We start from the raw sequence: 47,263 nt of genomic DNA on the forward strand, positions 1-47,263 counted from the left end.
CCTTCCCTTCTAAAGCGAAACGAAAAGGAGGTCTAGTATGCGTAAGGAACGTGGGCGACGACCGAAAAAGAAAGTGTGTGCTTTTTGTGTCGACAAGATAGAACGTGTCGATTATAAAGAGGCGACTCGGTTGCGCCGCTATATTACTGAACGCGGGAAAATTCTTCCGCGCCGGATATCGGGCAACTGTGCCAAGCATCAACGCCAGTTGACGTTAGCTATTAAACGGTCTCGAGTCATGGCGCTCTTGCCTTTTACGATTGAATAGCTGGTAAAAGAGCACGCCGCCGAGGCGTGCTCTTTTCATTATCAGGCTCTTTTGGAGGTGAGTCATGGGAGCGGATACAGGTTCCACCCGTAAACTTGTGGCCATTGAGCTTTTAAAGGCATCTCTCTTGAGTGAAGAAGCTGACCTCTTTCGGGCCATGGTTAGTGGCCCCGAGGACCAGATCGTTGATGCGCTTGCAGGACTCATCATCACCACCTATACGCTTTCCTTGCGCTTGGGTGTCAATGCGCCGCGACTTGAAGAGAGGGCGATTCAGCGTATTGAGCATGCGTTAAAGACCGAGGGCGACGCGAAAGACTGGCATCGCGATCTGGAGCATTTGCGACACTATCTGGTAGTGCGGGACAGTGTGCCATGGCATAAGGAGTGACCAGGGAGAACCCCAAAGGACAGCCACCACCTCAAAATTGATGGAGGGATTACAATGCGTGTCATATTTCAGGCGGATGTCAAAGGCGTTGCCAAGGCCGGAGATCTTAAAGAGGTCAAGGACGGCTATGCTCGAAATTTTCTTATACCCAAAGGATTGGCGATGGAAGCCACAGTCGGTAGAGAAAAGGAATACAATGACAAAAAACTTCGCGAGAAAAAGCGGGAACAACGCGAAAGACAGGACATGGAAGAATTAGCGCGCCGACTACAGGGGCAGGTAGTCATCGTCAAAGCGAACGTTGGCGAGGGGAATCGACTGTTTGGTGCGGTGACGAACGGGGACGTCGCACAAGCTCTCTCGAACCTTGGACATACGGTTGATCGTAAGAAGATAGCCATGGATGCGATAAAGCACGTCGGCACCTTCAAGGCCATTGTGCATCTTTACGCAGGTATATCTTCGGAAATTGAGGTTCGGGTCGAAGCAGATTCCTAGAACGGGGGCACACATCATGTCAGAAGAAGCACAGACCACTCCATCGTCATCGAAGCGCGGTACGCCGGCTCTTCAGCGCCGCATTGATGCGCTGGAACAAGTACTCATTCAAATCTATGGTCCGGAACGTCTGGTACTGCGAGCGGGTAAGCTCCAAGCGTTGAAGCAACTTCGCTCTGACGATTTAGGGCTCAAAGTGGTCGCGATGGAAAAATTGATTCTCGATGATCCGGGCATCAGTCACGTTCCAACCAAGAGAGAAATTCCTAAGATTCTTAGCATGCTGGAAGATGAACTCGCTGACATGATTGCTCGCCGCACGCTAGAGGACGAATTAGAAAAAAAAATTGCAGAACGCATGCAAGAACGGCATGAAGATTATGTGCGGGACATTCGCACTCAAATCCTTAAAGAGGATGCGGGGCCAGAAACCCCAGAGACCCTTAAAAAGCTTGCCAGGCTCAAGCAATTGGATGAATGGGGACTTAAAGGTTCAGCGCTTGACGTGGTACGCCCTCAAACCCTTGATGAAGTGGTAGGCCAAGATGCGGCCATCCAGAGCCTTTTAGCCAAATTGGCCTCGCCATACCCGCAGCACGTGCTTCTCTATGGGGCTCCAGGGGTGGGAAAGACCACAGTGGCTCGCTTAGCCCTAGAATCTGCCAAAGCGTTTGCTCAGTCACCGTTTGGAGAGGCGGCCTCTTTTGTGGAGGCCGACGGCACCACGTTGCGCTGGGATCCGCGTGAGGTTACCAATCCCCTTTTGGGCTCAGTGCATGATCCCATCTACCAAGGGGCGCGTCGAGAACTGGCTGAGAGTGGCATACCCGAACCCAAGACCGGGCTCGTTACCGAGGCACACGGGGGTGTGCTCTTTATCGACGAAATTGGAGAGATGGACCCTGTTTTACAGAACAAATTGCTGAAGGTGTTGGAAGATAAACGTGTCAACTTTGACTCTCCATACTACGACCCCGAGGATGGCAACGTACCTCAATACGTACACAAGTTATTTCAAGAGGGGGCACCAGCCGAATTCGTGTTAATAGGTGCGACGACCCGCCAGCCCGAGGACATCGCTCCGGCATTGCGATCACGCTGTGCGGAGATTTTCTTTGCTCCGCTCACCCCGGACGACATTGAACGGATTGTCTCCGATGCCAGCGTGAAACTGGGATTAACCGTCGAGGATGAGGCTTGTAAAATGATTAGTCGGTATACCCTCGAAGGTCGTCGTGCGGTGACTCTGGTGGTCGACGCTTATTCAACCGCCTATCTGGATAGGGGAGAAAAGCCGACCACCTTGACCCAAGATATTGTCCAGCGGGTCATCAGCCGTTCGCGCCTGTCTCCAGTGAAACCCTCTCTTTCCCCAACCACAGAACCGGGACATGTGTTTGGTCTAGCCGTGGCTGGATACCACGGGCTGGTCTTGGAAATAGAAGCCGCAATTTTCCCGGCTCACGATAAAGGGCGTGGGCGCTGGCACTTTAACGACACCGCCGGTAGTATGGCGAAAGATTCGGTTTTCAATGCGGAAGCTTGTCTACGGCGGGTCACAGGAAGAGACTTGTCTCAATATGACATTCATGTCAATGTGATCGGGGGAGGGAATATCGATGGACCATCCGCCGGCGCTGCAATCTTTGTTGCGGTCTATAGCGCACTGACCAATACTCCGGTGCGGATGGATATGGCGATAACAGGAGAACTGTCCTTGTCTGGACGGATTAAGCCGGTAGGCGGGATTCCCGAGAAAATTTTTGGGGCAAGCCAGGCGGGACTGACTCGTGTATTGGTGCCTTTTGACAATGCGGAGGATATTCCTTCTTCGGCCTATGGGCCGACAGTCGGATTGATTCACACCGTGACGGATCTATTGAACGAGGTGCTTTTGTGAGCATTCCCTTTAACCGTATGCCGCCACAAAGCCCAGACGCTGAAATTTCGGTCGTCGGCGCAATTTTGATTCATGCTGATGCGCTGAGCCGAGCCGTGGAGATTTTATCGCCGGACGACTTCTATTCGGATGTTCACCGTGTGATTTTCGAGGCAGCGGTCAATCTGTTTAATCGTGCACAGCCGGTCGACGTGGTGACCGTGGGCGAAGAGCTTCGTCAACAGAATCTGCTTGAGCGGGTTGGTGGATTACCCTATCTGATGGAACTTGCAGGGTTAGTGCCCACGGCCGCCCATGTGGACCATTATGCCCATTTTGTTAAAGAGTCCGCCACGTTGCGCCGTCTGATTGACACGGCGACCCATTTAGTCACGGAAAGCTATAAAGGCGAGCAGACGCCGCGCGACTTGCTGGATTGGGCCCAGCAGGAATTGTTCGCGTTGACCCAACGGGGACAGCGCGACGTGGTGCGTTTACATGACGTATTAATTGACACCTTCAATCGTTTGGAAGAACTGTATGAGCACAAAGGTAAGTTAGTGGGAGTACCCACTGGGTTTCATGATTTAGATCGGTTAACCGCAGGATTACAGCGTTCAGACCTGGTGATTGTGGCGGCGCGGCCATCGATGGGTAAAACCATGCTGTGTTTGAATTTGGCTCGCCATGTCGCTCTGCATGAAAAGGTGCCGGTGGCTATTTTTAGCCTCGAAATGTCGCGAGAGCAATTAGCGATGCGATTACTCAGCGCGGAATCAGAACTACCCGCCCATCGTCTGCGGACCGGGGAACTTGATGGGGAAATGTGGGGACAGTTGAGTCGCGCTCTAGGCCACTTATCAGAGGCACCCATCTTTATCGATGATACCCCAGGGATATCGGCCCTTGAGCTCCGAGCGAAGGCCCGCCAGTTACGCATGCAACATCAGATCGGTCTGGTCATTATCGACTACATGCAGTTAATGCAGGGGCGCCGGTCGGAAAACCGGCAACAGGAAATCTCCGATATCTCCCGTTCTCTGAAAGCATTGGCTCGCGAATTGGACCTGCCGGTGGTCGCGTTGTCACAGCTATCCCGGGCCGTGGAAAGTCGCAACGACAAACGTCCGATGTTGTCCGATCTTCGTGAATCAGGAGCTATTGAACAGGATGCTGACATTGTGGCCTTTCTATACCGTGAAGATTACTATACCAAAGACGCCGAGAACCCAGACGTCACGGAACTCATTATTGCCAAACAGCGTAACGGGCCAACAGGCACAGTGAACTTGCTCTTTAAGAAGGATGTCGGTAAGTTCCTCAGCATTGCTCGCACTGATATGGCCTAAGGCCTGGCGAACAATGGCAGGAACTGCATGGGAATTGGCGGTTTTCTTTTGGACTCCGCTGTGCTATCATAATGGAGTGCGGAAATAGCTCAGTTGGTAGAGCGTCGGCTTCCCAAGCCGAAGGTCGCGGGTTCGAACCCCGTTTTCCGCTCCATTTTTTTATCTTTTTTGAGACGACGGGATGCCTAAGATGGCTTGTCGGTAGCGTACCAGGTGAGTGACTAACAAGGCTAATCCGGCATAAAAGAGTCCGTTAATTCCGATGAAAAGATACGGCCACCAGGTCGTGGTGAATTCAAGACGATAGAGCATGGACCCTAAACTCGCATAAGCGGCAAATGCGGTGGCAAGGTTGGCTTGACCAGGGATATGCAAGAGCAGTTCCCCCACGGCGCTGCCAATTACCCCCGACGCTCCCCCTAAAATGAATATCGATGGTCCGCGCTTCGATAAGCTGGATGCGAGGCTATAGAGCCTGGCTGTCAAAATCAGAGAGGATATGTGAATAACCAGCATGACCGCTGGACTGACGCCTGCCATCCACAACGCCATGGGACCCGCGATAATCATCGATGCAATAAAAAAGAACCAGACCATAGTTGCCCCCCCTGAGTCATCTCCTGTTGCCTGATGGTATGTCCGATGAGCGTGGTCTAGACCTCAAGAGCCTGTCATATGAGTGGGTAAAGAGTCAGGAGGCGATAGCAATGTGGCGACGTACGGTCATTTTGGGGTCGGCTGCCTTAATGGTGTTAGGTTTAGTCGTCCTTACCTGGGGATTTCGCGACCTACCCATTGACGAACGTCCCGAATGGATGGTAGTGCAAATGGTTATTTGGCCTGTAGCTGCCTTAGGAGTGATGGAGGCGATACGCCTGTGGCAATATGCCCAACGAGGTTACCACGTGCATATGAACCGTTTGAGACTCGGGGCGCACGGTCTTCCGGCTCTCCTCATTGTGGTGGTGCCGAGCGGAACCTTTACGACCTGGTTCGGCCCTGGATCGGTGCTCTCATTACTCGACTTTCCGACGGCTAAAGTGATGGCAGCATTTTGGTTGGCCGCCACCCTATGGGCAAGCTGGGAGGTCGCGTGACATGCGACGACTGATCTTCGCGCTCATGCTCGGCATTCTTTTGCTAGGCATGGTCGTTACGGGAATAACAAGTCTATGGCATACCTCCGTCGTGCGAGCTGCTACGGGTACCAAGATCGTGATTAGCATCCCCTTGCGGCGCCTCTATCTTTACCGCCACAACAAGCTTTTTCAAGTCTATCCCGTGGCTGTCGGAAAGCCGAATACTCCGAGTCCCCGCGGCGAGTTTTATATTACCCAAAAAGCGATTTGGGGCGATGGCTTTGGGACGCGATGGATGCGGATTTCTACTCCCTGGGGTATCTATGGCATTCACGGCACCAACAAGCCATGGTCGGTGGGCACGGTGGCCTCTCACGGCTGTTTTCGGATGTTGAACCGCGATGTGGAGCAATTATATGCGTTGGTGTCGGTTCACACCCCCGTGATCGTCGAAGGAATTACCCCATATACTCGGATCCAGCGTGCATTGGCCCTCAACAGCATCGGTGAAGACGTGGTCGAGTTACAGCGTGAGTTGCGAACGGCTAAGCTCTATTCCGGTCCGCTTTCGGGACTTTATACACCGGAGGTCAAGCAGAGCATTGAACAATTGCAGTCGCTCTTGGGATTACCCATCACTGGAGTGGCGACTCTTGCAACCGAGAACAAACTGTTGCGGTACATCCATGCGGAAAACGACAAGCCCGGATACCTTAACCGAGCCAACGCCGGTGCCTAAGCGATCAATCCGTGCAGGACAACGAAAAGATCACGGTACCGTATTATCCAGCAGCCCAAGACGATAGGCATGGACCACTAACTCAGTTCGATTACTGGTGCCCAGCTTGCTCATAATATGCGAGGTATGGTCGCGCACCGTGAGCGGACTCAAGTTCAAGCGCTGGGCGATACTCTTATTTTGCAGTCCCTGACCGATCAGGTGAAGAATATCCACCTCTCGTGGGGTTAAACCGACTGGACTTGGAGATGCCGTGTGAGGGGTCGCTTCCATATGCCGACGCAGCAGTCGCTCAAACCACCCCGCAACCACCTCTAACTGACGTAACTCGGCCGGAGAACATTGGAACGGGACCCCATTGCGGTCCATCAATAAGATGGCCTCGACATCATCGTTGGCATAGAGCGGTAGTACCAAAACATCTTTCAAGCGAAACTCGTCTACATAGTTTGCGGCAATCACTTCGGTGGCTGCAATGATGGAGGCACCCCGACGGCCTTCGGCTAATAGCTCCAAAAAGCGGGTCTTGCCTTCGATCACTCGTCTTACTGCGGCTTCATCGAGATGATACGCGTAAATACCCTTGAATGCTTGTAGAAGAGGAAGGTACAGAAATATGGCCGCCCGATTCAAGTGACAACTGGCGGGGAGGTATTGGACCATCGCCGACAATAGTTCATGGGCATTGCGAGCGTCCATGGCATGTTCCATGAGGGGCCGAATGGCGTCAAAGCCATCCCTCAACGCGTCCGCCGGGGCAGGGATGGTCTGGAACGCATGACTCAACACGTCATCGGCAAAGGCCTGGGACCTCTCTACGGGGCCGCGTACTCGCCGTAAAATCACTTCCTGAGAGCCTCGTATATGCGAGAACACGTTGGGTTCGTTGAGTAAACGTCCAATTTCCGCTGACGATTGTGCTTGTCGAGTTTCTCTCCAGCCATTGTGTTGCACATCATATTGCAGCAGGGTCACTTGGTAAACGGAACCTGTGGGCTCAAAAATCCGGATTTCTTCGCTCAGTCGTTCTGCTCGCATAAGATCTAACCACTCCGTAAGGCTGCCTTGGTCGAACAAGACCCAGGGCAGACTTAGTGAGAGCTCCGAGTGGATGTGACTAAAGATCTCGATGGACCACTCCATTACCCGCGTTTGACCATCACCAACGGGAAACAGTGAACAAAATGCCGCCAGATGATGTGTGCGTGTGACTCTCATCCTTTCCGCCAGTTGTATGGTATCCCGAGGCATCAGTGACAACGGGAAATGAAGTGCCAGTTCGTGTGCTGCTGTCTTGGCGTCCACTAAGTAACTGGGCAGGTTCTGGCGTAGGGAGTCTTGAATGGCGATCCAAAATTGTTGGTCGCTCACCGACGCCTCCTCATCCGTTGGATAAGAAAGGCCATTTAACATCGCTTGCATGGCGTGGCGTTCTGGTCGTGTAAACGGGAAGATGATCTGAGAGCTGTCTTTGGGCGACACGCGTTTCACCTCGAGTTATCCGACAAATGTCGGGGATCAAATACCGTGCAATTGCGGATGACTACCGCTCATTCCGTTTCTATAATCAATAATATACTGAGAATACAATCAACAGACAATTTTTCACTTCTATAGATTAAGAAGATGATCTAGTGGCTAGTCAAGGGTGGATAATTGCGTGTGATATTGGCACGTCAGCGGTGAAGACAGCGCTTTTTCAGTTTGTTGAGGATAGATTATTGCTGGATGCCTCTGCTACCGAGACCTATCCGACCTTTATGAATAAGGTTGGCGAGGCCGAGCAGTGCGTGGATGACTGGTGGCACGCCATAGGTCGAGGAATAAGGCAGTGTCTTTCGTCTCGTGACCTCGCTCCGACCTCTGTCGAAGCGCTAATCTTCACGGCCCAGATGCAAGCAATGGTTCCTTTGGGCGCGGATGGACACGCTTTGCGCAATGCTATGACTTACTTGGACGGGCGCGCAGTGGGAATGCGCCATCAGGGTCTCGAGGTAGGCTGGCCGCGCATTCAAACCATGAATGCTCGTCTGTTACTGCGAAGTTTACGCATTACAGGAGGAATTGCCGCTAGCGTGAAGGATCCGCTGTGGAAATATCTGTGGATGAAACAGTATGAGCCTGAACTGTTTGCACAGTTGGACAAATGGTTGGATGTCAAAGACTATTTAACCTTTCGTTGTACTCACCAGGCGGTCACGACATATGACTCAGCCCATTTAACGTGGCTTTACGATGTGCGATCTCATCGCGAGGGCTGGTCTCGGCCTTTGCTCAATGCCTATGGAGTGGATAGTCGTCACTTGCCTCAGGTGGTGCAAAGTGGCACGTTTGTTGGCCATCTAGAGCCCGATGCGGCAACTGACCTCGGCCTTGTTCCCGGTGTCGCCGTATACGCGGGTGCTGGCGATGTTACGACCGCCGCGATTGGGGCGGGTGCCACGGCCGAAGGAGCGGCGCATCTTTATATTGGCACTTCTGGATGGTTAGCGACCAGTGTGCGACGACCCATGGTGGATACTACCCATTTTGTTGCCGCCATTTTAGGTCACGAACCCCCTCATTTCTATTACGTGGCCGAACAGGAAACGGCAGGCGCCTGCCTCGAGTGGATTGCCCGTCAATTGCGACCAGAATTGCCGCACCAAGAGTTCTTTGAGTCTCTAGACCGTTCGCTCGAACGTCGTCCAGAAATACACGCACCGCTTTTTGCTCCATGGCTCCATGGGAACCGGGCTCCATTGTCTGATGCCGAAGCACGAGGGGTGTTTTTTAACCTCTCTATCACCACCACCGCGGACGATATGGCACGGTCGGTCGCAGAGGGACTCGCCTTGCATCAACGCTGGATGCTGGACGCCATAGAGCGGCGTGTACGAGTAACTGGCCCCATTCGCTTTGTTGGAGGCGGAGCGCAGTCTCACGCCATGGCGCAGTTGCTGGCTGATGTGATGGGGCGTCAAGTCGAGGTTCTCTCCGAACCGCAACACGTAGGGGCGATGGGGGCAGCGCGTCTGGCTGCACGGGGACTGGGGTGGATTGCGCGATTGGATGATTTCACACCCCAGCCTCTCTTGATCGTGCACCCTCGTGACGCCTATCGCACCATTTATGATCGTCGATATGCCGTATTTCAGCACTTGTATCGACAAAATCGCCGTCTTTTCCATGATATGCAGACAAGTTGACAGACTTAACCGAGGGCCCATTAATTTGTGAGGTGAAGAGGATGGATTACGAGGAAATTGAAGCACGATCGCGAAAAATTGTTGCAACTCCGGTGTGACCACTGGATGACCGCGTATTGGAAGAGGAGAAAGCCCGCTATTACGCGCAACATGAACAATCATTAAAAATGTACGAGCGAGCGAAGGCGGTTATCCCGGGGGGAGTGGAACACAACCTGAGTTTAGAGAAACCGTTCCCCTTAACGATGGACCGGGGTCTGGGGTACCAGTTGTGGGACATTGATCAGAACGTCTATGTCGACTATTTGATGGCGGGTGCGCCGATAATTTTAGGCCATCATTATGCCCCCCTTGATGACAAAATCATTCAACTCATTCAGGAAAAGGGTCCGGGCACCGGATGCACCTCGGAATATGAAGTGATGGCCGCCGAGGCCATAGTCCGCCACCTGCCAGGGGCCGAGATGGTGCGTTTTTTACAATCCGGTACTGAAGCGGTGATGGCGGCTCTGCGACTAGCTCGCGTCTACACGAACAAGAAAAAGGTGGTGAAAATTGGCGGCAGCTATCATGGATGGAGCGATCAAATGGTGTATTCGCTACATGTGCCGGGTACGGGTCCACTCGAGGCCCAGGGCATTCCGCAAGAAATATTTACCAACCTTATTGACGTGCCGCCCAATGATTTTTCTCGGTTAGAAGACGCCTTTACCGCGGCTGCGTCGCAAGGGGGAATTGCCGCGGTCATCGTCGAGCCAGTCGGGGGAGAATCGGGCGAGCATCCCGTGCACCCTGACTGGAATCAACGGATTCGCCAATTATGTAATCAGCATGGCGCGCTATTGATTTTTGATGAAGTGGTGACCGGATTTCGATTAGCCATGGGTGGGGCTCAGGAGTTTTACGATGTCACTCCCGACTTGACCGTGCTAGGTAAAATTGTAGCGCATGGCTATCCCTCAGCCGGCGCCGTCGCGGGGAAAAAAGATGTGATGGAAGGCGCCGCAGGAGCTGGGAGCATTGGCACCAAAGCATACTTAGGCGGTACTTTAGCAGCCAACCCGGTATCGACGGCAGCGGGATATTGGGCACTACACTTTATGGAGCAGGAGAAAGCGATTGAACGCGCCAGCGCTTTCGCGGTGAAGTTAACGGCGGAACTGAATACTCTTTTTGCGACCCGCCCCGATCTCCCGTTTTTCGCTTATAACTATGGATCGATTATCCACTACCAAACTACCGGGCTTCTCTCCGTGCGGCTGACCGACCCCGACCCCTTGCGGCAGGTGATGATCCGGCGCAAAGTGGCCCAGGATTATCAGATGGTGACGATTAATCGCGGGATATTCACACTGGCGGGAACACGGATGTATACCTCGATGCAACATGATCAGGAGGCGATCAATCGCACGCTCAGTGCTTGGGAGCAATTGTTAGACCTCATTCCCCAAGGCTAATCCACTCGTCAGGACGTTGGAAAGGAGATTGAAGATGGGACACTATGATCTTTATAAAGAGGAATTAATGCGCTATACCAAGCGCATGACGGAGCGGGGCTACCTCATTGCGACTAGTGGTAATGTCTCGATGGTGGTTCCCGATGAAGAGGTCTTCACCATTACACCTTCAGGGAAGGACTATCTGATGTTGGAACCTGACGATATGTGCGTGATAGATTATGCGATGGGACAGCGCGAGGGACCGCATAAGCCGTCTATCGAGACGGGATTACATTTAGCGGTGTATCAAACGCGCCCCGATGTCGGAGCGGTCATACATACCCACCAGGTCTGGGCGAGCATTTTTGCCCTAATTAACGAGCCGATTCCCGCTCTCTTTGATGAAACCGCGATGTATTTAGGCTGTCGGGTAGAGGTAATCCCTTATGCCATTTCGGGAAGCACCGATTTGGCCCAAAATGTCGCTCGAGCACTCGACAATCAATGTAACGCGTATATCATGCAAAACCATGGGGTCATTGTGTTAGGTAAAGATATTGAGGAGGCTTTTCGCAATGTCGAGGTGTTTGAACGGATGGCGCAGGCCTATTACTTCGCCCTAACCTCTGGAAGAGAAGTGAATGTCTTGCCGGCCCCTTTGGTCGGGATATTGCATCAAGCGCTCATGACGCGGCAGAAAGAGCAAGCCCAGGCCCGTCAAGAGCGCTTGCGGCATGAAGGAGAGTGACGTGTGAATTCTACGAGTCGTCATCCACTCGGATACGATTTGCTATTTACGTTCTATTGGTTCGCGAAAAATGCGGAGAATACCGCCTTAAATGTGGTATTGGTACCCAAGGTCATCTTGATGATTGTTGGCAGTGCATCGAGTGGCGGCTGGCTGTCGGCGGTCTCAGTGGGGTCATCAATCATTGGGGCGCTCGCGTTTCCTTTGATGGGATATCTCTCTGACCGCTCGCGGAATCGATTTGGACGTCGTCGCCCTTTTATGGTAGTTGGAATCCTGCTGTCGTTCATTTTTCTTCATGGCACGCTTTTTTCCCACGCCATCTTTTGGATGGGGCTTTCAGTGCTCATTTTGCAGGTGGTGCACGCGATGGCATCCATTCCCTATGAGGGCCTGGTGGCCGATCAATTGACCGAAAGCCGTCGCGGCTATGTCACGGGACTCATGGGCATGATGTCGCAGGTGGCTAACTTGGTGGGGGTAATCTTGGCCACCTTCTTAAGTTTAGAAGTGGTTTTTATTGCCTTGGTTTTCTTACAACTGTTGGGGCTATTGACCACGATCTTGGCGGTCCGGCACGAAGCGGTGCCAAGTCGGGAGTCTATGGCTCAGTCTAAAGGGTTTTGGGAGGGAATCTGGATTTCACCACGTCGCCATGGTCAGTGGTGGTGGGTATGGATATCGCGAGTGGCGGCGATGACCGGATTTGCGGTGGTCTACACCTATTTGTATTATTACTTGAAATTCGTCGAGCATCGGTCCGATCCCGGATTTGCCATTGATATTATGTTGATTGTGGTGACATTAGGGGCGGTCGGGGCCAATGTGATTGCGGGATCATGGTCAGATCGTCTCCGCAATCGCAAGTGGATTACCCTGCTCGGTAGCGTGGTGATGGCCGTTGCGGCGATGGGGTTTGCATTAACGGGTGGGATGGTCGCGGCCTATGCCGTGAGTTTCGTATTCGGTGTCGGTTACGGGATGTATCAAGGGACCGAACGGGCGCTTCTCATTGACGTGCAGCCTAATGCCACCCAGGCCTCGAAGAGCTTTGGGATGTGGCAGGTATCGTATAATCTGGGGGTACTGTTGGGATCTCTTATCGGCGGCATCTTGATTTCTACGCTCGCCCATCGCGTGCCTCTCGGACTCACGTATCGAGGACTTTACTTTAGCACGGTGATTTTCTTTGTTCTCGGAGCGCTCGCCCTCATCAAAGTGAAACCCCGCGTTGTGAATATAGGAAATCTGGCGGAGGGAGCTGCGAAATGAGGGGGGATTGGACACATCAGCCCTTTCTTTGGGGTACGGCTACCGCCAGTCACCAAGTCGAAGGGAATACCACGAATGACTGGACCCGGTGGGAAGATGAGGGCCATGTAGCCCACCAAGAACGATCGGGGGCAGCCGCCAACCATTGGGAACTCTATGAGGAGGATTTCAAACTACTCGCCTCGGGAGCGACCAACGCCTATCGGTTTTCGGTGGAGTGGAGTCGCATCGAGCCGCAACCCGGTCACTTTGATGAGGAGGCCATAGCGCGTTATCGCACCATGGTGTTGACGATGAGAAGATATGGGCTCGAACCGGTGATGACACTCTACCACTTTACCCTACCGCAGTGGTTTAGTGATGGCGGGGGGTGGCTACAGCCGGAGGCGATTCGTTTCTTTGAGCGATACGTCGCCTACGTGGTAGCCCAGATGGGGGATTTAGTAGATTGGTACGTCACCATCAATGAGCCGATGGTGTATGCGGTCAATAGCTATCTCTATGGCATCTGGCCGCCTGGTCGGAGGACCCTTAAGGACACGTTAACGATCGCCAGTGTGTTGGTTCAGGCACATATCAAAGCTTATCAGGTGATTCGAGAAATTAAGCCCGATGGTGCAATTGGCTTGGCACATCATCTCATGGTCTTTGATCCCTGGACACGGACCCCGTGGGATACCGGATTGGCCCGCATTTTGGCGTATGCGTTTAACTGGCGTTTCATCAAGCAAGTGAATCAATATCAGGATTTCTTAGGGGTGAACTACTATACGCGGTCATGGGCTTCGATAAGGAAGCCGCTGACGCCGATACCGTCGCGAGTCGGCGATACCGTGTCGAATTTGGGCTGGGAAGTATATCCTCACGGCCTCTACCGGCTTTTAATGGAGGCCTATCGCCGGTATGACCGTCCGTTACTCATCACCGAGAATGGGATTTCTACTGATATCGACGCGGAGCGGGAGGCATTTCTGCAGCAGCATCTCTATGAGGTCGATCACGCGAAAATCGATGGGGTCCCTGTGATCGGCTATTTTCATTGGTCCTTTATAGATAATTTTGAATGGGAATCAGGCTTTGCACCGCATTTTGGTTTAGTGGCGGTCGACTATGACAATTACCGTCGTACCCCACGAAGGAGTTTTTATACTTATCAACGGTTGATTCAGCAATACCAAGCAACAAATCGTAGAGGAGGCACCTTAGATGGCGCATGAAGCATTTTCTGCAGCATGGAATGAGGAGTTTCAAGAGCAAATTAATCGTAGCGATGCGTATAAGAGCGCGGCTCAGAGTTGGGATGCGCCCATGATCTTGCGACTTACGATGGATAGTGGGGAGACGACCGGCGTCTATCTGGATTTGTATCATGGGGAGTGTCGAGAAGCCCGTACGATAGAGAAGGGTGTGGATCCGTCAGCGACCTATGTGTTATCGGCCGATAGTGAAATTTGGCAGTCCATTTTACAAGGGGATATTGACGTCTTGTCGGCTCTCATGTCTGGGAAGATTGTACTGGAACGCGGGTCCGTGTCGGCGTTAGCCAGTTATGTGCTCGCAGCTCACGAACTGGTGGAGTGCGCTAAGCGCATTGAGACGGTATTTCCTGAGTAACGTCTTTTTCTAGCCACCACGGCTATAACGGGTGCATAGTGAGCAAATGGCTATGCACCCTTCTCCGTTAGCAATCATCCTCGGAATGCGACGGTCTGACCCCTATTTTTCCCACACGCGGCGACCGCGGCGCAGGTATCGAATCATCAGCGAAAGGAGACAGGCCACAAAGGCCACCATGCCTGCGACAATGGCGATGGAGCGTCCCGGATGATGCGCGAAATTGATCCAACGACTGAGGATCGGAATGGCCGGAATTAGGTAGAGCAGCAAACTGACCGGGAGAAATGTTAAGGTAATAAAGCCGAAGAGTTGCATATTACGGGAGTCGCGCCTTAGACTGCGATCGCGCAACTCGTTTTCCCGTTCGCGTTCCAAATCGGCAAGGTAGTTATCAATGTCATGCACTTCTTCTTTAAGCTCGTTGTACATCCGCACCACATGAAACTCCTGTTGCCATCGCTCATAAATGTGGTTTCGCTCTTCACTCATCGAGGCTTGGCTGAAATAGCAACGTGAGGTGAAGTCATAGATTTCCTCGCGCAGTTTGCGCAGTTCGGCGCCTCGCTCTGGCGATAGTCCCGCATCGGCCGCTGCCATCGCATACCGTAAGATACTGAGTCGTTGATGATAGGGGATGAGCATCATGTAAAAGTAACTGGTACGGAAGGACGCCATCGCTGGGGCATGGTCGCCTGAAAAGTGACGGAGACCATTATCGTAGGCCAGAATATACCCGCCATCCAGTGCTTGACTGTGAATTACATTGTGATAGGGCATCCAATGATGAGTAGAGTCTTCAAGGTGAATTTCTGAAAAGGTACTGATGTTATTGGGCGTAAAGGTTTTACGAAGAATGGTGAGATGATGCTGCGCGAATTCAAAAAATTGTTCGTCCAGCGTTTCAATCGAGGATTCTGTATGTGGTCTGAGCAACATGGCCCCATACACCGGTAAAAATCGGTCCACCATGGGAGTAATGGTGGTCTCTTTATCTTCGTAAAATGAATTCAGCAACGACGTAATCAGATCGCGAATGGTGAGCTGTTCTTGGGACTCGCACAGCGTCGAGATGCTAAAGACATCATCGCCTTCAGGTGTCAAATCCTGTGGGTTTGTAAGCGTGAACGGTGTGCCATGGATGAGTGAAGCTAACTGCGCATTACCCCATTCGACCTCTTCTACCGTGAGCGCATGGTCATTAATGCGCACCGGTTCCACTTCAATCGCTAAGCACGCGACACCATTAAAGAATACATGGAGGACAATGTCGCGAATGCGAAAGTCGAGACCCTCGACATGTTTTTCCGTGACAAAGGTAAATAGGGCCTCAGGATGAAGGCAACGGCCAGATAACTCAAATCGACGATGGTTGGTGGGAAGCTGTAAGTACTGCTTAACGTAAGGCAGCATATTTTCGAGTTCACGGGGATTAAACTCTTGCTCTACCCAGGTTCCACGATGGGCGCGGTCAGCGACTCGAAGTGCTGAGAAATCATCTTCGATGGTGGCGTGATTGGTGAAGAGAAAAGGATAGAGAAATTTAGTCCAGTTTTCTGCGATTTGCCATTCTTCTTGCCGCTGCGCACTCACTTCATAGGGGCCAATCATGGTAGTGGGGGTTTTTGTTTCTGCCATCGTCTCATCACCTCGTCGCCTGCAATTTTGGTCTTATACTAGCGACTTTGGGTCCAAATGCAAAGCGCAGCGCTTTTAAAAACCTTAATCGCTCCGTCAGTGGAAGTCATTGATACTTGAATGAAGGGCCAATCTCATAGTATAATGCATTTCGATTGCTGGCGTAGCTCAGTTGGTAGAGCAACGGTTTCGTAAACCGTAGGTCGTCGGTTCAAGTCCGACCGTCAGCTCCATAAAAATTTAAGCACCGCAGCCATTGCGGTTTTTTTTTTTTTTTTTTTTTCGTCCGCCGCGAGATGCTATCGGAACCGTTCCTCGAGACCATGATGACAGCGGTTCATACGCCAGTGCTGGAAGGGATGAGGATCCCTATCGATGACGCCTCCTAGGGTTCCCATGACGCTCACACTTAATGCCACGCAAATTCTTAGTGACAACATCGCAGCCTGTGTTCACGGTGGTGGGTGGGGCGGAGAGACGATGGATGGCGGGCAAGGAGAAATGGTTCGCGTACCATTGGCGGACGGGACTCTCGTTAAAATTCCTGAAGGGGAATATTCAGACGACATGCTGGCCTCGTTACTTACCTTGTCCGATGTTATGGGCACCGGGCACCATGCCGCAATGAGCGCATGAAAAGCCCGGTGATTCGGTGGCAGTGGTAGGCGACGGTGCGGTAGGATTGTGTGCCATTATTGCGGCGAAGCGTTTGGGAGCTAAGCGCATTATTGCACTCAGTCGCCACCCGGACCGCCAGACCGTGGCGAGCGAATTTGGTGCTACCGACATCGTGAGCGGGAGCGGAGAAGAGGCTGTAGACGCTGTTTTGAAGCTCACCGGAGGCGTTGGAGTGGATGCTGCGCTTGAATGTGTAGGCACCAATCAGGCCATGCGGACGGCAATTGGAATTGCGCGTCCTGGTTCCACAATAGGGAGTGTAGGTGTACCAACGGATGTGGAAATTCCTTTCCAAGAGATGTTTTTCAAGAATGTCGGTATTCAAGGCGGACCAGCCCCAGTAAGGACCTATATTCCGGAATTGCTACAGGACGTGTTGGCAGGAGCAATGAATCCCGGCCGCATCTTCGATCTTCGCACGGATTTAGATCACATCGTCGAGGCCTACCAGGCCATGGACCAGCGTCGCGCCATCAAATCATTGCTGCGTGTGAGCGATCGCTGATGAGGCCATGATGGATTACGGTGGGCGCGCTTAGAATGAGGTGGAGGGAGTGTATCCATGCCATGTAAACAGTGACTTTGAATAATGGGGTCGAGATACCGATTTTGGAATTCGGTGTATATCAAATGAGCGATGCGGAGGGTCACGAGGCTGTCCGAGAGGCATTAGCGACCGGATTTCGATTGGTGGAGGCTCCGGCGTCCTATCACAATGAAGCAGCCGTTGGTCGGGTCATTCAAGAAAGTGGCATAAGGCGAGAAGAGTTGTTTATTACCACTAAATTGTAGATTCAGGATGGGGGCTATGAGTTAACCAAACGAGCGTGTTTCCGATCGCTGGACGGCTTACGCCTCGACTATTTAGATTTGTATCTGATTCACCAGCCTGTATGGTGCGTGGCGGGCGATGGAGGATTTGTATCGGGAGGCAGAGTTCGATCTATCGGCGTGAGTAACTTTGAACCAGATCGGTTGGTGGACCTGATTCTCCATCATGACGTAGGTCCTGCAATCAATCAAATCGAGACGCATCCCTTTCACCAGCAAATCGACAGTGCCCACATCATGAGGGAGTACCACGTACAGATGGAATCGTGGGGGCCTTTCGCGTAAGGACGTCATCATATATTGGATAATGCCGTGTCGCTGAGCATAGTCGAAAACCATAACAAATCGGTGGCCCAAGTCATCTTGCGCCGGTTGGTGCAACACAAAATTATCGTGATACCCAAGACGGTGCACCAGGAAAGTATTCGGGAAAACTACCAGATTTTTGATTTCACTCTGGCCCTGAAGGAGCTGGCCGATATTGAGACACTCGGTACGCACCAAAGCGTATTTTTTTCGCATCGCGATCCGGCGATGGTTCGGTCTCTTAGTAGCCGGACTTAGACATCTAAAAAAGACCCCGGATAATGGCCGAGCGGCTGATATCAACACACCTGTAAATTGGGTTACGGGTGAGAAAGGCGACGTCTCCTGGCCCTTATGCCTAGGACAGGCGAATACTGATTTCTTTAAGGCATACAAGCAGACAGGAGGAGCGAAAGATGGAGTATACGAAGCTGGGCCGTTCGGGGCTTGAGGTATCCCGGCTCTGTTTAGGATGTATGGGTTTTGGGGTATCATCCGGACGTTGGGAACATCCGTGGGTGGTTGAAGAGGAGCCAAGTCGCCAAATTATCAAGAGGGCACTTGACCTAGGTATCAATTTTTTTGACACCGCCAATGTGTATTCAGACGGTACCAGCGAAGAGTTTTTGGGCCGCGCCCTGAAGGAGTACGCCCGGCGTGATGAGGTAGTGGTAGCTACTAAGGTCCATTTTCCTATGCATGATGGGCCAAATGGGGTGGGACTGTCCCGGAAAGCTATTCTGACGGAAATCGATCAGAGTCTACGGCGATTAGGGATGGACTACGTGGATTTGTACCAGATCCATCGATGGGACTACAAAACACCCATTGAAGAGACCATGGAGGCCCTGCATGATGTCGTAAAGGCGGGTAAAGTGCGATACATTGGGGCTTCCGCCATGTATGCCTGGCAATTTCTTAAGGCTCTCTATGTGGCGGACGCTCACGGATTGACGCGCTTTGTGTCTATGCAGAACCACTGGAATCTCCTTTACCGAGAAGAAGAGCGGGAAATGGTACCACTGTGTGAAGAAGAAGGTATCGGCATGATTCCCTATAGTCCCCTGGCCTCGGGACGCCTAACGCGGGGACGGGATCAAACGACCCATCGTTCCGAAACAGACCGCGTGCAAAGGCACAAATACGAGGCCATGGCTACTATGGACCAACCGATTGTGGATCGGGTTGCGCAGTTGGCTGATCAGCATGGGGTGTTGCGCTCGCAAATTGCCCTGGCGTGGCTATTGCAGCAGCGAACTGTGACAGCGCCCATTCTCGGAGCGACGAAGTTGTCGCATCTGGAGGATGCGGTTGGCGCTCTAACGCTAAAGTTGACACCGGACGAGTGTGCGTTCGTCGAGGAGCCTTATGTGCCGCATGCGGTCGTGGGAGCGTTATAGGCTGACTGCATCTCAATCGGACAGGACATGGAAAGGCCAGAGGGCCGTCTATGCCCTGTCACGGATGAGGGCCTAGTGCGGAGATCTAATGTTCGGAAGCGGGTCAAGTCAAGTGACGCACCCAGTCTTTCGGAAGAACCCACTAGCCATATGGTCGGGAGACTGCCGGACCGTGCAATTTTTTCACGACTAGCGCCCTCCGGGAATAACTAGGTTCCCCCACGCACATGCTGGCAATACCAAGTGTTGGCGCAAAAGGCGCACTCGATGGTAAAATTGTTCTTTTATTTGTTGCATATGATATTATTGTCGCTGTGATAATGATTAACTTAGTGTAGGTGAGGAAAAGTGGATTCAACAGAGGACCGCCCGTCGGAATCGGAAGTCAAGGCCCTCAAGGCAGTTGTCAATCTCATTCGAGTGTCTGAGCCATTGATTTTTGACCTGTGGCGCAGTCACGAGTTAACCATTGCTCAGGTTCAGTGTCTGCGGGTCCTGAGTCTTCAGGATGAGCAAGCGGGGGAATTGGCAAAAAAACTTTCCATGTCGTCGACCTCGTTGACGCGCATCTTGGAACGTCTCGAGTCGCGCGCTTTGGTTGAACGAACTACCGACTTACATGATCGGCGGCGTGTATGGGTGCGTCTGACAGAGACGGGGCGTACCAGGGTTAGTGAGTTGACAAGTTGGTATACCACCTCACTTTTTGTGGCCATTCAGCAGATGACGGCGCACGACAGAGAGGTGTTCACTTACGCGTTGAATTCTTTTACTAACGCCGTCCACGACATTGAGAATGGTGGTAATGAGACGATTGGATTGTCATCAGCGGATGATGCACAATAGGAGGGACACGAAAAAATGGCTAGCGGCGTATCGCATTCGGCCCCTTCGCATCGTGGGGTGGCATATAAATGGATTGCGTTAACTAATACCACCTTAGGAATTTTAATGGCGGCAATCAATGAAACCATTCTTATTATTTCTTTGCCAGCTATTTTTCGCGGGATTGACGTTAACCCTTTGGCAAAAGGCGAAACCAGCCTCTTGCTATGGATTTTGATGGGATTCAATGTGGCTACCACCATCCTCTTAGTCGCTTTCGGGCGCATTTCCGATTCCTACGGACGAGTGAAGTTATATAATCTTGGCTTTTTGATTTTTACCGCGGGATCGATTTTGCTATTTTTTACGCCAGGAAAAGGTCTCACGGGAGAGTGGGAGCTCATCATTTTCCGATTTGTTCAAGGCATTGGGGGCGCTTTTCTCTTTGCCAATAGCGCCGCGATTCTGACCGACGCCTTCCCCGCCAATGAACGGGGGTTCGCATTGGGGATTAACCAGATTGCGGGCATTGGGGGGGCGGTGATGGGATTGGTGGTCGGCGGGTTATTATCGGCCATCGACTGGCGAGCCATTTTTCTCGTGAACGTCCCGTTTGGGATTGCCGGCACCATTTGGGCCTACTTGGCCCTTAAAGAGACCGCCGCAAAGCGGGAAACCAAGCGCATTGACTGGTGGGGGAACCTTACGTTTGCGGCGGGCTTGCTCGGTGTCATGTTGGGATTGACTTACAGTATTAACCCCTATAGGAACCATGCCATGGGATGGTCCAGTCCCTTCGTGCGTATCAGTCTCTTTGGGGGAATCGCACTACTGATTGCCTTCGTGATCATTGAGAATTTTGTTGAAGATCCGATGTTTCACCTGCCACTTTTTAAGACCAAGGCTTTTGCCATCGGAAACTTTACCAGTCTTATGGGCGCTATTGCGCGCGGTGGCTTGTCGTTTATGCTGATTATCTGGCTACAGGGAATTTGGCTTCCCATGCATGGGGTGTCGTTTACGCATACCCCGCTTCAAGCGGGCATCGACACCATACCTCAGATGGCAGGGTTTTTTGTGTTTGGCCCGATCAGTGGAAAACTTTCTGATCGTTATGGTGCTCGGTGGTTCGCCACCATTGGCATGCTGGTGAGTGCTATGGGATTTTTCTTATTGCAGACGCTCCCGTCCGATTTTCACTATTGGACCTTCGCCTTTTATATTTTTGTCGTGGGAGCAGGGATGGGGCTCTTTGCATCACCCAATACGTCGGCCATCATGAGTTCCGTGCCGCCCCGCTTTCGCGGAGTGGCCTCCGGCATGCGAGCCACCTTCATGAATGCTGGGCAGATGTTATCCATGGGGATCTTCTTCTCTATGGTGATTACTTCGCTTGCGACCGGGTTACCTCACACGATTGTTCAAGGATTGAAGCGGTTTGCCTTACCCAGTGCCATGATTCACGGTATCGCGCACTTACCACCGATGTCGGTACTGTTCGCGGCTTTGTTGGGATACAATCCCTTGAAACTGTTGCTGGGAGAAACCGCTAGCGGTCGGGCGGTATTGGCTCACCTTCCGACGTCCCAGCGGGCTATGTTGGTCAGTCCCCATTTCTTTCCGACGCTCATTGCTCATCCCTTTATGGATGCTCTGCGTCTGGTATTCTGGTTTGCCGCGGCAATGACGTTTCTTTCGGCGTTGTTATCGGTATTTCGAGGGGACCGCTTCATCTATGAGGATGGGGATACCGCGAAGCCTGCAAGGGTTCACGGACCAGTTCGTCCCGGTTCCGACTCGCGAGCATCCCTTGTGGGGGCGCTTTCCGCCGTGTGGACAGCGAAAGACGGTGCGGATCTCGATGCGCCGCTCGAACGGGAGCAACAACTGCGTCGCGCATTAGCGCATTTATCGGTGTCGCTAGGGCAGCGCCAATCCTTCGATGGCGTCGCGAGTCCAGAAGAGTTACAACAGATGGCGGAAGTCCCGGACCGTCCCTTGGATACGGTAGAGAGTCGCCACTAGCGACGCGTCTTCAGGGCTGCGAACGAAAATATGTGATATGAGGTAGGAGGTTATGTGATGGTCACGAAATATGTATGGCCAATGGCCACGTCTGCGGTTGTGGTGGTCGCTGGGATGGCACTCTTAATCTGGCCCTTTGCGCTACACACCAATGTGGGCGGTTGGACCCATGCGACCATGAGCGACTTTTGGTCTGGCATTGGGTTGGTGGTGCTGGGCCTAATAAGCTTGATGGCCTGGTACGGTGGGCTGCGTAAGGAACTTGTTTCTCTTGGGGTGATGGAGGAAAAATCCAAAGCGGTGGACGCGTCGCGGCCCGAAGAATTTTCAGTACCTCGTGGTAACGATGACAATCTGGACCAGTTATTGCGCCCGCTGGCTGAAACCGTTTTGCGTGACTTAACCGAGCAATTAGCCGCCAAAGAGGGGCACCGCAGCGGAGGAGGGAATGCATCATGAAAATCGGTAGTTGGATGAGCCTCTTAGGGGTGTTGGCAGGAATGTGGGTGATGGCATCTCCCTATCTGATAGGGTATGCGCCAAAACATGGGAATCCATGGTCTGGCATTGTCCTAGGAACGGATATTCTCGGGGCGATAATCGTGGTGGTCTCCCTCTTAGGACTGGTAGCCTTTTGGGGATTACGGCTACGCGAAATTTCGCATCGTCACTCGACATTAGTCGAAGACTGAATCGGTTGATTACCAAGAGGGGCTGGCGAGGAATGGATCATCCTCTACCAGCCCAACCTGCCTTAGTTATCCCTAGAGCGTTTTTTCAAGGACCTCTTTGAGGTCCTCCGGCGTCACGCGGGGTTCGTAGCGGCCGACAAACTGTCCCGTGCGGTCGAATAAAAATTTGGTGAAGTTCCATTGGATCGGCCCTGCAGGCTCGAGACTGGTGAGGTAGTCGTATACGGGCGCGGCCGAGTCGCCATTCACTTCCACTTTGGCATAGACAGGAAATTCTACGCCATAGTTCACTTGGCAAAATTCCTGAATTTCGTCATCCGTACCAGGTTCCTGTTGGCCAAATTGGTTGCACGGAAATGCGATAATCGCGAGCCCTTGTTCATGATAGGTGCGATAAAGATCTTGAAGTCCTTGATATTGGGGGGTAAATCCGCACTGACTGGCAGTATTGACAATCAGGAGGGCTGAGCCTTCATAGGTCTTTAGGGGTTGTTCCTCGCCCCCCGCTGTTTTTACCACGTAATCATAGATACTCACTGATCCATCCACATCCTTCCTATGGCGCTATGCTCTTAGTGCTTCTCTCATTATACGGATAACCAGGGATAACGGCGTATTTTCTTGGCAGGCATTGCCGCGACCCGAACACCATCTTGACCTTTGACCACAGTCCCTGTGAGACCATGAGGGTCGTTCATCACGGGACCCCAATTGGGGCATCCTCAGGGGGACCAAGCGATGGCGAGAATTGGGGGAGTGACGGTTCCCTATTTTGGGGACCGTGGTGACGACTTCAGGCGGGGGGCTTCTGTTATAGTAGAAGAAGATCTGGCGGAGCGGACTCGGAATGCGATGGAGAGGGTCCTCTCCTCGATGTTCGACTACTACATACTGAGGGTTTGACGATGCGAATTTTGGTGGCCCCGGAACGATTTTATCCCACGATGAAGGCCCAGGCCGTGGCGCAATCTATAGCGCGAGGGTTAGCTCGTGTTGGGCCATCGGTCGAATGTCTTTTATATCCCATGGCCAGCGGGGGAATTGGGACAACCGATATCGCCGTACGGATTGCGGGTGGACGGGTAAAACATGAAACGATTGTCTTGGCGAATCGCCATAGCCGAGAGGTTAAATGGGCGCTCCTCCCGGACGGGACGGCCATTTTCGACGCCAAAGACGCACTCGGCAATCCAGACGGCCCGGCCGTCTTGAATAAAGCGTATACCGATAGCCGGCCGTTGGCACAAATGGTGATGCAGTTATCCGCGTATACGCCTCGTCAAATTGCCATTGCGCTCGGTGATGTCTTGGCTGCCGACGGCGGTCTGGGACTCCTACAGATCTTTGGAGTTCAAGCATATGATGATGAAAATCGTGAACTCATCACGGGCACGCGTCATTTATTGAAAGTTGAACGATTAGATTTTTCTGGTCTTCGTCCGCCAGCGGTTCCGATTGTGGCTCTGACGGATAGCGGGATGACCTGGAATATGCGAGTCCAGCAAGAGGACTTTCAACTCGATCTCATCCATGGCGGGCTTATGTTCGCTGCGGCACGCTTTGTGGCGGCGTTGGCCGAGCATATTGCATTGCCGTTAAGCGACATGCCCTGTACGGGAGTCGGAGGGGGGCTCGGGATGGCACTGGCCTTTCTTGGCTCGCAATTTCAGTCGGGGGCCGAATTTTTAGTGGAATTGGGGTCCATCCGACCGGTGATTGCCACGGTGGACTATATCATGACGGGCAGTGTCCGACTGACCCGCGATAGTCGGCGTCATGCCGTGGGCGTGATGGCGAATGCCGGCCAGATGATGAAGGTGCCGACGGTGAGTTTGGCCCTTGAGCTCCGAGACGGATACACGGACCTCTATCAGGAGGGGCTACGAGGGGTGTACCCCATATTAGACCGCCCCCGTAGTGTGCGTGAAGCCCATCGAACCATGGCATCCTTGATTGAAAAGGCGGCGTACGGGGCGGGCATGTGGTTGAGATAACGATGAATCGGGAGGGAAGAGCATGGCATACCAATGGCTAGAATGGAATTTAGAGGGCGCTGTCGCCACGGTGGCACTCAATCGCCCGGAAACGCTCAATGCTTTGACGGATGGACTTTTGATGGAGTTAACGCAAGCGATCAAGGAAGTCGAAAAGAGTCCATCGGTCCGTGTTTTAGTGTTGACGGGTCGGGGCCGGGGATTTTGCTCTGGACAAGATTTGAAGTCCTTTGGAGATGGCAGCGAGAAGCGCGACATTGGAGCGCACCTCGATCACTATTATCACCCACTCATTCGTAAGCTCTCTGGTCTCGAGAAACCGACAATTGCCATGATAAACGGCGTTGTCGCTGGGGCCGGGATGTCTTTAGCACTAGCGTGTGATATGCGCATTGCGGCCGAAGGTTCGCGCTTCTCACAAGCTTTTGTGCGGATTGGATTGGTGCCCGACTCTGGATCGACATACTTTCTTCCTCGCCTTATTGGCGTTTCGCGGGCTCTCGAAATGGCCATGACCGGGGACATGATAGACGGGGACACCGCCCGCGATTGGGGACTGGTGAATCGATTGGTGCCTCCCGATAGACTGGAAGAGGAAACCTATGGACTGGCTCGGCGTCTTGCCGAGGGCCCGCCGATCGCGTTAGGAATGATCAAGCGTTCGATAGCTTGGGGAGCCTCCCATGGGCTCCATGATGCTATGGAGCGCGAGAAGGAATTTCAAATTGAAGCCGCCGAGACGGAAGATCATCTCGGTGCCGTGCAGGCGTTTTTCCGCAAGGAAGAGCCGGTATTTAAGGGGCGATAGTGGTGCGAATCATGGTGGTTGGTTCCGGCACGATGGGTGTCGGGATTGCGGAAGTGGCCCTGATGCAGGGGTTTGAGGTTGTGATGACCGATCCGGACGCTGAGGCACGAAGAGGGGCTCTACATAAGCTCCAGCAGGCATTCGAAAAGCATATCCACAAGGGACGGGCATCGGCTCCGATAGAACAATATTTAGGAGCGTTGACCTTTTCGTCGGAACTTCTGAGTTCGTCGGTGGATTGGGTCATCGAGGCGGTTCCGGAACGCCTAGACCTCAAGCAGCAAATTTTTTCCGAGCTCGACGCACACTACCCCGCGTCGGTGTGGCTTGCGAGCAATACCTCGTCGATTTCCATTGCGCACTTACAAGCTCGAGCGACCCAGCATCCCGAACGCATCGGAGGACTGCATTTCTTTAATCCGGTGCCTCGCATGGGATTAGTCGAGATTATCCGCGGACTGGACACTTCTGAAGAGTATCTGCATGCCGCAGAGGCACTCGTGGTGGCATTAGGTAAACAGGCGGTGGTGGTGCCGGATCGCCCGGGATTTCTCGTGAATCGCATTGCCCGACCGTATTACCTGGAAGCGCTGCGGCTGGTTGATGAAGGCGTGGCTCCGATGGAGGCCGTGGATACGGTAATGCAGAGCGCAGGATTTCCCATGGGTCCATTTCGCGTGATGGACTTAGTGGGGACAGATGTGAATCTCTCCGTGACCACCTCGGTCTTTGAGCAAACCTATTATGACGAACGCTATCGTCCCCATCCGTGGCAACAACAACTGGTTGCACGAGGTTATTGGGGACGAAAACGCCATCGGGGGTTCTATCGTTATGACGACTAAACAAGTCACCTATTGGGGAAATGAGGACCAGGAGTTTGGCGTCTGGCAGCGCATGACCCAGGGCGTGAACGCACTTTCCCGGCTAGAAGGGCATGCGGTGCCCCGGGGTGGTGTACTGATTGAGCCGCACATCGGACCATTGCGGCAAAAACAAGAGCGATTGCGTCTCTTGGATGGCGAAGGACCATTAATGGTCTTGACGGCGTCGATTACCGCCACGATTGCAGCACAACGAGCATGGACCGCTAATGCGATAAAGCTTATCGGCTATGATCCGCTGCTAGTGCAGGCGGGAGGTAGCACTCTGACCATCGCTGGCGCCGATGAGGCGGATCGGGTTTTTCTCCAAGAGATATGGCCGACGTTGACCTTCATTTCAATTGAGGATAGCATCGGCCACATTTTTTCGCGAGAGATCCTTCCCATTATTAATGAAGCGGTCGACTTCTTGACCCGGGGTCTAACTCCTGAGGCGATCGACGATGCCATGAAACGTGGAGTGAACTATCCAAAGGGGCCGTTTGCCTACGCGGAATTATTTGGTTGGGATAACGTCTATTGGGGATTACGGGCACTAGAAGATATGTATGGACCTCGATTTCGTCCCCATCCGACGATTCGGAAGATGGTTGGTAGTTCGCAACTGGAAGGGGAGGACAGCTAATGCGTGAAGTAGCCATAGTGGCAGCGCGCCGGACACCGATTGGAAGACACGGTGGTGTGCTGAAAGATGTCAGGCCGGATGACCTGGCGGCACTGGTATTAAAACAGGTGGTAGAGGATAGCTCTCTTGACCCCGAAGAAATTGACGATGTTCTTCTCGGGGCAGCCAATCAAGCGGGTGAAGATAATCGTAATGTCGCCCGTATGGCGCTTCTTTTAGCAGGGTTTCCTGTGAGCGTGCCAGGAGCGACATTTAATCGGCTGTGTGGCAGTTCCCTGGAAGCGGTCAATCGCGGGTATCAGGCGATTAAAAGTGGGGATGCAGACATCATTGTGGCAGGGGGCGTGGAATCGATGACGCGCGCCCCTTTCGTGATTCCAAAGAGCCCGCGGGCCTATCCCACGGGGAACCAAACCATGTTTGATACCACTATCGGATGGCGTATGGTGAATGCGCGGTTGGCTGCGATGTATCATCCCTATTCTATGGGAGAGACCGCAGAAAATTTGGCGCATAAGTTCCACATTAGCCGTAAGGAACAAGATGCGTGGGCTCTGTCATCACATCAAAAGGCGGTGGCGAGTCAAGAATCGGGGCACTTTCTCAAAGAACTGATTCCCGTGCCAATAGAAAATCCGAAAACGGGGACCGTGCATTATGTGACCGAGGATGAACATCCGCGAAAAGAGACGAGCTTAGAAAAACTGTCCACACTTCGAGCGGCGTTCCGTGAGGGTGGCACTGTCACCGCGGGTAACTCGTCAGGAATCAATGATGGGGCGGCAGCCGTCGTCCTTATGGAGCGAAAACTCGCGGAACGGCGGGGCATTGCGCCTTTAGCCGTGATCCGTGGTACTGGCGTGGCGGGAGTGGATCCTTCGATTATGGGATATGGTCCGGTGCCTGCCACGAAGAAGGCACTGGCACGGACTGGCTGGGACCTCGATGAGGTGGAACAGGTGGAACTAAATGAAGCGTTCGCGGCTCAAGTACTTGCCGTGCTGCATGATCTGCCGATTGAGCACTCCCGCGTCAATCGGCACGGCGGCGCTATTGCTCTGGGCCACCCCTTAGGAGCCTCAGGGGCCCGCATTTTAACCACTCTAATTTATGGGATGCAGACGAGCGGCGCCCGCAAGGGATTAGCCACCATGTGTATTGGCGTAGGACAGGGTATTGCTACTCTCATTGAAAGAGACGGATAGAGAGGGCAGACCTGGCGGTGTAGGCGAAAGCCTATGGGGCGTTAGGAATATCGGTGTAGCGCCAACCTGGGTGCGTTTCGAAGATGCGAGCGTATGAAGTCTGAAACGGTGCTTTATCAGGGAAAGCAAAGGGGAAGAGGCTTACGACCCGAAAAAATAGGAGCATGATGCTCAACGCGTCTAAAATCAACGTGGGGAGGATCCTTAATGAATTGTATTCGTATGGCGACTCAAGACGATGCGGATGTCATTGCGGACCTGATTCACGAAAAGCGTCTCCAATATGAAGGCTATCAGTCGATCTTTTGGCGCATTGCCCCCCATGCGCGCGAGAATCATCGGGGATTCTTGGCCCAGGTGCTGGCTGACGCCCATACTCTTGCGATGGTTTGGGAGGCACTCTGGGGAGGGTGGAGGGCTTCATTATTGCCAACATCGTTGCGTCTCCCCCGGTGTATGCGCCAGGGGGCCCGACGTGTCTGGTGGATGACTACTGGGTTCGCGGCGGCCTGCGTTGGGACACCGTCGGGGCAGCTCTATTAGACGAGGTATGTACCCGAGCGCGATTGGAATTCGCGGCCGCTCAAGTATTGGTCGTGTGTGGCCACAAAGATATCGGGAAACGGGCTATGCTGAGCGAGAACCATCTTGAGATCGCATCGGAATGGTATGTGAAAGGACTCTAGAATTTGGCGGCACATCGCTAAGCTTGGATCCGCAGCAAAAGTCGTATGGCGTGAGCTACAAGCAGCTACCAACGCGTGCGCAGGGATATAGAGAGTATGCTGGCGAGAAGCACCCGCGGATCGTTATCCGCAAGCGGTGCGGCGATTGCGGATCGCGGACCTAGACACGGACATTCCGATGCAAAAAGGTGAGAAGAAATCCTCTCATGGAATCCTCAGTGCGCTGGAAGGAAGCACCTTCGTGGGATGCTTCCTTCCTTGGCGTTCGTGAGAGTTTCGTAGCGTACAGGCAGGGTGTGATTATCGAACAACAGTAGTAGCTGCTGAGCCGAATGTTTCATCATTATGGGTACTCTCGGCGATAAAAAGAGCGACCCCATATGGATTGTCATTGTACCCAAGGATCCTTATTTGTTACTCATCCTGGAACTTACCCGTTACACCAGCGTTTCGTTTTCGATGGATCATTCATAACGCATCACAACAATCGTCGGAGATGATGGCAATGTCGCAGAGTTCACCTCTAAGGTGTCCCTGTGTTCTACAGGAAGCGAGGCCGCTTCAATGAACGTGTCCACGGTATCGAACAGTAATCGTCCGGGCAAGGATAATGCGGGGGTACGATAGTGCATGGGGATGGTGATGGTGGGGTGTAAGTGCTGCATGACGTCGACGGCGTCCTCCCCGTTTAAGGTGACTCGTCCTCCGACAGAAATCATAAGAATGTCGAGAGGGCCGATGTTTTGGGATTGTTCCTCAGATAGACGATGTCCGAGGTCCCCACAATGGCCCACCGTCAGTCCATCGATGCTCAATCGAAAAACCAGGTTCTGACCCCGCTTGCGTCCTTTTACGCGGTCATGGTACGTCTTAAATCCTTGGATGGTAACATCCTTTTTTCGATACTCGCGTGGCTCGTTGACTAATAGATAATCTCCTGAGGCGACCCGTATCTTATTATGGTCTCCATGATTGTGGGTCACCGCAACAATATCAGCGGCGATCGGTTTAGGCATACGGTATCGTAGTAGCCGGTCATACGGATCAATCAATACGCGAGTGCCATCGTGGGACGTTAACAAGAATGCGGCTTGGCCAAACCATTGGATCTGCATCGGGCACCCCTCTTTATAGTTAATCTCATACATTGTTATCACGGTAAAATATATGCGGCGATCGTGTCAATGCCGTGCGGTCATTTCCGGTCAATGACGACATCGCTTAATGCCGCTTTCGACTCCGATAAATATCAATCCCTGCCATGAGACAAAAGGCCCAGGCTGCCTAGAACTTCCTCCCTGAGGCCCTCCTGATCGAGCGCTCTACTGCACTCCCGACATGGGGTGTTAGATGATTGCTCCAATCGTTCGGATGTGCCACTTTTCCGCTAAACCCTCAAACGCTCAAAACCCTTGATGAGATGACGCGTTCGCCCTACACTTCCGTCTATCTCTTCTTGTGGCGGCATACGTTGTCCTAGATAGGAGGGATGGCTATGACGAAGTCGATCAAAGCACTCATCATAGGTATTATCGGGATGTTTATTGGTGCATGGCTCATGACAATAGCGGTGCCACAAACCCTGAATTCGGGATTGCATTGGCCGGTAGTCAGCGTGGCAAAACGCGTCGATCCTTCGGTCGTAGTGGTACTTAATAATCGGGTCGTGGGCCATCGTGAGCAACTGAGGGGCATGGGGTCCGGGGTAGTGATTAATCAGGAAGGGGATATCGTAACAAACTATCATGTGATTCAAGGCGCCGATTCCCTGACGGTGGTGCTGAACCGGGGCCAACGCTATCGGGCTCGGATTGTAGGAACAGACCCGACCACCGACCTCGCCGTGATCCGCATTCATGACCAGCACGTTGTGCCCATTCACTTCGGATCTTCTCGTACCATTCAACCGGGTGAATTAGTGGTCGCCATTGGAAACTCCTTGGGATTAAGTCATACGGTAACGGTGGGGGTGGTGTCGGCGAAGGATCGGGTGATGTACCGCGATGGATGGGAATACCACCTCATTCAAACCGATGCGGCAATCAATCCCGGCAATAGTGGAGGCGCATTAGTCAATGACCAAGGTCAGTTGATCGGTATTAACTCCAGCAAGATTGCCCAAACAGGAGTTGAGGGAATTGGATTTGCCATTCCCAGTGATACCGTACAGTATGTGGTTACGCAAATACTGCGCTATGGCCATGTGCGGCGGCCCTGGATTGGAGCAACCTTGCAGAAGGTACCGGGTAAGGAGTTTGGCATGTTAGTCACCGCGGTGACACCGGGAGGTCCGGCAGCACTTTCCGGTATCACCACCGGCGACTTCATTACCTCCATTAATCGCCATCCCATCCATGGACTACGTGATGTCATGCAGGTACTGGAACATGCAGCAGTAGGACAGACGGTCTCGCTGGGCGTCATTCGGGGGAATGCTGTCCTGACGTTAGCCATTAAATTGAAAGAGACCCCTCCTGTACTGAATAAGACGTCCTAAGGTGGTGGATCACGGTCGGAACGGGGCCAATGACTCCGATTAAGGAGGACGCTACACCGAATACCGAAACCTCATCGCCCTGTCCGACCTACAATCTCTGATATTGATAGACGGTTCCACTTCGACCAGGCAATCCTGAAGGCCGCTCCCTACGGTTCTCGGCGTGGCAGAATTACAGGGTCACCGCCAAGCGTTTACCGGCGCTTTTTTCGAGTTTTTTAGTGGGAAGACAACCATGGTCCATCTCGACTACCGTTGGAAAAAATGGCTCAGGCATGCTACACTTCTCAAAAGTTCGTCACGACATTGAGGGATCATACGTGAGTCATTTTCGTCTCTTAACGGTGGGCCAGCCGCGCGATGCACGACTAAAAGGGTTGGTGGATGAATACTTAACACGTCTTCGCCGTGACGTGCCCGTGGATTGGGCGGTCGTTCCCGAAGAGCCCTTTCGCCGGGGCACTGAATCGCGGGCCGTGCTTAAAGAACAAGAACATATTCTTTCTCGGATCAGTCGTGACGAGTTTGCTATTCTGTTAGATGTGAACGGTCAATCGGTCAGCTCTCACGAGATCAGCCAGCGGTTTCAGAGTTGGCGAGATCAGTCTCGCCGGGTGGTGTGGGTGGTAGGCGGTAGTCTAGGCGTCGGTGATGAGGTTAAACGACGCGCTGACTGGCAATGGTCACTCTCTCCGTTAACGTTTCCGCATGGCTTGGCCCATGTGATCGTGGCGGAACAACTATATCGGGCCTGGACCATTATCCAAGGGCATCCGTATCATAAAGCGTAATTTATTGGGGTGATAGGTATGGCAGGATTATTTGATGAGTTTTCTCTCAAGGGGCTGACGGTGAAGAATCGGGTGATGATGTCGCCCATGTGCCAATACTCTGTTTGGGATCAGGATGGGACACCTAATGAGTGGCACTATGTGCACTACGTGTCGCGGGCGGTGGGTGGCGTCGGCTTAGTCATGATCGAGATGACGGACGTAGTGCCCGATGGGCGTATTACCGTGAATGATTTGGGGATTTGGGCCGACGAACAGATTCCGGCCTATCGTCGTATCATTGATCAAGTCCATCACTATGGTGCCAAGGTGGGCATTCAGATCGCCCATGCGGGTCGAAAGGCCGAGTCTCCCGAACTGCGTCCGGAGGGACCGTCGGCGATTGCCTTTTCCGATAAGTATCGGGTGCCGCATGCCTTAACCATTGATGAAGTCAAGCGATTGGTCGAGGCATTTCGCCAAGGAGCCCGACGGGCAATCGAGGCGGGAGTCGATACGATCGAACTGCATGGCGCGCATGGGTACTTAATTCATCAATTTATGTCACCCCTATCTAACCATCGCGATGATGGTTATGGCGAGCCGACCCAGTTTGGCAAAGAGGTCATTGAAGCGGTGCGCTCGGTGATGCCATCAGGGATGCCGCTGATGATGCGGCTTTCGGCAACAGAATATACCGACCGGGGGTACGACTTTGATCGGTTGCTCACCATGGCTCGTGTGTATCGGGAGAGTGGCGTGGATATGTTTGACATTTCGACCGGAGGCAATGCGGTGGTCCGTATCCATGACTTCCCGGGGTATCAAGTAGTCTACGCGCGTGGGCTTAAAGAGGCGCTTCATGTTCCGGTGGCGGCGGTGGGGCGATTGGAATCCTATGAGCTGGCGCAATCGGTTCTGCAACAAGGCGACGCGGATATGATCGCTATTGCGAGAGGGTTACTTAAGGATCCCTATTGGGTGAATTCTGCGGCCCTCCACTTTGACGCAACCGTGCAGGTACCGCACGAGTACTATCGTGCCTTCCCTCGTTCGTTCGTGAATCCGGAATCTAAACCATGACCGTCGCTGAAATGCAGCACACGGTGGATGAGTGGATAGGGCAATTCGAAGAAGGCTACTTTTCCCCGGAAATTATGATCTTGCGTTTGGCCGAAGAATTAGGGGAGCTCTCGCGTGAGGTGAACCACCTCTATGGCCCAAAACCTAAGAAAGCCAGTGAACCTCTGGGCTCACTGGCGATGGAGTTAGGCGACATGCTCTTTGTATTGGTGTCGTTTGCCAACAGCCAAGGGATCGACCTGGATGCGACCTTCTCCCAGGTGATGGAAAAGTTTTATACGCGAGATCATGATCGCTTTCGGCGTAAAACGCTCCCAGATGAACAGATCTAGTGGCTTTCTGTGGGACCTTTCCAATGATCCATGCCGCCCGCCATGTTAAAGACATTGCGAAACCCGGCCTCTTCCAATAGTGCTGCGGCACGACTCGAACGATTGCCAGAGCGGCATACCACGACGACGGTCTTCTCTTTGGGCACCTCTTTGAGGCGTTGGGTTAACTGGCTTAATGAAATGTGCTTGGCTCGCGGGATGTGACCGAGCCGATATTCGCTCCCTTCTCTGACATCGATGATGAGCGCCTGACCGGAACGGGCCATAGAAGATACCCGTTCCGGGGATAGATGACGAACCATGCTTGACCTCCTCATACCATAGTGGGTATTTTAATCATAGCATGAGTGGCAACAACTAGCGCACCTTCTTGACACGGGTGACAAGAATGGATCCCAAGACAAAATAGATGAATGTCATGACGAAGAGGGCGCGATAGGAGAGCGCTTGTCCGAAGTGCACAACCCATATGGCCAATAGCACACCGGCAATGGCGGTGGCAATGGTTTGCGCCAAGGTTTGGGAAATGGACCACAATCCCATATCTTTGGCAGCATCTCCGGTTGGCGGCAGCACATCGACGGCGAGTGCCCAGTCGGTCGACAGGTAGGTTCCATAGCCCAGTCCAAACACCGCGGCAGACACGATCACCATGGTGATGGAATGGGTAAACACAAAGCCAAGAGCTGCTAAACCCATCACCAATCCACCGACAATCACCATCACTTTTCTCTTGTTCCAGCGGTCAGAAAGCCAGCCTGCGGTAAGCACTGAGAGCAACGACGCGGCGGTGACGGCAATGAGTGCAATGTCGAGAATAGGGTTCGGATTGGCCAAATGTTGGACAAAATGGAGATAGTAGTAGAGATAATATTCTAGAGTGGAAAATCCCAGCATTACCAAAAGACGGGTAAAAAAGACCCACCACCAATCCGGATGTTGTTTCGGGGAGATCCAAAACTTCTTGAGGAAGAGGCCCATGTCAAATGGAGCGGCGCGTTCCTGTAGGGGCCTTTCGGCAACCCCGAACACCGTGACGAGGAGTCCTACCACTTGCAAGGTCGCCAAGATCAAAAATGTTGACCGGATCGAGAAAAAAGTCGGTATCAGGACGCCCCCGATGATCGCGGCTTGACTCATCAGGCCCATATACCCCGATGCGACCCCACGTTGTTCAAACATCACGACGTCGGGAATGAGCGCCTGGTAGGGGGCGGATGCTAAGTTCGAGAACAGTTGTAACACTAGGTAGACCAACAAAAATACCGTAAATTGGTGGATAAAACCCATCAAGGTTAAGGCGATGGCCGTGCCGATCACGCCCACAATCATATACGGGCGGCGTCTTCCCATTGCGCTGTGATTCCGATCCGACAAAGCGCCAATAATGGGCTGAATAATGGATGCTAGAAGGGCCCCCAAAGCTGTCAACAAAGAGACCGAGCTTCCTGATCGGGTAGCACCGACCATGTGGAGCACCAATTCGGGCACGATAATAATAATGAGAGCGGTCCATTGCATATTGGACGTAAACCAGAAGAAACTTAACGCCAGGTTCTCGACAATGCTTAAACGATGGGGAGCCCGCATCGTGACCTTCACAGTGGTCCTCCTTCGCACGTACCCACGACAAGGCACGATGTGCTTTTGGGTACGGTTACGAGACTCATTCGACAAAATCTGTAAGTTTCCTTTAATCGCGGTTGGCTTGCGAGAATCCTATGAAAGCGTTAGGCTCTAGGTAGCCTCTAATCGTGGGATCGTGTGCCCACCATGGAGGATGATGAAAGAACCTTGGGAGTCACGGATATCTATTCGGTCTGGATTGAACAATGAATCTGGACGGGATTTTCGTGCGTTGGTGGGATTGCTTCATGGATAAGGGCTGAGGGTCGTACAGGGACAAGTCGCCTTCATGGAGACAATCGCAACAGCCGGCAGTATTGTGGGGGAGGATCGAGGAATGGCGGAGACCAACTTTGACGTGGTGGTATTAGGAGGCGGCACCGGAGGATATGTGGCGGCAATTCGATCCGCGCAACTAGGCCTTAAAACCGCTTTGGTTGATTCGGGGAGAGTTGGTGGCACCTGCTTGCATCGTGGGTGTATTCCGACGAAGGCTCTATTGCACACAGCGGAATTGTTACATACATTTCAACATCGTGAGGAATTTGGCCTGGTGGCAGAGAATGTGGGCCTCGATTATGGGAAGGCAATGGCCAAAAAGGATAAGGTCGTCACCCAGTTGTGGAAGGGTGTGGAGTTTCTTCTTAAGAAGAATAAGGTCACTACTGTGGCGGGCTGGGGACGGATGTTAGATGCCAACCACATTGAGGTGACGCAGGAAAAGGGTAAAGTGACGCTCCAAGCTAAGGACATCGTGATCGCTACCGGGTCCATTCCGCGTGAATTACCAGACCTTCCGTTTGACGGCAAGCGCATCTTAAGTTCGGATCACATTCTTGAAAAGACAGATATACCAAAGTCTATTGTGATATTGGGCGGAGGAGCCATCGGAGTCGAATTTGCGTCAATGTATAATGACTTTGGAGCCGACGTCACTATCATAGAAATGTTGCCTCATATTTTGCCTCAAGATGACGAAGAGGTGGCGAGTGAACTCGCGAAAATGCTGCAACGCCGTGGCATTAAGATCTTAGCGGGAACGAAGTTTGACTTAAAAAGCGTCAAGACCAGCAGTAAGGGCGTCAGTGCAAGTGTTACCGGGAGTGATGGTAAAGAGGCCACGGTGAGTGGTGATGTACTGTTGGTCGCGATTGGCCGCAAGGCTATTACCGAGGATATTGGTCTTGAAACGGTGGGAGTGAAAGTGGATCGCGGATTTGTTGTGGTGGACGACCACTATCGCACCAATGTACCTCATGTCTATGCGATTGGGGACGTCATCGGTGGGTATCTCTTGGCTCATGTAGCCTCCCACGAAGGGATGATTGCGGTGGAGACCATTGCGGGGCAAAAACCGGAGTTGTTGGATCCGCATCGCGTGCCACGTGTGACCTATTCTCGCCCCGAAGTCGCCTCCGTCGGTTTGACAGCAAAAGAAGCCGAGACGGCCGGATATGAAGTGAAGGTGGGGATTTTCCCCTTTAAGGCGAACGGCAAGGCCATGATTTTAGGGGAAGCCGAGGGTATCGTCAAATTGGTTGCAGATAAGAAGACGGACGTGTTATTGGGCGCCCATATTGTCGGACCGCATGCGTCAGACTATATTAACGAAATGGCCTTAGCGCGATTTCTTGAAGCGACAGCGTGGGAAGTGGCGGAGAGTGTTCATGCTCATCCCACCGTGTCTGAAGTGTTACATGAGGCGGCTTTGGCGGTGGATGGACACGCAATTCACATTTAATGTGAGGGGGACGCACAGTGGCAAAGAGCAAGGCGCTCTATGGCTTAGATCTAGATGCGGAGCGAATTCACACCATGTACTATTACATGGTGCTAAGTCGCGAGTTGGATAAGCGCATATGGATTTTGAACCGCCAAGGGAAGTCAGCCTTTGTGATTTCCGGCCAAGGCCAAGAGGGCGTGCAGGTGTCGTCGGCATTGGCTTTGAATCCTGAGACCGATTGGTTAGCACCTTACTATCGCGATATGGCTATGGTCATGGCGTTTGGGATGACGCCACGAGAAGTCATGCTGGCGCAGTTAGGGAAAGCTGACGATCCGAGCTCTGGTGGGCGCCAGATGCCCTCCCATTTTGGGCACCGAGCCAAGCACATTTTAACCAGTTCTTCACCGGTTGCCACGCAGGTTGTGCATGCGGTGGGGCTGGCCTGGGCGGCGAAAATTCGTCACGAGTCCAGTGTGGTGCTGACGTCCTTAGGAGAAGGATCGACTAACCAAGGAGAATTTCATGAGGCATTGAATTTTGCCGCCGTGCAGCGCGTGCCGTTAATTGTCCTCGTGGAGAACAACGGTTATGCCATTTCTGTACCGCAAGAGCGCGAAATGGCCATTGCCGATGTCGCCATTCGAGCGGAAGGTTATGGGATTCCCGGAGTGGTTGTGAGTGGTTCGGATCCGTTACAAGTCTATCAAGTAGTGTATGAAGCGCGCAGCCGCGCCTTGCGCGGCGAAGGCCCCACGTTGATCGAGGCGAAAACGCACCGGTTTACGGCGCACTCCAGTGACGATGACGACCGGTCGTATCGGACCCGAGAGAAACTTGAAGAAGAACGACGTGATGATGCCATCCCCAAATTTCGCGAGTGGATGACCTCGGAGCGCCTTTGGGATAATGAGGCCGAAGATGCGCTCTTACAGCGCATCAAACATGAAGTGGACGATGCTACGGATTTTGCGGAGGCGGCCAAGCTGCCCGATGCCGATAGCTTGTTCGACCATGTTTATGGCTCCTCCCCAGCATCATAATGATGAAAGGCAGAAAGGAGAGGGTGAGGGTGTCGGATAATGGATTAACTCCCGAGCTTATGCTAGACATGTATTATCACATGCTCCTAGCTCGTGCGGTAGACGACCGCATGTGGATATTGAATCGTCAGGGACGGGCCCCGGTGGTCTATACCTCTAATGGCCATGAGGCGGCACAGGTTGGATCAGCGTTTGCTCTAAACCGTGGCGAAGATTGGATTGTACCCTATTACCGCGATTTAGCACTCGTTTTGGCCTATGGCATGACACCCCGTGAAGTGATGTTGCACCTCTTAGGGCGTGCCGATGATCCCAACTCGGGCGGGCGTCAAATGCCGGCTCACTGGGGGCATGCGAAGCTGCATATTTTGACAGGAGGCTCGGTCGTGGCGACCCAGGATGTCCATGCGGCAGGCTTGGCGTTGGCCTCCAAGGTTCTGAACGACGGACGGGTGTCTGTCGCGTATTTTGGCGAGGGCTCGACGAGCCAAGGAGAATTTCATGAGGCGTTAAATTTTGCGGCCGTACATAAGCTTCCGGTGATTTTCTTCAATGAAAACAACGGGTACGCTATTTCGGTCCCGTCGCGCAAGCAGATGGCGGTTCAGGATGTGGCAGCGCGTGCGAGTGGTTATGGCATGCCGGGAGTAATTGTGGATGGCAATGATCCGGTCAAAGTGTACGAGGTGGTGAAGGAAGCCGCGGATCGAGCCCGGCGGGGCGAAGGGCCGACCTTGGTGGAGGCCAAAACCTATCGCTTTGTACCGCATTCAAGTGATGATGATGATCGTGCCTATCGCTCGCGTGAAGAGGTGCAAGAGGCCAAGAAGCGCGATCCGATTGCGATGTTTGAAGCACGACTCAAGGAAGCAGACATTTTGACCGATGAGAAGATCCAGAAGATGCAAAAAGACATTAAAGATATTGTCAACGACGCCACGGACTTTGCCGAGCAGGCCGCTTTGCCTGATCCGGCAACCTTAGCCGATCACGTATATGGCTCCTAAGCGAGTCGACGGATTTGAAACCAGATAAGGAGGGCAAAGTCCGGCGGCAAACCTGAGAGCCGGGCGAGACACTATGGCGGTATTAAGTTACTTAGAGGCAATTCGAGAAACCTTACGTCAGGAAATGCAGCGAGATTCGCGCATTATTATCTACGGCGAAGATGTTGGGGTGCGCGGAGGGGTGTTCCGCGTGACCGAAGGTCTTCAAAAAGAGTTTGGGGAAGAGCGGGTCATTGATTCGCCCTTAGCTGAAGCCGCAATCGTGGGGACAGCCATTGGTGCCGCAGTGAATGGACTGCGCCCAGTACCGGAAATTCAGTTTGCCGATTTCATTTTTCCGGCCATCAACCAAATTGTGCAAGAGGCAGCCCGTATTCGTTACCGTTCCAATGGGGCTTTTCATGTCCCTATTGTGATTCGTGCTCCTTTTGGTGGGGGAGTCCACGGAGCCCTTTATCACTCGCAGAGTGTCGAAGCATTTTTTGCCCATGTGCCGGGGCTCAAGGTGGTTATCCCTTCCTCACCCTATGACGCCAAGGGGTTACTAGCTGCAGCTATTCAAGATGAGGATCCGGTCCTTTATTTTGAGCATAAGGCGGCTTATCGCTCGCTCAAGGGTGAAGTGCCGGAAGAACGGTTCGTGATACCCATCGGTAAGGCTGAAGTGAAAAAAGAAGGTCGTCACGTGTCCATTATTACCTACGGTTTGATGGTCAACTATGCGTTAAAGGCGGCTGAGGAATTAGAGAAAGACGGCATTTCTGTTGAAGTGCTTGACTTGCGCTCGATTCGACCATTGGATGTGGAGGCGATTTTGAGTACGGCGAAGAAGACCGGTAAGGTTCTCGTTCTGCATGAAGATAATCTCACCGGAGGGATTGGCGGTGAAGTGAGTGCACTAATCGCCGAGCATGCATTATTTCATCTTGACGCACCGATTATGCGATTGGCTGGTCCGGACGTCCCTGCTATGCCATATAGCGCCCCGTTGGAGCATGCGTTCATGGTCACTCCAGAAAAAATCCGCGATAAAGCCCGGGAACTTGCCGAATTTTAACTTGACACTGCAAGACGAGGAGGAAAGCATATGGCGACAGAAGTAGTATCTATGCCGCAATTAGGGGAGTCGGTGACCGAGGGCACGATTGGCCAGTGGCTGAAGAATGTCGGTGATGAGATAGAAAAGTATGAGTCACTCTTAGAAGTGATGACTGACAAGGTAAATGCTGAGGTGCCCTCTCCGGTCACGGGAAAAGTAGCGAAGATTCTGGTCGAGCCCGGTGAGACGGTGCCGATTGGCACGGCCATTTGCGAAATAGAGGTTGAGGGTAGCGCCGCATCCAGTTCGGACACTACTGTGGAACCGCCAGCCGCTGAACCGGAGCCGAAAGCCGCCGTCGCGGCGTCTGAGGAGGAGGATACGACCAAAGAACGCGGAGCTTCGGTTGACGGGCGGGGGCGATATTCTCCCGCGGTGCGCCGGCTGGCCGAGGAAAATGGCATCGATCCGCAAAATGTATCTGGCACGGGCGCAGGGGGTCGGGTCACGCGCGACGATATCCTTGAAGCGGCTAAGCATAAGGACACATCCAGTGCAAATACGGCTGCGAAGTCTAGTCCTTCGGCGTCGAAATCCGCAACAGAAAAGCCTGGCGTCATGGAGTCGGCGCCAGCGGTGATCGACGAGGATGACCAGGTGGAGCCGCTAGCACCGGTCCGCAAAGTGATTGCTGAGCGGATGGCTCGCTCTAAGCAGACGGTGCCACATGCTTGGCTTATGGTGGAAGTGGATGTCACGGGACTGACAGAATTACGCGAAGCCATCAAAGAGGACTTTAAGGCTCGAGAGGGGATTTCTCTCACCTATCTTCCCTTCATGTTGCGAGCTGTGGTTGAGGGACTGCGGGCTGTGCCGGGAATGAACTCGCAGTGGAACGGCGACAGTATTGTGATGAAAAAGCACGTCAATATTGGAATGGCAGCTGCGACCGATCGCGGCCTCATTGTCCCGGTGGTGAAGGATGCCGATCAAAAGAATATTGTCGGTTTAGCCAAAGCCACCCAAGACTTGGTGAAGCGTTCACGCGCTGGTCGATTGACAATGGACGATCTCAGCGGCGGGACCTTTACCGTCGACAATACGGGTGCTGTGGGCACAGTACTGACTTATCCGGTCATCAATGCCCCGGAGGTGGGTATCGTGACCATGGAGTCCATCGTGAAGCGCCCCGTGGTGGTGGGGAATATGATTGCCATTCGTTCGATGGTGAACGTGTGTCTGTCGTTTGACCACCGCGTGGTCGATGGCGCTGAAGCTGGGAAGTTCTTGCAAGTAGTGAAGAAGCACTTGGAAAGTATTACTACGGAAACATCGCTTTATTAGACCACAGCGTGCGGGGATGGCCTTTAGCGGTCGTCCCCTAGGTTGTTGGTTGTCATTACGAGAGGGGGAGTATTGCATGGAACCCACGCCACTTCCAATGGCCCATCCGTCACGTACGGCGCCGGGACCGAAGCCACCCTCGTGGCTAAAAGTACGGTTAACCCAAGGGGAAAATTATTTGGAGCTCAAGGACTTGATGCGTTCGCAGACCCTTCACACGGTTTGTGAAGAGGCGTTATGTCCTAATATCTACGAATGTTGGGAAGCGCGAACGGCAACATTTCTTATCCTTGGAGAGATTTGTACGCGTAACTGTGGCTTTTGCGCCATCACCACGGGTCGGCCCATCGGATTAGATCGTGAAGAACCCAAACGTGTCGCCGCCACCACCAAACATATGGGTCTTCGCCATGTGGTCATTACGTCCGTGACCCGCGATGATCTCAGCGATGGTGGTGCCGAAATTTTTGTGGGGTGTATTGAAGAAATTCGGGCTGAAGTGCCGGATTGCGGTGTTGAAGTATTGATTCCGGACTTAATGGGGAATTGGGAGGCACTGTCAAGTATCGTCAAGGCGCGACCTGATATCTTCAACCACAATACCGAGTCGGTGCCTCGACTCTATCCTTGGGTTCGTCCAAAGGCGCAATATGAGCGTACCATGGAACTCTTGCGTCGAGTGAAATTGCAGGATAGCCGCATTGTCACGAAATCGGGCATCATGGTGGGATTAGGAGAGACTCGCGAGGAAATTCACCAGGTGATGGTCGATATGCGCGAGAATTTGGTGGATGTCTTGACGATGGGGCAGTATTTACGTCCTGATCAGAAACACCTTCCGGTTGAGCGCTACTACACACCCGAAGAGTTTCTGGATCTGAAAGAAGAAGCCTTGGCGTTGGGATTTCGTCACGTCGAGTCGGGACCTCTGGTACGCAGTTCCTATCACGCCGCGTCGCAAGTACCTCAGGGGGTCTAATATGCGGACAGTGAATGTGGTTCGACTAGGGATTCTCGGGTATGAAGAAGCCTGGAATTTGCAGCGTGAAGTCGGAGAGCGCGTCTTGCGCGGGGAAATTCCGGAAACGCTTCTTCTTTTGGAGCATTACCCGGTATACACGGTGGGACGTGGTGCGCACGGCTCACTGAATAATCTGCTCTGGGATGAAGAGAGACGCGCTCAAGAAGGGATTCAGTTGTTTCAAGTAGATCGCGGAGGGGACATTACCTATCACGGGCCCGGTCAACTAGTGGGATACCCCATCCTGAATTTGCAACACTATGGACGCGATTTGCATCAATATCTCCGCCAACTGGAAGAGGCTATTATTCGAACGCTTCAAGGGTATGGCCTCCAAGCCGGGAGAATGCCACATCACACCGGCGTGTGGGTCGGAGAAGACAAAGTCGCGGCCATTGGAGTGAAAGCCAGTCAGTGGATTACCCAACACGGGTTTGCTCTCAATGTCGATCCCAATCTCGCGCACTTTTCGGGGATTGTTCCCTGTGGTATCAGCGACAAAGGGGTCACATCTTTGGCTCAACTCTTGGATAAACCGATGACCATCGCCGAGGTCCAACCGGGGGTTGAGGAGTCGCTCGCGCAGGTGTTCGACTGGCACTACGAGAATGTGAGCACGCGCGATTTTAAGAATATATTTGTTGGGTGAGGTCGCGAAAAGAGGTCGACTGGGAGTAGAATAGCGGTGAGGTGATTCGGCCATTGGAACAAATGACACATCACTCCGAAGCTAAGGTGCATACCCCACGCGCCCGGTCGATTCGAGAGGTCGTGTTCGGCGTCAATGATGGACTGGTGTCCATCACGGGAATTATCGTTGGGGTGACCTCATCGAGAATGTCCTCCAATCAAGTCATTATTTCTGCCTTGGCGGCCGTTGTTGCGGCCGCTGTGTCGATGGGATTAGGTCAATATTTATCGACGGTTGCTCAAAACGAATACTTTCTTGCAGAACGTGAACGGGAATATCGTGAGGTGGCGGAAATTCCTCACGAAGAGCGGGCGGAAGTCGAAGGGATCTATCGCGCCCAAGGATTTAACCAAGATGAAGTGGCGTTATTAACCGAGCGTGTGACCGCTGACCCAGATCGATGGGTGGATTTTATGATGAAAGAGGAGCTAGGGATTCTGCTAGACTCGATGGACAGTCCCTGGTCGACTTCGTTGGTGATGGCCGTGGCGGTTATCGCTGGAGCGGTTCCTCCTGTATTACCCTATCTTTTGGTGCGCAATGTGCATATCGCTGAAATTTTGGCCATTGTTTTTGCCGTGGTGGTGGCGTTTGCATTAGGGGTTCTTAAGGCAAAGGTGGCGAAGTCGTCATGGTGGAAAAGTGGAGTACAGTTTCTGTTGGTGACAGCAGCGGCGGTCCTGATAGGCATCGTCGGCGGGAGCCTCTTGGGAAGAATTTTCGGCTAGTCAGCTCTGATGATGCTCTCTACCAGCAATTCTTACGCGACCTTGCAGACGAAGAGCAGGCTTCGAGAGTACCAAGAGTGGCTCTCGAAGCGCAATGACTAGGGAATCGCCTTCAGGATGGACTTCAGAATGTCGGAAGCGGTATCGGTGTGACTTTTGTCGAGTCCTGGATTTACTTTGCCTCCCGATGGGGGAAGCCCACATCCGGGACTGACCTCGGTCGGAGCATTTCCTTTAATATAGACCTCATTATAGGTGGAACAACAGCCATTGCTCAAAAGTCCTGTTTTCACACACACCGTGCGGGTCACAATGCCCGGCGGTTTAGGGAACCGAGTATATGGCGTATTGGCTAGCGCATCTGCCATAAAATGTGCCCAAATCGGGCCCGCTCCAGCGTCTCCGGTGAGTCCCATCGGGGAATCATTGTCGTTACCCACCCAAACGGCTGTGGCCAACTGGGGGGTGAATCCCACCAGCCAGGCATCCCGCTGCTTGGAGGAAGTCCCGGTTTTTGCCGCGGCAGGACGCCCCGCTAAAATGGGCTCTAAATCATGAGCCGTTCCGCCCGAGTATAACAGGGGCGCGCTAAAGAGATTGGTGACCACATAGGCCACCTGGCGCGAGATCACGCGGGTGCGCTTTGGAGCGGCTTGATAGACCACCTTACCATTGGCATTAGTCACCTTCAATACCGCCAGTGGGCGCACCCGATAGCCGCCATTGGCCAAGGTGGCGACGGCTCGAGCCATTTCATAGGGGGTGACCGACGATGACCCCAGCGTGGTGGTCAAATTATCGGCCAAAGGGCTGGTTATCCCCATCGCGTGAGCTGTCGCAATCATGGCGGGGGGACCGACAGTATCCATCCACTTTAAGGCCACAATATTGTCTGAGAGGGCAATCGCTCGTCGAATGACGAGCGGACCATTGTAGACATACCCATAATTGTGCGGAACATACCACTTGCCGTTGCCTGCTGGGAAGCGGACGGGAGCTGAGTCTTTGACGGCGGACGTGGAATATCCTTCTTTGATGACCGTGGTATAGGTAAAGTATTTCATGGCGGATCCTGGTTGGCGAGCCGCCTTGGTTGCTCGGTCGAATTGAGAATTTTGGTAATCATCGCCACCGACCAGTGCCTCGACATAGCCATTTTTGGGATTGATTGCCACAAGCGCTGCTTCGGGCTCCCAGACGCCATGGACTTTTCCGTTGATGGGGCCATAGTTCATGATGTCGTTTTGGGCGGCTTGTTGCATGGACCAGTTCATGGTCGTATCCACGTGATATCCACCGCTAAAAAGATTTTTTCCAATGGATGGGTCAATGGCTGCGAGTTGGTCCGCGACAAATTTTGTAAAAAACGGCGCCCGATTGCCCACTGGAGGAGAGCCGTTCAACGCTAAGGGGGCGGCTTCTGCGGTTCGGGCGGTGGCGGGCGAGATATAGTGTAGCGTGGCCATTTGTGCTAATACCACGTTGCGTCGCGTCAGGGATGCCCGCGGGTGGACAAACGGGTCATAATAGCTCGGTGCATTGACTAGGCCGGCTAATAATGCGGCTTCCGGCAGCGTGAGCGAGGACACGCCGTGCCCGAAATAGCGCTCCGAGGCGGCTTGCACCCCATAGGCGCCTTCGCCGAAGTACACGTCATTGAGGTACATGGTGATGATCTGTTGTTTGTTATAGATGGCGGAAAGCTTTAGGGTAATGAGAAGCTCCTTGAATTTCCGGGAAAAGGTTCTTTGATCGCTCAGATAGAGGTTTTTGGCTAACTGTTGGGTAATGGTGCTTCCACCCTGAATAATCTGCCCGTGAGAGATATCCACGGCCGCTGCCCGCATAATGCCTACCGGATCCACTGCCGGTTCGATCCAAAACGTGTTGTCTTCAATGGCGACCAGCGCGTTTTGCATCACCGAAGGGATGGTTTGATAGCTCACTGGGAGACGGTTTCGGGCGGCATAAATCACGCTGACCAAATGGCCATGCTGATCATAGATACTGGTATCGGCGGGTTCGTTGGGAGCCGGGAAGAACACCCACGCTGTCGGTACGAGAACTACACCCACGGCGATCACTAATGCGGGCAGGCTCACTACGGCTCCAGTCTGGGCCAGCGACCTCGCGATACGCTGGCGCTGGCGGCTTATCCAGTCCCCCAAATGATGGCTATGTTGTCGTCCGTGTCGAGCCATGGCCTCTCCTCCTTGCAGCATCATGTCAGACCTTGGTCTTGGCCCTTAGTATGGCCAGCGTACGTCGGGCATTACGCTGTCAATTCTGTGCAAAACTCACCGGTCTATGGGAACTTGAGATTGTAGAAACATCTGCTATAATAGCCAAGACTATGGGGAATTTAGGAGGCACGTCATTTGTTATCCACACCAGAAAAATTCACGGTGATGGCCGGGGTTGCCGAAGGTCCAACCCGGCTAAATGCGTTTGATAATGCGCTGCTCGCTGCAGGAATTGGTAACTTAAATCTTCTTCGCGTCAGCTCAATTCTTCCGCCACACGCGACAGAAGTACCCGATTTACGAGTCGCGCCGGGGAGTCTTTTGCCGACGGCGTACGGCACCATTACCTCGGAGGAACCAGGGGCCCAGATTGCGGCTGCCGTAGCGATCGCGGTTGGTGACGCCGACCAATACGGAGTCATTATGGAGTTTTCGGGTCATTGTAGTGAGAAAGAAGCTGCGGCCACTGTGGAAGAGATGGCGCGTGCGGCTTTTCGGCAACGCGGGCGGCAAGTGGAACGCGTGATTGTGCGAGCGGTGGAGCATCGGGTACAAGCGATTGGATGCGCTTTTGCTGCAGTCGCTCTGTGGTATTAGAGGAGGAGCATGGTGAAGAAACCGCAAACGTGGTTTACCGAATATCAGACCGATTCGCTCAGCTTAGGCTTGCGTGTGGACGAGATTCTGCATTCGGAGAAAACGCCCTTTCAAGAGATGCTTGTGGTAGAAACGGAAACCTACGGTCGGCTCCTCAGTCTCGATGGGGCCGTGCAAACCACGGCTCGGGACGAGTTTGTCTATCATGAAATGATTACGCACGTGCCGCTCTTTATGCTGGATAATCCGACCAAGGTGGCGGTTATTGGTGGGGGAGATGGCGGCGCGATTCGTGAAATTCTTAAGCATGAGAGTGTAGAAGAAGCACACTTGGTGGAAATTGACGGTCGTGTTATCGAGGCGGGGCGTCGATATTTTCCCGAGATTGCGGTGGCGCTCGATCACCCGAAGGCGCATATTCATGAGACCGATGGCATTGAATGGGTCAAGAGTGCCCG

49 protein-coding genes, 2 tRNA genes and 1 pseudogene are annotated in these 47,263 nt (G+C 53.0%); 44 read left to right on the top strand and 8 right to left on the bottom strand.

Annotation, left to right across the window (positions count from 1 at the left end; all coding sequences use genetic code 11):
- The first annotated feature begins 37 nt into the window (after positions 1 to 37).
- From rpsR to ACOJWD_RS12450, 6 genes are all read left to right on the top strand, one after another.
- Complete coding sequence (gene rpsR / locus ACOJWD_RS12425) at positions 38 to 268, top strand: 30S ribosomal protein S18 (RefSeq protein WP_486993551.1); 231 nt, start codon at positions 38 to 40, stop codon at positions 266 to 268.
- 64 nt (positions 269 to 332) lie between these two features.
- The gene (locus ACOJWD_RS12430; protein ID WP_486993552.1) at positions 333 to 659 is read left to right on the top strand and encodes a MazG-like family protein; all 327 of its coding nucleotides are present in this window, start codon (positions 333 to 335) and stop codon (positions 657 to 659) included.
- A gap of 54 nt (positions 660 to 713) precedes the next feature.
- The gene (rplI, locus tag ACOJWD_RS12435) at positions 714 to 1,157 is read left to right on the top strand and encodes a 50S ribosomal protein L9 (protein ID WP_486993553.1); all 444 of its coding nucleotides are present in this window, start codon (positions 714 to 716) and stop codon (positions 1,155 to 1,157) included.
- A gap of 16 nt (positions 1,158 to 1,173) precedes the next feature.
- Entirely contained in the window at positions 1,174 to 3,057 is a 1,884-nt protein-coding gene (gene lonC / locus ACOJWD_RS12440; protein WP_486993554.1) for a Lon family ATP-dependent protease, read from the top strand.
- On the top strand, positions 3,054 to 4,385 hold the full coding sequence (dnaB, locus tag ACOJWD_RS12445) for a replicative DNA helicase (RefSeq protein ID WP_486993555.1): 1,332 nt from the start codon (positions 3,054 to 3,056) through the stop codon (positions 4,383 to 4,385). Before lonC ends, dnaB begins: the two co-directional genes overlap by 4 nt.
- A 78-nt stretch (positions 4,386 to 4,463) precedes the next feature.
- A tRNA-Gly gene (locus ACOJWD_RS12450) sits at positions 4,464 to 4,539 on the top strand.
- A gap of 5 nt (positions 4,540 to 4,544) precedes the next feature.
- Here the strand turns inward: ACOJWD_RS12450 and ACOJWD_RS12455 are convergent.
- Positions 4,545 to 4,982, bottom strand: coding sequence for a hypothetical protein (locus tag ACOJWD_RS12455; RefSeq protein ID WP_486993556.1), 438 nt, complete (start codon positions 4,980 to 4,982; stop codon positions 4,545 to 4,547).
- 110 nt (positions 4,983 to 5,092) lie between these two features.
- Between ACOJWD_RS12455 and ACOJWD_RS12460 the strand changes: the two genes are divergently transcribed.
- Positions 5,093 to 5,482: a hypothetical protein gene (locus ACOJWD_RS12460; protein ID WP_486993557.1), complete on the top strand. Its 390-nt coding sequence runs from the start codon at positions 5,093 to 5,095 to the stop codon at positions 5,480 to 5,482.
- Position 5,483: 1 nt separating this feature from the next.
- Positions 5,484 to 6,203, top strand: a complete 720-nt coding sequence (locus ACOJWD_RS12465) for a L,D-transpeptidase family protein (protein ID WP_486993558.1) — start codon at positions 5,484 to 5,486, stop codon at positions 6,201 to 6,203.
- Between the two features lie 30 nt (positions 6,204 to 6,233).
- On the opposite strand, the gene ACOJWD_RS12470 is transcribed toward ACOJWD_RS12465, so the two are convergent.
- On the bottom strand, positions 6,234 to 7,574 hold the full coding sequence (locus tag ACOJWD_RS12470; RefSeq protein ID WP_486993559.1) for a helix-turn-helix transcriptional regulator: 1,341 nt from the start codon (positions 7,572 to 7,574) through the stop codon (positions 6,234 to 6,236).
- A gap of 263 nt (positions 7,575 to 7,837) precedes the next feature.
- Between ACOJWD_RS12470 and ACOJWD_RS12475 the strand changes: the two genes are divergently transcribed.
- From ACOJWD_RS12475 to ACOJWD_RS12500, 6 genes are all read left to right on the top strand, one after another.
- The gene (locus ACOJWD_RS12475) at positions 7,838 to 9,391 is read left to right on the top strand and encodes a xylulokinase (RefSeq protein ID WP_486993560.1); all 1,554 of its coding nucleotides are present in this window, start codon (positions 7,838 to 7,840) and stop codon (positions 9,389 to 9,391) included.
- Positions 9,392 to 9,507: 116 nt separating this feature from the next.
- Positions 9,508 to 10,848, top strand: coding sequence for an aspartate aminotransferase family protein (locus ACOJWD_RS12480; RefSeq protein WP_486993561.1), 1,341 nt, complete (start codon positions 9,508 to 9,510; stop codon positions 10,846 to 10,848).
- 34 nt (positions 10,849 to 10,882) lie between these two features.
- Entirely contained in the window at positions 10,883 to 11,578 is a 696-nt protein-coding gene (locus ACOJWD_RS12485) for a class II aldolase/adducin family protein (RefSeq protein WP_486993562.1), read from the top strand.
- Positions 11,579 to 11,581: 3 nt separating this feature from the next.
- Entirely contained in the window at positions 11,582 to 12,850 is a 1,269-nt protein-coding gene (locus tag ACOJWD_RS12490; protein ID WP_486993563.1) for an MFS transporter, read from the top strand.
- A complete protein-coding gene (locus tag ACOJWD_RS12495) occupies positions 12,847 to 14,067 on the top strand; it encodes a glycoside hydrolase family 1 protein (protein WP_486993564.1) in 1,221 nt (406 codons plus the stop codon). Before ACOJWD_RS12490 ends, ACOJWD_RS12495 begins: the two co-directional genes overlap by 4 nt.
- On the top strand, positions 14,057 to 14,464 hold the full coding sequence (locus ACOJWD_RS12500) for an SCP2 sterol-binding domain-containing protein (RefSeq protein ID WP_486993565.1): 408 nt from the start codon (positions 14,057 to 14,059) through the stop codon (positions 14,462 to 14,464). The genes ACOJWD_RS12495 and ACOJWD_RS12500 overlap by 11 nt, the downstream gene beginning before the upstream one ends.
- A 102-nt stretch (positions 14,465 to 14,566) precedes the next feature.
- On the opposite strand, the gene ACOJWD_RS12505 is transcribed toward ACOJWD_RS12500, so the two are convergent.
- Complete coding sequence (locus tag ACOJWD_RS12505) at positions 14,567 to 16,102, bottom strand: hypothetical protein (RefSeq protein WP_486993566.1); 1,536 nt, start codon at positions 16,100 to 16,102, stop codon at positions 14,567 to 14,569.
- Between the two features lie 157 nt (positions 16,103 to 16,259).
- Here ACOJWD_RS12505 and ACOJWD_RS12510 point away from each other — a divergent pair.
- The 10 genes and pseudogenes from ACOJWD_RS12510 to ACOJWD_RS12555 all read left to right on the top strand — a co-directional run bounded on the left by ACOJWD_RS12510 (position 16,260) and on the right by ACOJWD_RS12555 (position 22,859).
- Positions 16,260 to 16,335 (top strand) — tRNA-Thr (locus ACOJWD_RS12510).
- A 142-nt stretch (positions 16,336 to 16,477) separates the two neighbouring features.
- Complete coding sequence (locus ACOJWD_RS12515) at positions 16,478 to 16,738, top strand: hypothetical protein (protein ID WP_486993567.1); 261 nt, start codon at positions 16,478 to 16,480, stop codon at positions 16,736 to 16,738.
- Between the two features lie 16 nt (positions 16,739 to 16,754).
- Positions 16,755 to 17,285: a zinc-binding dehydrogenase gene (locus ACOJWD_RS12520; protein ID WP_486993568.1), complete on the top strand. Its 531-nt coding sequence runs from the start codon at positions 16,755 to 16,757 to the stop codon at positions 17,283 to 17,285.
- 125 nt (positions 17,286 to 17,410) lie between these two features.
- Positions 17,411 to 17,896, top strand: a pseudogene (locus tag ACOJWD_RS12525) (aldo/keto reductase).
- Between the two features lie 15 nt (positions 17,897 to 17,911).
- Positions 17,912 to 18,175, top strand: coding sequence for a hypothetical protein (locus tag ACOJWD_RS12530; protein WP_486993569.1), 264 nt, complete (start codon positions 17,912 to 17,914; stop codon positions 18,173 to 18,175).
- 158 nt (positions 18,176 to 18,333) lie between these two features.
- Positions 18,334 to 19,317, top strand: a complete 984-nt coding sequence (locus tag ACOJWD_RS12535) for an aldo/keto reductase (RefSeq protein ID WP_486993570.1) — start codon at positions 18,334 to 18,336, stop codon at positions 19,315 to 19,317.
- A gap of 348 nt (positions 19,318 to 19,665) precedes the next feature.
- Complete coding sequence (locus ACOJWD_RS12540; protein WP_486993571.1) at positions 19,666 to 20,163, top strand: MarR family winged helix-turn-helix transcriptional regulator; 498 nt, start codon at positions 19,666 to 19,668, stop codon at positions 20,161 to 20,163.
- Positions 20,164 to 20,178: 15 nt separating this feature from the next.
- Positions 20,179 to 22,167, top strand: coding sequence for an MFS transporter (locus tag ACOJWD_RS12545; RefSeq protein ID WP_486993572.1), 1,989 nt, complete (start codon positions 20,179 to 20,181; stop codon positions 22,165 to 22,167).
- Positions 22,168 to 22,224: 57 nt separating this feature from the next.
- Positions 22,225 to 22,626 carry a hypothetical protein gene (locus ACOJWD_RS12550; protein WP_486993573.1) on the top strand — a complete coding sequence of 134 codons (402 nt, stop codon included), beginning with the start codon at positions 22,225 to 22,227 and terminating at the stop codon, positions 22,624 to 22,626.
- The gene (locus tag ACOJWD_RS12555; protein ID WP_486993574.1) at positions 22,623 to 22,859 is read left to right on the top strand and encodes a hypothetical protein; all 237 of its coding nucleotides are present in this window, start codon (positions 22,623 to 22,625) and stop codon (positions 22,857 to 22,859) included. The genes ACOJWD_RS12550 and ACOJWD_RS12555 overlap by 4 nt, the downstream gene beginning before the upstream one ends.
- A gap of 72 nt (positions 22,860 to 22,931) precedes the next feature.
- On the opposite strand, the gene ACOJWD_RS12560 is transcribed toward ACOJWD_RS12555, so the two are convergent.
- Positions 22,932 to 23,396, bottom strand: coding sequence for a glutathione peroxidase (locus ACOJWD_RS12560; protein WP_486993575.1), 465 nt, complete (start codon positions 23,394 to 23,396; stop codon positions 22,932 to 22,934).
- Between the two features lie 368 nt (positions 23,397 to 23,764).
- Between ACOJWD_RS12560 and ACOJWD_RS12565 the strand changes: the two genes are divergently transcribed.
- From ACOJWD_RS12565 to ACOJWD_RS12590, 6 genes are all read left to right on the top strand, one after another.
- Positions 23,765 to 24,853 (top strand): glycerate kinase, encoded by a 1,089-nt coding sequence (locus ACOJWD_RS12565; protein WP_486993576.1) that lies wholly within the window; start codon positions 23,765 to 23,767, stop codon positions 24,851 to 24,853.
- Between the two features lie 22 nt (positions 24,854 to 24,875).
- Positions 24,876 to 25,661, top strand: a complete 786-nt coding sequence (locus ACOJWD_RS12570) for an enoyl-CoA hydratase/isomerase family protein (protein WP_486993577.1) — start codon at positions 24,876 to 24,878, stop codon at positions 25,659 to 25,661.
- Positions 25,662 to 25,672: 11 nt separating this feature from the next.
- Entirely contained in the window at positions 25,673 to 26,506 is an 834-nt protein-coding gene (locus ACOJWD_RS12575; protein WP_486993598.1) for a 3-hydroxyacyl-CoA dehydrogenase family protein, read from the top strand.
- A complete protein-coding gene (locus tag ACOJWD_RS12580; RefSeq protein WP_486993578.1) occupies positions 26,496 to 27,170 on the top strand; it encodes a 3-hydroxyacyl-CoA dehydrogenase family protein in 675 nt (224 codons plus the stop codon). The genes ACOJWD_RS12575 and ACOJWD_RS12580 overlap by 11 nt, the downstream gene beginning before the upstream one ends.
- The gene (locus ACOJWD_RS12585; protein WP_486993579.1) at positions 27,170 to 28,375 is read left to right on the top strand and encodes a thiolase family protein; all 1,206 of its coding nucleotides are present in this window, start codon (positions 27,170 to 27,172) and stop codon (positions 28,373 to 28,375) included. The genes ACOJWD_RS12580 and ACOJWD_RS12585 overlap by 1 nt, the downstream gene beginning before the upstream one ends.
- 207 nt (positions 28,376 to 28,582) lie before the next feature.
- Positions 28,583 to 28,918, top strand: a complete 336-nt coding sequence (locus tag ACOJWD_RS12590; protein ID WP_486993580.1) for a hypothetical protein — start codon at positions 28,583 to 28,585, stop codon at positions 28,916 to 28,918.
- 607 nt (positions 28,919 to 29,525) lie between these two features.
- Here ACOJWD_RS12590 and ACOJWD_RS12595 read toward each other — a convergent pair.
- The gene (locus ACOJWD_RS12595) at positions 29,526 to 30,176 is read right to left on the bottom strand and encodes an MBL fold metallo-hydrolase (RefSeq protein ID WP_486993581.1); all 651 of its coding nucleotides are present in this window, start codon (positions 30,174 to 30,176) and stop codon (positions 29,526 to 29,528) included.
- A gap of 380 nt (positions 30,177 to 30,556) precedes the next feature.
- On the opposite strand from ACOJWD_RS12595, the gene ACOJWD_RS12600 reads away from it, so the two are divergent.
- The 4 genes from ACOJWD_RS12600 (at position 30,557) to ACOJWD_RS12615 (ending at position 33,743) form a co-directional block, all read left to right on the top strand.
- Complete coding sequence (locus ACOJWD_RS12600; protein WP_486993582.1) at positions 30,557 to 31,558, top strand: S1C family serine protease; 1,002 nt, start codon at positions 30,557 to 30,559, stop codon at positions 31,556 to 31,558.
- Positions 31,559 to 31,878: 320 nt separating this feature from the next.
- Positions 31,879 to 32,349, top strand: a complete 471-nt coding sequence (locus tag ACOJWD_RS12605; RefSeq protein WP_486993583.1) for a 23S rRNA (pseudouridine(1915)-N(3))-methyltransferase RlmH — start codon at positions 31,879 to 31,881, stop codon at positions 32,347 to 32,349.
- A gap of 18 nt (positions 32,350 to 32,367) precedes the next feature.
- Positions 32,368 to 33,411: an NADH:flavin oxidoreductase/NADH oxidase gene (locus ACOJWD_RS12610; protein ID WP_486993584.1), complete on the top strand. Its 1,044-nt coding sequence runs from the start codon at positions 32,368 to 32,370 to the stop codon at positions 33,409 to 33,411.
- Entirely contained in the window at positions 33,408 to 33,743 is a 336-nt protein-coding gene (locus tag ACOJWD_RS12615; RefSeq protein WP_486993585.1) for a nucleotide pyrophosphohydrolase, read from the top strand. The genes ACOJWD_RS12610 and ACOJWD_RS12615 overlap by 4 nt, the downstream gene beginning before the upstream one ends.
- Here ACOJWD_RS12615 and ACOJWD_RS12620 read toward each other — a convergent pair.
- Positions 33,740 to 34,045: a rhodanese-like domain-containing protein gene (locus tag ACOJWD_RS12620; RefSeq protein ID WP_486993586.1), complete on the bottom strand. Its 306-nt coding sequence runs from the start codon at positions 34,043 to 34,045 to the stop codon at positions 33,740 to 33,742. The genes ACOJWD_RS12615 and ACOJWD_RS12620 overlap by 4 nt on opposite strands.
- Positions 34,046 to 34,100: 55 nt before the next feature.
- On the bottom strand, positions 34,101 to 35,345 hold the full coding sequence (locus ACOJWD_RS12625; RefSeq protein WP_486993587.1) for an MFS transporter: 1,245 nt from the start codon (positions 35,343 to 35,345) through the stop codon (positions 34,101 to 34,103).
- A gap of 361 nt (positions 35,346 to 35,706) precedes the next feature.
- On the opposite strand from ACOJWD_RS12625, the gene lpdA reads away from it, so the two are divergent.
- The 8 genes from lpdA to ACOJWD_RS12665 all read left to right on the top strand — a co-directional run bounded on the left by lpdA (position 35,707) and on the right by ACOJWD_RS12665 (position 43,965).
- Positions 35,707 to 37,110, top strand: a complete 1,404-nt coding sequence (lpdA, locus tag ACOJWD_RS12630; RefSeq protein ID WP_486993588.1) for a dihydrolipoyl dehydrogenase — start codon at positions 35,707 to 35,709, stop codon at positions 37,108 to 37,110.
- Between the two features lie 17 nt (positions 37,111 to 37,127).
- Positions 37,128 to 38,135: a thiamine pyrophosphate-dependent dehydrogenase E1 component subunit alpha gene (locus ACOJWD_RS12635; RefSeq protein ID WP_486993589.1), complete on the top strand. Its 1,008-nt coding sequence runs from the start codon at positions 37,128 to 37,130 to the stop codon at positions 38,133 to 38,135.
- Between the two features lie 29 nt (positions 38,136 to 38,164).
- Complete coding sequence (locus tag ACOJWD_RS12640) at positions 38,165 to 39,142, top strand: thiamine pyrophosphate-dependent dehydrogenase E1 component subunit alpha (protein ID WP_486993590.1); 978 nt, start codon at positions 38,165 to 38,167, stop codon at positions 39,140 to 39,142.
- A 73-nt stretch (positions 39,143 to 39,215) separates the two neighbouring features.
- Entirely contained in the window at positions 39,216 to 40,199 is a 984-nt protein-coding gene (locus ACOJWD_RS12645; RefSeq protein ID WP_486993591.1) for an alpha-ketoacid dehydrogenase subunit beta, read from the top strand.
- Positions 40,200 to 40,229: 30 nt separating this feature from the next.
- Positions 40,230 to 41,525, top strand: coding sequence for a dihydrolipoamide acetyltransferase family protein (locus tag ACOJWD_RS12650; RefSeq protein WP_486993592.1), 1,296 nt, complete (start codon positions 40,230 to 40,232; stop codon positions 41,523 to 41,525).
- A gap of 76 nt (positions 41,526 to 41,601) precedes the next feature.
- Positions 41,602 to 42,504, top strand: a complete 903-nt coding sequence (gene lipA, locus ACOJWD_RS12655; RefSeq protein ID WP_486993593.1) for a lipoyl synthase — start codon at positions 41,602 to 41,604, stop codon at positions 42,502 to 42,504.
- A 1-nt stretch (position 42,505) separates the two neighbouring features.
- Positions 42,506 to 43,195 (top strand): lipoyl(octanoyl) transferase LipB, encoded by a 690-nt coding sequence (gene lipB / locus ACOJWD_RS12660; protein WP_486993594.1) that lies wholly within the window; start codon positions 42,506 to 42,508, stop codon positions 43,193 to 43,195.
- A gap of 62 nt (positions 43,196 to 43,257) precedes the next feature.
- Entirely contained in the window at positions 43,258 to 43,965 is a 708-nt protein-coding gene (locus ACOJWD_RS12665; protein WP_486993599.1) for a VIT1/CCC1 transporter family protein, read from the top strand.
- Between the two features lie 98 nt (positions 43,966 to 44,063).
- Here the strand turns inward: ACOJWD_RS12665 and ACOJWD_RS12670 are convergent, their stop codons facing one another.
- On the bottom strand, positions 44,064 to 46,166 hold the full coding sequence (locus ACOJWD_RS12670) for a transglycosylase domain-containing protein (protein WP_486993595.1): 2,103 nt from the start codon (positions 46,164 to 46,166) through the stop codon (positions 44,064 to 44,066).
- Positions 46,167 to 46,343: 177 nt separating this feature from the next.
- On the opposite strand from ACOJWD_RS12670, the gene ACOJWD_RS12675 reads away from it, so the two are divergent.
- Positions 46,344 to 46,805: a pyruvoyl-dependent arginine decarboxylase gene (locus tag ACOJWD_RS12675; RefSeq protein WP_486993596.1), complete on the top strand. Its 462-nt coding sequence runs from the start codon at positions 46,344 to 46,346 to the stop codon at positions 46,803 to 46,805.
- A 12-nt stretch (positions 46,806 to 46,817) separates the two neighbouring features.
- The coding region (locus tag ACOJWD_RS12680) for a spermine/spermidine synthase domain-containing protein (protein ID WP_486993597.1) at positions 46,818 to 47,263 on the top strand (446 nt) is incomplete at its 3' end.

This window comes from Sulfobacillus sp. TH-112 (assembly GCF_057473405.1).

Bases quoted from the DNA above. Each gene is read 5' to 3' on its own strand.
- rpsR (WP_486993551.1), top strand. From the start codon at position 38: ATGCGTAAGGAACGTGGGCGACGACCGAAAAAGAAAGTGTGTGCTTTT.
- ACOJWD_RS12430 (WP_486993552.1), top strand. From the start codon at position 333: ATGGGAGCGGATACAGGTTCCACCCGTAAACTTGTGGCCATTGAGCTT.
- rplI (WP_486993553.1), top strand. From the start codon at position 714: ATGCGTGTCATATTTCAGGCGGATGTCAAAGGCGTTGCCAAGGCCGGA.
- lonC (WP_486993554.1), top strand. From the start codon at position 1,174: ATGTCAGAAGAAGCACAGACCACTCCATCGTCATCGAAGCGCGGTACG.
- ACOJWD_RS12455 (WP_486993556.1), bottom strand. From the start codon at position 4,982: ATGGTCTGGTTCTTTTTTATTGCATCGATGATTATCGCGGGTCCCATG.
- ACOJWD_RS12460 (WP_486993557.1), top strand. From the start codon at position 5,093: ATGTGGCGACGTACGGTCATTTTGGGGTCGGCTGCCTTAATGGTGTTA.
- ACOJWD_RS12465 (WP_486993558.1), top strand. From the start codon at position 5,484: ATGCGACGACTGATCTTCGCGCTCATGCTCGGCATTCTTTTGCTAGGC.
- ACOJWD_RS12485 (WP_486993562.1), top strand. From the start codon at position 10,883: ATGGGACACTATGATCTTTATAAAGAGGAATTAATGCGCTATACCAAG.
- ACOJWD_RS12495 (WP_486993564.1), top strand. From the start codon at position 12,847: ATGAGGGGGGATTGGACACATCAGCCCTTTCTTTGGGGTACGGCTACC.
- ACOJWD_RS12500 (WP_486993565.1), top strand. From the start codon at position 14,057: ATGGCGCATGAAGCATTTTCTGCAGCATGGAATGAGGAGTTTCAAGAG.
- ACOJWD_RS12505 (WP_486993566.1), bottom strand. From the start codon at position 16,102: ATGGCAGAAACAAAAACCCCCACTACCATGATTGGCCCCTATGAAGTG.
- ACOJWD_RS12515 (WP_486993567.1), top strand. From the start codon at position 16,478: ATGACGCCTCCTAGGGTTCCCATGACGCTCACACTTAATGCCACGCAA.
- ACOJWD_RS12535 (WP_486993570.1), top strand. From the start codon at position 18,334: ATGGAGTATACGAAGCTGGGCCGTTCGGGGCTTGAGGTATCCCGGCTC.
- ACOJWD_RS12545 (WP_486993572.1), top strand. From the start codon at position 20,179: ATGGCTAGCGGCGTATCGCATTCGGCCCCTTCGCATCGTGGGGTGGCA.
- ACOJWD_RS12550 (WP_486993573.1), top strand. From the start codon at position 22,225: ATGGTCACGAAATATGTATGGCCAATGGCCACGTCTGCGGTTGTGGTG.
- ACOJWD_RS12555 (WP_486993574.1), top strand. From the start codon at position 22,623: ATGAAAATCGGTAGTTGGATGAGCCTCTTAGGGGTGTTGGCAGGAATG.
- ACOJWD_RS12565 (WP_486993576.1), top strand. From the start codon at position 23,765: ATGCGAATTTTGGTGGCCCCGGAACGATTTTATCCCACGATGAAGGCC.
- ACOJWD_RS12570 (WP_486993577.1), top strand. From the start codon at position 24,876: ATGGCATACCAATGGCTAGAATGGAATTTAGAGGGCGCTGTCGCCACG.
- ACOJWD_RS12575 (WP_486993598.1), top strand. From the start codon at position 25,673: ATGGTGGTTGGTTCCGGCACGATGGGTGTCGGGATTGCGGAAGTGGCC.
- ACOJWD_RS12580 (WP_486993578.1), top strand. From the start codon at position 26,496: ATGACGACTAAACAAGTCACCTATTGGGGAAATGAGGACCAGGAGTTT.
- ACOJWD_RS12585 (WP_486993579.1), top strand. From the start codon at position 27,170: ATGCGTGAAGTAGCCATAGTGGCAGCGCGCCGGACACCGATTGGAAGA.
- ACOJWD_RS12590 (WP_486993580.1), top strand. From the start codon at position 28,583: ATGAATTGTATTCGTATGGCGACTCAAGACGATGCGGATGTCATTGCG.
- ACOJWD_RS12595 (WP_486993581.1), bottom strand. From the start codon at position 30,176: ATGCAGATCCAATGGTTTGGCCAAGCCGCATTCTTGTTAACGTCCCAC.
- ACOJWD_RS12600 (WP_486993582.1), top strand. From the start codon at position 30,557: ATGACGAAGTCGATCAAAGCACTCATCATAGGTATTATCGGGATGTTT.
- ACOJWD_RS12610 (WP_486993584.1), top strand. From the start codon at position 32,368: ATGGCAGGATTATTTGATGAGTTTTCTCTCAAGGGGCTGACGGTGAAG.
- ACOJWD_RS12615 (WP_486993585.1), top strand. From the start codon at position 33,408: ATGACCGTCGCTGAAATGCAGCACACGGTGGATGAGTGGATAGGGCAA.
- ACOJWD_RS12620 (WP_486993586.1), bottom strand. From the start codon at position 34,045: ATGGTTCGTCATCTATCCCCGGAACGGGTATCTTCTATGGCCCGTTCC.
- lpdA (WP_486993588.1), top strand. From the start codon at position 35,707: ATGGCGGAGACCAACTTTGACGTGGTGGTATTAGGAGGCGGCACCGGA.
- ACOJWD_RS12645 (WP_486993591.1), top strand. From the start codon at position 39,216: ATGGCGGTATTAAGTTACTTAGAGGCAATTCGAGAAACCTTACGTCAG.
- ACOJWD_RS12650 (WP_486993592.1), top strand. From the start codon at position 40,230: ATGGCGACAGAAGTAGTATCTATGCCGCAATTAGGGGAGTCGGTGACC.
- lipA (WP_486993593.1), top strand. From the start codon at position 41,602: ATGGAACCCACGCCACTTCCAATGGCCCATCCGTCACGTACGGCGCCG.
- lipB (WP_486993594.1), top strand. From the start codon at position 42,506: ATGCGGACAGTGAATGTGGTTCGACTAGGGATTCTCGGGTATGAAGAA.
- ACOJWD_RS12665 (WP_486993599.1), top strand. From the start codon at position 43,258: ATGACACATCACTCCGAAGCTAAGGTGCATACCCCACGCGCCCGGTCG.
- ACOJWD_RS12670 (WP_486993595.1), bottom strand. From the start codon at position 46,166: ATGGCTCGACACGGACGACAACATAGCCATCATTTGGGGGACTGGATA.